This is a genomic window from Bradyrhizobium sp. SZCCHNR2028 (assembly GCF_032380995.1).
Taxonomy (GTDB): Bacteria; Pseudomonadota; Alphaproteobacteria; order Rhizobiales; family Xanthobacteraceae; genus Bradyrhizobium.
In genome coordinates this window covers 113,705-171,375 of the sequence record NZ_JAUHJF010000008.1, presented here as the reverse complement: position 1 = coordinate 171,375, position 57,671 = coordinate 113,705, and the positions used below count along the sequence as shown (strand labels likewise).

The 57,671-nt window shown below is 66.3% G+C and carries 46 protein-coding genes, 1 tRNA gene and 1 pseudogene (2 of these 48 running past the window's edge); 28 read left to right on the top strand and 20 right to left on the bottom strand.

Translation table 11 applies throughout. From position 1 onward, the window contains the following. The 5 genes from QX121_RS15820 to QX121_RS15800 form a co-directional block, all read left to right on the top strand. Positions 1-412, top strand: the 3' portion of a protein-coding gene (locus QX121_RS15820) for a DNA-3-methyladenine glycosylase 2 family protein (protein ID WP_315799007.1). It extends 242 nt beyond the left edge of the window; the window shows 412 of its 654 coding nt (coding positions 243-654); the start codon falls outside the window, past its left edge; its stop codon occupies positions 410-412. Between the two features lie 108 nt (positions 413-520). Then, positions 521-1,612, top strand: a complete 1,092-nt coding sequence (locus tag QX121_RS15815; protein ID WP_315799006.1) for a DUF2855 family protein — start codon at positions 521-523, stop codon at positions 1,610-1,612. 75 nt (positions 1,613-1,687) lie between these two features. After that, positions 1,688-2,659 carry a peptidyl-alpha-hydroxyglycine alpha-amidating lyase family protein gene (locus tag QX121_RS15810; RefSeq protein ID WP_315812422.1) on the top strand — a complete coding sequence of 324 codons (972 nt, stop codon included), beginning with the start codon at positions 1,688-1,690 and terminating at the stop codon, positions 2,657-2,659. A 222-nt stretch (positions 2,660-2,881) separates the two neighbouring features. Further along, entirely contained in the window at positions 2,882-3,439 is a 558-nt protein-coding gene (locus QX121_RS15805) for an HNH endonuclease (protein WP_009025578.1), read from the top strand. Positions 3,440-3,714: 275 nt separating this feature from the next. Beyond that, complete coding sequence (locus tag QX121_RS15800) at positions 3,715-5,676, top strand: putative bifunctional diguanylate cyclase/phosphodiesterase (RefSeq protein WP_315812421.1); 1,962 nt, start codon at positions 3,715-3,717, stop codon at positions 5,674-5,676. A gap of 20 nt (positions 5,677-5,696) precedes the next feature. Here QX121_RS15800 and QX121_RS15795 read toward each other — a convergent pair whose 3' ends face one another. Both QX121_RS15795 and QX121_RS15790 read right to left on the bottom strand, forming a co-directional pair. Continuing rightward, on the bottom strand, positions 5,697-6,986 hold the full coding sequence (locus QX121_RS15795; protein ID WP_315812420.1) for an MgtC/SapB family protein: 1,290 nt from the start codon (positions 6,984-6,986) through the stop codon (positions 5,697-5,699). Between the two features lie 88 nt (positions 6,987-7,074). Further along, positions 7,075-8,286, bottom strand: coding sequence for an APC family permease (locus QX121_RS15790; RefSeq protein ID WP_315812419.1), 1,212 nt, complete (start codon positions 8,284-8,286; stop codon positions 7,075-7,077). Positions 8,287-9,150: 864 nt separating this feature from the next. On the opposite strand from QX121_RS15790, the pseudogene QX121_RS15785 reads away from it, so the two are divergent. From QX121_RS15785 to QX121_RS15765, 5 genes and pseudogenes are all read left to right on the top strand, one after another. Beyond that, positions 9,151-10,133 (top strand): annotated as a pseudogene (locus QX121_RS15785) (phosphotransferase enzyme family protein). 175 nt (positions 10,134-10,308) lie between these two features. Further along, complete coding sequence (locus QX121_RS15780) at positions 10,309-10,761, top strand: hypothetical protein (protein ID WP_315736191.1); 453 nt, start codon at positions 10,309-10,311, stop codon at positions 10,759-10,761. A gap of 448 nt (positions 10,762-11,209) precedes the next feature. Next, entirely contained in the window at positions 11,210-12,349 is a 1,140-nt protein-coding gene (locus tag QX121_RS15775) for an RNA ligase RtcB family protein (protein WP_315812418.1), read from the top strand. After that, complete coding sequence (gene prfH / locus QX121_RS15770) at positions 12,346-12,969, top strand: peptide chain release factor H (protein ID WP_315812417.1); 624 nt, start codon at positions 12,346-12,348, stop codon at positions 12,967-12,969. Before QX121_RS15775 ends, prfH begins: the two co-directional genes overlap by 4 nt. A 174-nt stretch (positions 12,970-13,143) precedes the next feature. Next, the gene (locus tag QX121_RS15765) at positions 13,144-14,403 is read left to right on the top strand and encodes an Hsp70 family protein (protein ID WP_315812416.1); all 1,260 of its coding nucleotides are present in this window, start codon (positions 13,144-13,146) and stop codon (positions 14,401-14,403) included. 19 nt (positions 14,404-14,422) lie between these two features. On the opposite strand, the gene QX121_RS15760 is transcribed toward QX121_RS15765, so the two are convergent. Both QX121_RS15760 and QX121_RS15755 read right to left on the bottom strand, forming a co-directional pair. Further along, positions 14,423-15,991: a hypothetical protein gene (locus QX121_RS15760; protein ID WP_315812415.1), complete on the bottom strand. Its 1,569-nt coding sequence runs from the start codon at positions 15,989-15,991 to the stop codon at positions 14,423-14,425. A 246-nt stretch (positions 15,992-16,237) separates the two neighbouring features. Then, positions 16,238-17,749 (bottom strand): hypothetical protein, encoded by a 1,512-nt coding sequence (locus QX121_RS15755; protein ID WP_315812414.1) that lies wholly within the window; start codon positions 17,747-17,749, stop codon positions 16,238-16,240. Positions 17,750-18,073: 324 nt separating this feature from the next. On the opposite strand from QX121_RS15755, the gene QX121_RS15750 reads away from it, so the two are divergent. Beyond that, positions 18,074-18,646, top strand: coding sequence for a GNAT family N-acetyltransferase (locus QX121_RS15750; RefSeq protein WP_315736185.1), 573 nt, complete (start codon positions 18,074-18,076; stop codon positions 18,644-18,646). 11 nt (positions 18,647-18,657) lie between these two features. On the opposite strand, the gene QX121_RS15745 is transcribed toward QX121_RS15750, so the two are convergent. Beyond that, positions 18,658-19,707, bottom strand: a complete 1,050-nt coding sequence (locus QX121_RS15745) for an alpha/beta hydrolase (RefSeq protein ID WP_315812413.1) — start codon at positions 19,705-19,707, stop codon at positions 18,658-18,660. A 155-nt stretch (positions 19,708-19,862) separates the two neighbouring features. Between QX121_RS15745 and QX121_RS15740 the strand changes: the two genes are divergently transcribed. The 9 genes from QX121_RS15740 to QX121_RS15700 all read left to right on the top strand — a co-directional run bounded on the left by QX121_RS15740 (position 19,863) and on the right by QX121_RS15700 (position 28,316). Next, a complete protein-coding gene (locus QX121_RS15740) occupies positions 19,863-21,410 on the top strand; it encodes a winged helix-turn-helix domain-containing protein (protein ID WP_315812473.1) in 1,548 nt (515 codons plus the stop codon). A 160-nt stretch (positions 21,411-21,570) separates the two neighbouring features. Beyond that, entirely contained in the window at positions 21,571-21,741 is a 171-nt protein-coding gene (locus QX121_RS15735; RefSeq protein ID WP_315736183.1) for a Flp family type IVb pilin, read from the top strand. Positions 21,742-21,871: 130 nt separating this feature from the next. After that, on the top strand, positions 21,872-22,255 hold the full coding sequence (locus QX121_RS15730; RefSeq protein WP_315812412.1) for a hypothetical protein: 384 nt from the start codon (positions 21,872-21,874) through the stop codon (positions 22,253-22,255). A 69-nt stretch (positions 22,256-22,324) separates the two neighbouring features. Then, positions 22,325-23,842, top strand: coding sequence for an AMP-binding protein (locus QX121_RS15725; RefSeq protein WP_315812411.1), 1,518 nt, complete (start codon positions 22,325-22,327; stop codon positions 23,840-23,842). Between the two features lie 68 nt (positions 23,843-23,910). After that, positions 23,911-25,356, top strand: coding sequence for an FAD-binding oxidoreductase (locus QX121_RS15720; RefSeq protein ID WP_315812410.1), 1,446 nt, complete (start codon positions 23,911-23,913; stop codon positions 25,354-25,356). Beyond that, positions 25,353-25,796: a DUF4383 domain-containing protein gene (locus QX121_RS15715; RefSeq protein ID WP_315812409.1), complete on the top strand. Its 444-nt coding sequence runs from the start codon at positions 25,353-25,355 to the stop codon at positions 25,794-25,796. Before QX121_RS15720 ends, QX121_RS15715 begins: the two co-directional genes overlap by 4 nt. Further along, positions 25,793-26,896, top strand: a complete 1,104-nt coding sequence (locus tag QX121_RS15710; RefSeq protein ID WP_315812408.1) for a hypothetical protein — start codon at positions 25,793-25,795, stop codon at positions 26,894-26,896. The genes QX121_RS15715 and QX121_RS15710 overlap by 4 nt, the downstream gene beginning before the upstream one ends. Next, complete coding sequence (locus QX121_RS15705; RefSeq protein WP_315777811.1) at positions 26,880-27,185, top strand: hypothetical protein; 306 nt, start codon at positions 26,880-26,882, stop codon at positions 27,183-27,185. The genes QX121_RS15710 and QX121_RS15705 overlap by 17 nt, the downstream gene beginning before the upstream one ends. 159 nt (positions 27,186-27,344) lie before the next feature. Continuing rightward, positions 27,345-28,316, top strand: coding sequence for a S1C family serine protease (locus QX121_RS15700; RefSeq protein WP_315716217.1), 972 nt, complete (start codon positions 27,345-27,347; stop codon positions 28,314-28,316). A gap of 19 nt (positions 28,317-28,335) precedes the next feature. Here the strand turns inward: QX121_RS15700 and QX121_RS15695 are convergent, their stop codons facing one another. Then, positions 28,336-30,270, bottom strand: coding sequence for an Mbeg1-like protein (locus tag QX121_RS15695; protein WP_315812407.1), 1,935 nt, complete (start codon positions 30,268-30,270; stop codon positions 28,336-28,338). Positions 30,271-30,615: 345 nt separating this feature from the next. On the opposite strand from QX121_RS15695, the gene QX121_RS15690 reads away from it, so the two are divergent. The 4 genes from QX121_RS15690 (at position 30,616) to QX121_RS15675 (ending at position 34,313) form a co-directional block, all read left to right on the top strand. Next, positions 30,616-31,683, top strand: a complete 1,068-nt coding sequence (locus QX121_RS15690; RefSeq protein WP_315812406.1) for a phospholipase — start codon at positions 30,616-30,618, stop codon at positions 31,681-31,683. 141 nt (positions 31,684-31,824) lie between these two features. Further along, positions 31,825-33,189, top strand: coding sequence for a hypothetical protein (locus tag QX121_RS15685; RefSeq protein ID WP_409999340.1), 1,365 nt, complete (start codon positions 31,825-31,827; stop codon positions 33,187-33,189). A 4-nt stretch (positions 33,190-33,193) separates the two neighbouring features. Then, entirely contained in the window at positions 33,194-34,015 is an 822-nt protein-coding gene (locus QX121_RS15680) for a hypothetical protein (protein ID WP_315798989.1), read from the top strand. Between the two features lie 91 nt (positions 34,016-34,106). Further along, complete coding sequence (locus tag QX121_RS15675) at positions 34,107-34,313, top strand: hypothetical protein (protein WP_172111383.1); 207 nt, start codon at positions 34,107-34,109, stop codon at positions 34,311-34,313. A 64-nt stretch (positions 34,314-34,377) separates the two neighbouring features. Here the strand turns inward: QX121_RS15675 and QX121_RS15670 are convergent, their stop codons facing one another. Genes QX121_RS15670 through QX121_RS15655 form a run of 4 tightly spaced genes read right to left on the bottom strand, consistent with a single transcriptional unit; the run spans position 34,378 to position 36,527 of the window. Further along, a complete protein-coding gene (locus QX121_RS15670; RefSeq protein ID WP_315812405.1) occupies positions 34,378-35,040 on the bottom strand; it encodes a DsbA family protein in 663 nt (220 codons plus the stop codon). 5 nt (positions 35,041-35,045) lie between these two features. Continuing rightward, a complete protein-coding gene (locus tag QX121_RS15665; protein WP_315736173.1) occupies positions 35,046-35,831 on the bottom strand; it encodes a sulfite exporter TauE/SafE family protein in 786 nt (261 codons plus the stop codon). 13 nt (positions 35,832-35,844) lie between these two features. Next, the gene (locus QX121_RS15660) at positions 35,845-35,994 is read right to left on the bottom strand and encodes a hypothetical protein (protein WP_315812404.1); all 150 of its coding nucleotides are present in this window, start codon (positions 35,992-35,994) and stop codon (positions 35,845-35,847) included. Between the two features lie 38 nt (positions 35,995-36,032). After that, the gene (locus tag QX121_RS15655; RefSeq protein ID WP_315755910.1) at positions 36,033-36,527 is read right to left on the bottom strand and encodes a hypothetical protein; all 495 of its coding nucleotides are present in this window, start codon (positions 36,525-36,527) and stop codon (positions 36,033-36,035) included. Between the two features lie 191 nt (positions 36,528-36,718). On the opposite strand from QX121_RS15655, the gene QX121_RS15650 reads away from it, so the two are divergent. Together QX121_RS15650 and QX121_RS15645 are read left to right on the top strand one after the other, a co-directional pair. Then, positions 36,719-37,030: a PsiF family protein gene (locus tag QX121_RS15650; RefSeq protein ID WP_315812403.1), complete on the top strand. Its 312-nt coding sequence runs from the start codon at positions 36,719-36,721 to the stop codon at positions 37,028-37,030. Positions 37,031-37,114: 84 nt separating this feature from the next. After that, entirely contained in the window at positions 37,115-38,200 is a 1,086-nt protein-coding gene (locus QX121_RS15645) for an AbrB family transcriptional regulator (protein ID WP_315716226.1), read from the top strand. Here the strand turns inward: QX121_RS15645 and QX121_RS15640 are convergent. Next, on the bottom strand, positions 38,197-38,730 hold the full coding sequence (locus tag QX121_RS15640; RefSeq protein WP_315812402.1) for a disulfide bond formation protein B: 534 nt from the start codon (positions 38,728-38,730) through the stop codon (positions 38,197-38,199). The two genes, QX121_RS15645 and QX121_RS15640, sit on opposite strands and share 4 nt — an antisense overlap. A gap of 173 nt (positions 38,731-38,903) precedes the next feature. Between QX121_RS15640 and QX121_RS15635 the strand changes: the two genes are divergently transcribed. After that, positions 38,904-38,988, top strand: a tRNA-Leu gene (locus QX121_RS15635). 274 nt (positions 38,989-39,262) lie between these two features. Here QX121_RS15635 and QX121_RS15630 read toward each other — a convergent pair. The 6 genes from QX121_RS15630 to QX121_RS15605 form a co-directional block, all read right to left on the bottom strand. Further along, positions 39,263-40,333 (bottom strand): hypothetical protein, encoded by a 1,071-nt coding sequence (locus tag QX121_RS15630; RefSeq protein ID WP_315798983.1) that lies wholly within the window; start codon positions 40,331-40,333, stop codon positions 39,263-39,265. Positions 40,334-40,343: 10 nt separating this feature from the next. Next, the gene (locus tag QX121_RS15625; protein WP_315812401.1) at positions 40,344-40,553 is read right to left on the bottom strand and encodes a hypothetical protein; all 210 of its coding nucleotides are present in this window, start codon (positions 40,551-40,553) and stop codon (positions 40,344-40,346) included. Then, positions 40,553-41,569, bottom strand: coding sequence for a hypothetical protein (locus tag QX121_RS15620; RefSeq protein ID WP_315777815.1), 1,017 nt, complete (start codon positions 41,567-41,569; stop codon positions 40,553-40,555). Before QX121_RS15620 ends, QX121_RS15625 begins: the two co-directional genes overlap by 1 nt. 100 nt (positions 41,570-41,669) lie before the next feature. Further along, the gene (locus QX121_RS15615; protein WP_315812400.1) at positions 41,670-41,975 is read right to left on the bottom strand and encodes a hypothetical protein; all 306 of its coding nucleotides are present in this window, start codon (positions 41,973-41,975) and stop codon (positions 41,670-41,672) included. 261 nt (positions 41,976-42,236) lie between these two features. Next, positions 42,237-44,354, bottom strand: a complete 2,118-nt coding sequence (locus QX121_RS15610) for a S8 family serine peptidase (RefSeq protein ID WP_315812399.1) — start codon at positions 44,352-44,354, stop codon at positions 42,237-42,239. A gap of 17 nt (positions 44,355-44,371) precedes the next feature. Beyond that, positions 44,372-45,487 (bottom strand): phosphatase PAP2 family protein, encoded by a 1,116-nt coding sequence (locus QX121_RS15605; RefSeq protein ID WP_315812398.1) that lies wholly within the window; start codon positions 45,485-45,487, stop codon positions 44,372-44,374. Between QX121_RS15605 and QX121_RS15600 the strand changes: the two genes are divergently transcribed. Further along, a complete protein-coding gene (locus QX121_RS15600; RefSeq protein ID WP_315812397.1) occupies positions 45,481-47,421 on the top strand; it encodes a hypothetical protein in 1,941 nt (646 codons plus the stop codon). The genes QX121_RS15605 and QX121_RS15600 overlap by 7 nt on opposite strands. A 285-nt stretch (positions 47,422-47,706) precedes the next feature. On the opposite strand, the gene QX121_RS15595 is transcribed toward QX121_RS15600, so the two are convergent. The 3 genes from QX121_RS15595 to QX121_RS15585 form a co-directional block, all read right to left on the bottom strand. Further along, complete coding sequence (locus QX121_RS15595; RefSeq protein WP_315812396.1) at positions 47,707-50,811, bottom strand: DEAD/DEAH box helicase; 3,105 nt, start codon at positions 50,809-50,811, stop codon at positions 47,707-47,709. Between the two features lie 880 nt (positions 50,812-51,691). Continuing rightward, positions 51,692-53,575 (bottom strand): hypothetical protein, encoded by a 1,884-nt coding sequence (locus QX121_RS15590; protein ID WP_315812395.1) that lies wholly within the window; start codon positions 53,573-53,575, stop codon positions 51,692-51,694. After that, positions 53,568-57,671, bottom strand: the 3' portion of a protein-coding gene (locus tag QX121_RS15585; protein ID WP_315812394.1) for a hypothetical protein. The gene runs 1,566 nt beyond the window's last position; only the last 4,104 of its 5,670 coding nucleotides appear in the window; its start codon lies beyond the right edge, outside the window — the gene reads right to left on this strand; its stop codon occupies positions 53,568-53,570. The genes QX121_RS15590 and QX121_RS15585 overlap by 8 nt, the downstream gene beginning before the upstream one ends.

Genomic DNA, 57,671 nt, shown 5'->3' with positions numbered 1-57,671 from the left:
CCGCGCCCGCGCCGACCGGCTGGGACGGCTCGGTCTCTCTGCGGCCAAGATCAAGACGCTGAAGCACATCGCGCGCGAGCTTGGCGCCGGGCGGCTCAATCTCGACGTGCTCGCCAATGAGGACGCCGATGCGGCCCACGCCACCTTGACGACCCTGCCCGGCATCGGACCGTGGACCGCCGACGTCTACCTGCTGTTCTGCCTCGGCCATGGCGATGCCTGGCCGGCCGGCGACCTCGCCGTGCAGGAGGCGGTCAAGGTCGGGCTCGGCCTTGCGGCGCGGCCTACGGCCAAGCAGATGATGCCGCTGGCCGAATCGTGGCGCCCACTGCGCGGCGCGGCGGCGCACCTGTGGTGGAGCTATTACCGCGAGGTCAAGAAGCGCGAGGGCGTCATCGCATCGGCGAACTAACAACTCCGGTGAACGCCGTTTCAAACAAAGTTGGGGTTGCAAAACGGTCATCGATGTCGGCCAGGATCGCACCACGACGCACATCATCGCATGGCCGGGGTCTTCATCATGCAATCGTCCGATTTCATCGTCGCACGCAGCGATCTGCAGCAGTGCAAGACGATCGTCACCGAGCTTCCCGATGGCGCCGCGCTTCCCGCCGAGGCGCTGCTGGTGAAGGTCGACCGCTTCGCCTTCACCGCCAACAACATCACCTACGCGCTGCTCGGCGAGCAGTTGAAATATTGGCAACTGTTTCCTGCGCCCGACGGCTTCGGCATCATTCCCGTGTGGGGCTTCGGCGACGTGATCGCCTCCCGCCATCCTGCCGTCGCCAAAGGCGAGCGCCTGTTCGGCTACTTCCCGATGGCGACGCATCTCGTCATCGAGGCCGCCGATGTCGGCAAGCGCGGCCTGCGCGACGCGGCCGCGCACCGGCAGGGCGTCGCGCCGGTCTACAACGCCTATGCGCGGGTCGGCGACGATCCCGCCTTTGCCGGACGGCAAGGCGATTATCAGGCCCTGCTGCGCCCGCTGTTCATGCTGTCGTTCCTGGTCGATGACTTTCTCGCCGAACAGGCCCATTTCGGCGCAACGACCGTCATCCTGTCCTCGGCCTCGAGCAAGACCGCGTTCGGCCTCGCCCACCTCTTGCATACGCAGCGCAAGCGCATCCGCGTGATCGGGCTGACCTCGCCATCGAATGCAGCCTTCGTCCGCTCGCTCGGCTGCTATGACGAAGTCGTGACCTACGATGCGGTCGACATGCTCGACGCGACGTCGCGCGCGGCGTTCGTCGACATGGCCGGCAATGCCAGTCTGCGCGCCGCGCTGCATCGACACTACGGCGACAACCTGGTCTATTCCGGCCGCATCGGCCTGACGCATCAGGACGGCAGCGATGATGTCGAGACGCTTTCCGGCGCCCGGCCCACCTGGTTCTTCGCGCCTGACCAGATCAGGAAGCGCGCCAAGGAATGGGGACCGGGCGGCATCGAGGCGCGGCTCGGCGCGGCGTGGCGGGACTTCGCTCCGCGGCTCGACGGCTGGCTCACGATCACGGAAGGACGCGGACCGGAGGCCGTGCAGCGCGTCTATCTCGACACCTTGCAAGGTCATATTCCGCCGCATCAGGGCCACATGCTGACGATGGCGACGTAACCAGGTTTTCACCCGCGACCAAAGCCGTGTAGCGTTGCCAGGACTGAGGTTGCACGGAGGCAGGGAGGCGAGGCGATGTCCATTCTCGGAACGGGCAATTTCACCTATCGCGTCGTCAAGGACTGGGCCAGGCTGCCCGAGGGCTGGGCGCTGACCGACGTCGCCTCGGTTGCCGTGGATAGCAAGGACCGCGTCTACGCCTTCAACCGCGGCACCCATCCGATGATCGTGTTCGACCGCTACGGCAATTTCATCAAGAGCTGGGGCGAGGGCCTGTTCAGCCGCGCCCACGGCCTGTCGATCGACAGCGACGACAATCTGTACTGCACCGACGATGGCGACCACACGGTGCGCAAGTGCACCCCTGACGGCAGGTTGCTGCTGACCATCGGCCTGCCGGAGCACCCGACCCCATTCATGAGCGGCGAGCCGTTCAACCGCTGCACCCACACGGCGCTGTCGCCCTCGGGCGAGATCTACGTCTCCGATGGCTATGGCAATGCGCGGGTCCACAAATACACGCCCGACGGCAGATTGATCCGCAGCTGGGGCGAGCCAGGCTCGGATCCCGGCCAGTTCAACATCGTTCACAACATCGCGACCGATGCCGATGGCTTCGTCTACGTCGCCGATCGCGAGAACCACCGCATCCAGATCTTCGACGGCGACGGCCGCTACGAGACGCAGTGGAACAATCTGCACCGGCCCTGCGCGCTGTGCGCCTGCGGCGCGGGGCGCAGGACCTTCATCATCGGTGAGCTCGGTCCGGGCATGCCGGTCAACCTCAACGTCCCCAATCTCGGCCCTCGCCTGACCATCACGGATGCTGGCGGTCAGCGGCTGGCGCGGCTGGGCGGCGAGCACGGCCCGGGCCTGGAAACCGGCCGTTTCCTGGCGCCGCACGGCCTCGCGATCGACAGCCGCGGCGACATCTATGTCGGCGAGGTCGGCGTCACCAATTGGAGCACAAGCTTCCCGGACCGGCCGATGCCCGCCGAGGTCAACATCCACCGCTGCCTGCAGAAGCTGGAGCGTGTCCAGGCCTGACGACGCCTCGCCAGCCAGTTGGGGCGGCGACCGCAGATCTGCGACTGATTTGCAGTGCAGCTGCAAACCGCTCTGCCGCCGTTTTGACGCCTTTCGGGCGCCGCCTCGAAAGACGGGAGAAGCCGTGTCAAGCCATTCTTGGGGCTTCACAATCCCGTCACGCTGCATGTAGTATGTGAGGGCATGCTGCTTCGCAGCCGTTATGGAGGCCAGGAGCGTTACTTGAACGCACATGTCTCGCAAGGCGGTTGGCCGGTGTTGGTGCTGAACGCGGACTTCCGGCCGCTGAGTTATTACCCACTGTCTCTCTGGTCGTGGCAAGACGCGATCAAGGCGGTGTTCCTCGATCGCGTCAACATTGTCGAGTACTACGACAGAGCGATCCGAAGTCCCTCCTTCGAGATCCAGCTGCCCAGCGTGGTTTCGCTGAAATCCTTCGTAAAGCCGACGACGCATCCGGCCTTCACCCGCTTCAACGTCTTCCTCCGCGACCGCTTCGCCTGCCAGTACTGCCACTCCGGCGACGACCTGACCTTCGACCACGTCATTCCCCGCAGTAAAGGTGGCCAGACCACCTGGGAAAACGTCGTCGCCGCCTGCTCGCCCTGCAATCTGAAGAAGGGCAATCTGACCCCGCAGCAGGCCAAGATGTTCCCCAAGCAGGCGCCCTACGCGCCGACCGTCCACCAGCTCCATCGCAACGGCCGGCTGTTTCCGCCGAACTACCTGCACGACAGCTGGCTCGACTATCTCTATTGGGACACCGAGCTCGATCCGTAGCGGATCGGCGCTTTGTCGTCGTCGTTGGACCTCTGTGAAATGGCGGAAGCGCGCTCGCACGGCCGTGCCGGCTGGGGGTGATCGATGTCCGACGTCGACGACCACCGGCTCGATCGGCCAGACGGCTCGCCGAATGGCTCGGCCGTCCGGCGGTATAATGGGCTGGATTAACCCCACCTTAGGCCCCTGTTCAGCATGCTCCTGCGTCGCCGCGTTGGGCGCCGCCATGGCTGCCCGCTTCCGTCACCGATTCAGCAGGGCCGTCCGTTCCGCGCATGCAGACCGCAATCACCGAGTGCAAAGCGGCGGCGCTCGCGAAAGCCCAGGCAGCGAGCTCGCTGCAGAACATTTCCCTGACGCTGTTCGCCAATGTGGCGATCGCAACGTCGCTGGCGCTGTTGCTGTATCTCAGAGAGGGGGGCACGCTCATCTTCTGGTGGCTGGCAGCCGCCATCACCTTCGCGGCGCTCCGCGCTGGATGGGTGTCGTACCTGAAGTCTTCCGGACGGATCGAGCGCGATCCACGGCGCGTGCTGCGCAATCTCACCATCATGGCTTTCGCCAGCGGAGTGCTGTGGGCGATCGTCCCGCTCGCGCTGCCGGCCTTCTCCCGCGCGCACAACGTCAACGACGTCGTCTTCATCATGGCCGGCACCACCACCGGCGCCATCATCCAGAGTCTTGCTTATTCGCCGATGGCGATCGCCTTCGGCGCGCCGCTGATGGGCTCGACCGTGTTGCGGATGCTGATCTCGGGCAGCGATGTCGACTACATCGTTGCGGTCGACGTCGCATTCCTGACCTTCATGCTGTTCCGCGCATCGCGGCTCGGCGAGCGCAACTTCATTGCGAGCCAGAATACCGCCATCGAGGCGACGGTGCTGGCGGAATCCGTCGCCGAGGCCAACCACGCCCTGGAGCGTCTGGTTCGCACGGACTCGCTCACCGGGCTCGCCAATCGCAGTCACTTCCGCACTGTGGCCGCCGCGGCCTGCCGTTCCGGACGCGGGGTCGCATTCCTCCTGATCGACGTCGACAACTTCAAGACCATCAACGATACGCGCGGCCACGACGCCGGCGACCGGGTCATCCAGGCAGTGGCCACGCTGCTGCAATCCGCCTGCCACGCCGACGATCTGCCGGTTCGCCTGGGCGGCGACGAGTTCGTGGTCGTCATGCAGGGTGACGATGTCGCAAGCCGATCCGTCGCACTCGCCGAATGGCTGATGGCCGCCCTCACGCAGCCGCTCGCGATCGCGGGCCAGGTGCTGCCCGTCAGCTGCTCGATCGGCATCGCGGCGCATGCGGAAGGCTCGATCGATCTGGAAGAGCTCTCCGCCCGCGCCGACGTCGCGCTGTATCGCGCCAAGGACGACGGTCGCGGCTGCATGCGCGTGTTCGACGCCAAGATGCAGTCCGAGCTGACGCTGCAGCGCCGGCTCGATGCGGAGCTCCCCGCCGCGCTGGCCCGCCGCGAGCTGCACGTCGAATTCCAGCCCCAGGTCGCGATGGCCACGCAGGAGGTCATCGGCTTCGAGGCGCTGCTGCGCTGGAAGCACCCGAGCGCCGGACTGATCCCGCCGCCGGACATCGTGTCCGCGGCGATCCGATTGCGCCTGTCCGGCCAGCTCACGGAGTTCGTGGGCGAGCGCGTCTGCGCGTTCCTGCGCGCGCTCGACCGCAAGAAGGCGCACGGCATCCGGGTATCGATCAACGTCTCGCCGCGGGAATTCCCGCTTCACTCGCCGGCGCAGACCCTCAAGACCGTCTCCGAGCGCTACGGCGTCGATCCCCACCGGATCGAGATCGAGGTGACCGAAGAGGCGATGTTCGACCCCAAGCGCTGCGCCGACGAATTGAAGCTGATCGACCAATACGGCTTTGGTCTTGCGATCGACGATTTCGGCGTCGGCCATTCCTCGATTGCCAACCTGATGGCGGTCGAGATCGACACCATCAAGGTCGACCGCTCCTTCATCCACGGCATCGCCAGCAACCGACGGGATCAGCAGCTCGTCGCCGCCATCACCGCGGTGGCGCTGCCGCTCGGCCACCGCATGATCGCCGAGGGCGTCGAGAGCGAGGCGGATGCCGAGTGCCTTCGCATGCTCGGCTGCTCCTATGGACAGGGCTGGCTGTATGGCAAGCCGATGAAGGAGGACGACGCCATCGCGTGGCTCGTCCAGCATCGCAGCGGTGCTGCTGCCGCGATCGAGCGCTTGCCGCGAAGCGCGTAGGTGCGGCGCGGACGTCGCGCTCACGGATGGACCAGCACATCGGCAAGACCATGGACAAGGCTCGGTCCGAAGGCGCCGGCCCACGCGGCGGCGATGACGAGGACGAGTCCGGGAACGAGGCGCAGGGCAAAGGACGACCCGCCGCTGGTCCACGCCACCACGATCTTGCTGATCGTGTTCGCCGACAGCGCCGCGAGCACCGGAGCCACGGCATCGGCCGCGCCGATCTTGCCCGATGCGGCGAGCGCAGCCGCGGCCGCCGCCGGCGCATGGGTATCGACGAGACCGGCGACGGCGGCGCTCGCCACCAGGCCGGCTTCGCCGAACGCCTCGCGCAACGCGGCCGACAGCACCAGCACCGCTGAGATCGTCAGCGCCAGCAACAGCGCGCCCGGCAGGCTGAAGGCGTGTCCGGGCGGCAGATCGGCGGAGCCGCTCTGCCGCAACCCGACGATCGTGAAGATCGCACCGTAGATCGCCGCCGCCGCGCCGGCGCATAGCAGCGGAACCAGCAGCGCCTGCAGCGCCGGCAGGCTGGTGACGGCCAGCACCGCGGCGAGCTGAGCGATGGTCGCGACGGTCGACAATGTCGCGCCCGCCGCCGCGGCGCCGCCAAGCTCCGGCGCCTTGCGCGCCCGCGCGCCCATCGCGCCGATCGTGGCCGTGCTGGAGACGAAGCCCGAGGCGAAGCCGGATACGGCGAGCCCGCCGCGTGCGCCGAGCAGACGCATCGAGACATGTCCGGCGGCACCGATCGCCATCATCAGGACGACGAGCGTCCAGATGCCGCGCAGATTGAGCGCGCCGTACGGACCGATCGGCTGATCCGGGAGCAGGGGCAGCACGACCAGCGTGGCCGCGGCAAAGATCAGGCCGTCCTTGAGCTCGCTCTCGCTGAGCACCGAACGGACGAAGTCGTGCAGCACCGGCCGGGCCGCCAGCAGCACCGCCAGCACGACGGCGACGCCCGCCGCCAGAGCAGGTTGCTCGGTGGCGAGGCCGCCGAGCAGGACGGTCAGGATCAGCGCCGCCTCCGAGGTCAGTCCCGGATCGTCGCTGCGCGAACGCCAATAGGCGATCGCCGTGAGGACCATGATTCCAGCGGTGACGATGGCCAGCAGCAGCTTGCCGCCGATCAGCATGCTCACCGCGCCGGCCAGCGAGGCGACGGCAAAGGTCCGCAAGCCCGCGGGCGAGCGCCCGGGCCCCTCGCCCTTGCGGCGCTCGCGCTCGAGGCCGATCAGCAGTCCGATGCCGAGCGCAACGACGATCGCGATGATCGCGGGACTGAGGCTCATGAGATCCGGCATCGACACGGTCCTGCATCACACCGCCAGGCCAGCGCCGGGGGACATCGGGAAACGCGATACTTCGGCACGAGGGTTCCCATCGGTACGCTCAAGGCGCGACGAACGCGCTGACGATCATCAGCATACACGTGATGAGACCGAGCGCAGGGACCCATAGCGGCACCCGCACATGGGCGGCATCCGATCCAATGCGCCGGATGCGAATACGGAGCAGGCACAGGTTGACGATCGCAAAGATCGTCAGCGTCGCGAGCGAGGTGCCTTCCGCCAGCCGCTCCAGCGGGAAGGCCAGCGCGAGAATCGCGACCGCCAGCATGACGAGGCCGGTTGCGATCAGCGGCGTTCCGGTGCGCGGATCGACGCGGCCGGCGATGCGCGGCAGGTCGCCCTGCCCCGCCATGCCATAGACGACGCGGGCCGTCATCGTCATCTGGGCGAGAATGGTGTTGAGCGTGGACACGATCGCGATCGCATTGAAGGTGGCCGGACTGATGCCCGCTACGGCATTGAACACCACGCTGAGCGGCGCGGAAGAGGCCGACAGCGTCTCCGGCGGCACGGCGGTCACCGCAATCGCTGCAATCAGCACATAAAGCACCGTGGTGATCAGCAGCGTGAGCGCCATCGCCCACGGAATGCTTCGCTGCGGGCTCTTGGCCTCTTCCACGACGTTGGCGAGGTCCTCGAAGCCAACGAAGGCGAAGAACGCGAGCAGGCCGGCGAACGTGATGCCTGAGAGAACGCCGAGATCGAGCGGCGGCGGCGTCAGCAAGGCAGGGCCGAACGCGACGCCGGAGTGAACGGCCGAAACGACGATCCACACCAGTCCGCCGGTCTCGATCAAGGTCAGCAGTCCGGCGAGCATCACCGATTCGAGAATGCCCCAGGACGCGACCATGCCGAGCGCGACCACGATTGCCATCGCGATCAACGGCGTCGGCAGATCGATCAGTTGCCGGATGTAGCCGGCGCCGCCGAGCGTCACCGCGGCCGCCGCAATGATGCCGGTGGCGAGCCGCAGCGAGCCGACCGCCGTCGACAACAGCCGCGACTTGAATGCCGCGCGGGCATAGGCGGCTTCGCCGGCGCTCACGGGATAGCGGGTCGCAAGCTCGGCATAGGAGGCGGCGGTGAACGCCATCACGAACGCCGCCAGCGCAAAGGCCCAGGAGGAATGGACTCCTGCATGACCGGCGACCGCGCCGATCAGGACGTAGATGCCGGCTCCGACGGTTACGCCCGTGCCATAGAGGACCAGCAGCGGCAGTCCGAGCCGCCGCCGCAAGCCAGATGGAGGCACGATTGGATCTTGCGGCACCACGACGTCCATTCTTGATCACAACGAATAACAGAGTTGTAGGGGCTTAAGGGAGCAAGCGCGAGCGCTCTTGATCTCGGTCAACCGGGACACGCGCGAGACTCTCTGGGCTGCGGCATTCGGCCGCCCGTCAGGACAAGGCGCGTCGCTGACGCACCGGCGCCAAATAGCGTTCGTGCACATGCGTCTGCCAAGACACGCGTCCGCGCTCCCGCGGCGCAATCCGCCCGAGCCGTACTGATCGAACTCCTCTCGAAACGAGAGGGCGCAGGGAAGACCGAGCCTCGGCCGAGGCCCGTGGCCCCCGTGCGGAGAAAATGCACGGGGCAGGAACCACAGGTTCAGCCGAGAGCGACCCGGCCTTCCCTGCGCGATGGTTTTCACGGCTGCTCCGCGCTCTCCCCGGGGACCGGCTTGTTTGCCCCCGTCGCTCGCAACCACGCACGAACGTGATCGCAAGCTTGGCGCCAGCTTCGGGGCGCCAGGACCACACGGCTTGACCGTCCGCCACGACATCAGTCGTCTTGCGCGCGAACGCGCCCGACCTCGCGACGGCCACCACTCCCCGCCCCCGCGTATCGTGACGACGCGTACGCCCCTCTCTGCATGAGGCGGGATGCGCGGGAGATAAGCATGATTTCCGGAAAAGCGAAACAAGATTATTTTTCGCAGGCGGGCTGGACATCAGCGGCAGATTGCGCTCGCCACCTCGATCGATTTGCCCGACGGCCAGCCCGGTACAACCTGCCTACGCCAATGCGATGGATTGCTCGTGCCCGTCCCGCCTTTCACCGCGGACGGCAGCAGCTTAGGATGCCATCGTCTCCACAATCCGGAACACGCGACGTGCCCGACTTCGAGCCGATCTACACCACGACCGGCGCCGAGAGCGTGGGCCGCTTCGTGGCAACACACTACGCGCTATCAGAGCCGCTCGCGTGCCGCCTGATGAACCGCGGCTTCAACGACGTCTATCTGATTACATCCGCAACGGGCGCACGCTACGTCTTCCGTCTGTCGCATCACCGCGCCCGCGGCCCGGCCGATGTCCGCACCGAGACCGACTTCCTCGCACATCTCGCGCGCTGCGGCGTGCCGGTGGCCGCGGCGGTTCCGGCGCGCGACGGCGCGCTGTTCGTACGCGGCGAGGCGGCGGAAGGCCGCCGCGAAGGCGTGCTGTTTCACGCCATCGAGGGACGGACCCCGGAGGTCGCATCGCAGAGCGACGCGCGCGCAACGGCGTGACGCTTGCCCGAGTGCACGCGGCGGCGATGTCCTATCGGCCCGAAGCGCCGCTCTATCTTCTGGACCTCGACCATCTGCTGCACCGGCCGCTCGCGCGCGTTCAACAGCTCTGCAGTCTGATCGATGCCGATGATGGCGGCTTTCTCCAGGACATCGCGGAGCGAACCGCCGCACGGATCGAGGCGATGGAGGGCCTGACATGGACGCATTGTCACGGCGACTGCCACGGCTTCAATGCGCGCATCGGCGCTGGCGGCGAGGCCGTGTTCTTCGACTTCGACGACGGCGGCCCCGGCTATCTGGCCTATGACATGGCCGTGTTCCTGTGGGCCAAGCTGTCGTTCGGCCGGCGCTTTCATGCGGCGTGGCACGCCTTCGTCGACGGCTACCGCTCGGTCCGCCCGATCTCGACCGCTGATTTCGAGGCCGCGCATGCCTTCGTGATCGTCAGGCACTTCTGGCTGATGGGCGAGCAGGCCAGCCATTCGCGCGAATGGGGTAGCGAGAATGTCCGCTGGGTCACGCAGCAGCGGGAATTTCTCGAAGGCTGGGAGGCGCAGCAGCTTGGGACGCGCTTGCTATGAGCTTGGGCGGATCGGAGGGATTGAACCGGAGAGCTCCGGCGGCCGACGCATGATCCGGCGTTCAGGCTTGCAGGGTTCGGTCCTTTCCGCGGTGACGATGACGAGAATAACGTTTCGCAATCCTTCCGCCGCGACCGAAGCAGACGCAGCACGCCCGCATCGGAGATTTTGAGCCATGACAGACACGATCGTTCAGTCACGCCGGCTGGGCATCATCGGTTGCGTGATCGGGCTTGTTGCTCTGGTCGCGGCGGTTCTGCCGCATTGGGTGCTGCCGGTGATCGATCCGCCGCCGCCGATCGACAAGGTCATCGTCGATGTCGGACATCGCGTGAGGGAGCGCCTGATGGCGCGCATCAAGGGCGTCGACTACCAGGCGCCGGTGCGCGAGACGTCTTGGACCGACCTCCTGCACCAGCAATTGCCGGTGGCCGCGGTCTCGCTCGGGTTGCTTGCGATCATTCTCGGCGTCGTGGGTCAGTTGCGTCGCGAGGAGCGGCACGTCGCGGCGATGGCGACGACCCTGGGCGGCTGCGCGATCGCCGTGCAGCTTTCCTTCTTGCTGATGGGCGCGCTGATCGTGGTGGCCATCATCTATTTCCTCGGCGATTTCCTCGCGCTGTTCTGATCGCGAGGATGCACGTGCCTGGATCTGCCGGCTGCGGGCAGATGCGCCGTTGTCCATCTTCGATGCCACCCATTCTGTGCGAGCGCAGCGAAGAATCCAGTGTGGTGCGTGGGGCCCTGGATTGCTTCGTCGCTGCGCTCCTCGCAATGACGGAGAGAAAGCGAGCTGCTCGAAAACGACGGGGCATCCGTGTCCTGTACGTCACAGCGGGACATCGGTTGAATGATGCACATTGCCAATATGATCGGGATGTGATTACTACGCGCTCCGGCGTCGAGCATTCGGCTCCGCCGCACAGGAGAGAGACGATGACTGCGATCATCCGTTGCTCCGCCAGGAGCCGCCAGGACTGATCCTCGCGTGAGGCGAGGCTTGGTCTGGCATGCGTGCGTCCGCGCGCGCTGATCGTCCCTGACCAGTTCTCCCTGTCTTTCTCCAAGGTATTTACATGGGCAATTCCCATCGCGTGGACGGCCGTGCGCCGGTCCACGGCTTCTACTCGTCCAGCTCCTGGATCGAGGGCGCCGCTGCGCGCCAGCTCGAAACGGTGGCTGACATCTGTGGCGTGCGTGCTGTCGCCGGCATGCCGGATCTGCATCCCGGCAAGTTCGGTCCCGTCGGCTGCGCCATCCTCGCCGACCATATCCACCCGGCCTTCGTCGGCTCCGATGCGGGCTGCGGCATGGCGCTGTTCGCGCTCGACCTCGCTTCGCGCCGGATTCGCGTCGACAAGGCGGCCGACCGGCTGCGCGACGTCGCCACCCCCTATGACGGCGACATCGTGGGCGAGCTCGCAGCTCATCAGCTTGCGCCGTCCGACTTCGATGCGTCGCTCGGCACGATTGGTGGCGGCAATCACTTCTGTGAGCTGCAGGCGGTCGAGGAGGTGTTCGATCCGTCCTGCGGTATCGATCGCGACCGCGCTCATCTGCTGGTGCATTCGGGCTCGCGCGGCCTTGGCCACGCGCTGCTCGAACGGCACGTTGCGGAGGGTCTCAATCCGCTCGCGCCGGACAGTGAGGCTGGCCACGCCTATCTGGCAGCGCATGATCACGCGCTGCGCTGGGCGTCGCTGAACCGGCAGGTGATCGCGCAGCGGGCCGCGACGGCCTTGCGCGGTGAGGCCGATCCGGTCCGTGCGTGCTCGCACAATTGCATCGAGCATCGCACAGACGGCGTGTTGCACCGAAAGGGGGCTGCGCCGTCCGACCAGGGTCTCGTCGTCGTGCCGGGCTCGCGCGGCGCGCTGTCCTATCTGGTCGCGCCGCTCGCGTCAGCGCCAAAGGAGGCGTTGTGGTCGATCGCGCATGGCGCCGGTCGCAAGTTCGACCGGAGCTCGATGATCGGCCGTGTCGGCGCCACGCGATCGGATCGCGAGCGTCTCGCGCGCAATCCGTTCGGCGGCCGCGTGATCTGCGAGGACCGCGCGCTGCTCGCCGAGGAGGCGCCGGAGGCCTACAAGCCGATCGCCGGCGTGATCGCCGATCTCGAAGCATTCGGGCTGGCGCGCGTCGTCGCCAGCTTCCGCCCGCTGGTGACGGTGAAGAAGATCGCCGTCCAGCGGCCGCGCAGGGAGGACCGCCGATGAGACGGCTGCTCCTCACGGCGGGACGCGGTCCGGCCGAATGCCGGCTCGCGGTCGCGCATGCGCTGCGGCGGCTCGCCGACGAGGCCGAGGCGGCGGACTGCGAATGCGCGATCGCGCGAGAGCAGACCGACCGGCATGGGCCGGCCAGCGCGATCGTCGTGCTGGACGGGCCGACGGCGGCCGACCTCGCGCGGCGCTGGACGCAGGGCTCGCTGCTCTGGGTGTGCCGCAGTCCGCTGCGGCCGCATCACGGCCGCAAGAACTGGTTCGTCGGCATCGTCGATCTGCCCCTGTCGGAGCAGGTGGCGGCGTTGGCGGCCACCGACGCCCGGTTCGAGAGCTTTCGCGCCGGCGGGCCCGGCGGTCAGCACCAGAACAAGACCGAGAGCGCGGTGCGCGCAGTTCACGTGCCGACGGGGCTGGTCGCGATCGCACGCGACGGCCGCTCCCAGCATCGCAACAAGGCGCTGGCGCTCGCGCGTCTCGCCGCATTGCTGGACGGCCGCGCCCGCCTGGCCGACGCCGGCGAGGAGCGCCTCATCCACGCGGCGCATGACCGCGTTGAACGCGGCGCAGCCGGGCTGCGCTTCGAGGGACCGGCGTTCAGGCCGGCGGGATGATCACCGGACAGCGGGGGCGTCAGCGCCCCCGGCTGCACCTTCGACAGGCAGGACGCACAGTCATCTCTCCGCCAGACGACTGCCATGCGCACCGCTCCGCACATTGGCGGATGACATCGCGCCGCCGAACGGCTAAGCGGTCCGCCCCCCCCCCCGGACGGAAACGAGACAAGCATGGCGGCAGCGGCCCATTGTGGCATCGACTTCGGCACTTCGAACACCACGGTCGGCCTCAGCAATTCCGCCTCCGCAGAGCTCATCCCCCTGGAGGGCGAGCAGCGGACCTTGCCGAGTGCGATGTTCTTCGATTTCGAGGATCACGGCACCCAGTTCGGGCGCAGCGCGATCGAGCGCTATCTGACCGGCCACGACGGCCGCTTCATGCGCGCGCTGAAGAGCATCCTCGGCACCGCGCTGATTCACGAGAAGACCTATATTCGGCAGAAGGCGGTGCCGTTTGCCGGCATCCTCGGCTTCTTCTTCGCGCATCTGAAGACGCAGATCGAGACGCGGCTCGGCAGGGAGATCAATCAGGTCGTGCTCGGCCGTCCCGTCCGCTTCGTCGACAAGGATGATGCGGCCGACGCGGAGGCGCAGGGCGCGCTGGAGGGCATCGCGCGCGACCAGGGTTTCAAGCACATCGCGTTCCAATACGAGCCGATCGCCGCCGCGCTCGACTACGAGCAGCAGGTCGCCCGCGAGGAGCTGGTGCTGATCGTCGACATCGGCGGCGGCACCTCGGACTTCTCGATCGTGCGCGTCTCGCCCGAGCGGCGCAGCAAGGCGCATCGCGAGGACGACATCCTCGCCAATGGCGGCATTCATATCGGCGGCACCGATTTCGACCGGCTGCTCAGCCTCAAGAGCGTGATGCCGCATCTCGGCTATGGCAGCCTGACCGCCGACGGCAAGCGCAACCTGCCGACGCTGTATTATCACGAGCTCGCCACCTGGCACCGCATCAATCAGCTCTACAAGAAGGGCGTGATCGGCGAGCTGCGCCAGATCCGCTACGAGGCCGAGCGGCGCGATCTGGTCGACCGCTTCATCAAGGTGGTGGAGGAGCATCGCGGCCATACGCTCGCGATCGGCGTCGAGCAGGCCAAGATCGCGCTGACCGCGGCGAAGTCGCTGACCTCGGTGCTGTCGGAGAAGGACGACTGGGCGCGCATCAAGTTCACGCGCAGGGATTTCGACCGCGCCATCGCCGATTCTGTCGAGCGCGTCGTCAGCACGGTGACGAAGCTGCTCGACGATGCCGGCGTCGAGGCCGCTGCCATCAACACGATCTTCCTCACCGGCGGCTCGAGCATGGTGCCGGCGCTGCGTCAGGCGATCCTGGCGCTGTTTCCGGCGGCGCGCATCGCCGAGACCGACCTGCTCGGCAGCGTCGGCATCGGGCTCGCGCTCGACGCGCGGCGCAAGTTCGGCTGACGCCAAATTCAGGAATGCCTCATTCGGGGGCGACTGTCGCGGCCGCCCGCGCCGGCTTCTTCAGCGCGCTCTGACGCTGGGCGCGCGTCGCCGGGCGCGGCGTCGCCGATGTTGGGACGACGGCACGGACAGCGGCGGGTTTCGCGCGAACCGGACGGGCATCGGCAGCTCCGGTCCGCCCGGGATCGCCGACGCGGACGATGCCCCAGGGGCCCGAATCCGCCTGAGGCGGCGGCGAAAAACCTGCAACGGTGCGACTCGTACGCCGTGTCCGAGACGGTTCGGCCCGGACCGGCGGTGCCGGGACCTCGCCGACTTCGGGAGCCGCGACTGCGAGGGGCACGGCGTCAGTCCGAACGACCTCGGCCTTCGCGACGGCGACGGGCGCCAAATCGAGGTCCGCGGCTGGCCCGACCGGCGCCAGAGAATCTGCGTCCGGCGGAGCCGCGTCGACGATCTGCCCTTCAGGCAGGACCGCAGCAGCGGGCGTGACGGCCGGGGCCGGCTCGTACAGGATAACGCCCGTCGTCTCGTCGGCCAGTCCGTGAAAAACATGGCTCGGCAACAGAAACCCCGCCGCCGTCAAGGCGACGGCCATGCTTCGGCCGAGCACGACCTTAGCGGATGGGGGGACAGACATCGCGCAACCCGTCCGCCAAACCACGTCGACGCCGGCCGCTGCAATGAAGGCTGCAAGACCGAGACTGCCGCCGACCAGAGGCAGGACCGTCGAAGCCTGGACCAGAACCACCGTGAGGGCCAGCGCGGCCACGACCGGCTGCAGTCGCCCGGACAGCCGCTGCGGCGAAGACATCCCGAGAAAACATCCTGCATAATAGGCATCCACGAGACAGCGTTCGTTGGGCCACACCGCCTGCATGGTCGCCATTCCGGCAAACGCCAGGGTGGCCGAGACGAAGGTGCGGGCTGCCCGCCCCGCGTCGGCAACCTGCGGAAGCCGTTGCATGACCATGGTCAGGAACGTTCCGGCGAGACAGGCGGCAAGTATCGCGAGCGAGCCACCGAGCTCCTGATCGAATTGATTCAGATGCCCCAGACGGAGCGATCCGCCTTGTCCGGCGAGCCACGGCCCAAGCGTGACGAACAGCAGCGATCCGATCGCAGCCAACACGCCGAGCCGACCACCATAGCCCTGCAACAGCACGACGCGCCGCCGGGTTTCGATCGCAGTGAAGATGCAGAACAGCAGGCCACAGGATATCGACAGCAGATAAAGCGATGCCTCCTGTGGCAATCCCGTACGAGCGACGCTTTCGCTGAGCTGTCCGATCGGCGTCATGCCGCTGAAGCTGCCGCCGTAGACCGAGGACGAAAACGTGGTCGCGGCGAGGTTGTCCGGAGACGCGACGACCAGGCCTGCGCACAGCACGACCGTCACCGCCGCCGAGGCGAGCGCGGGCGACAGGCCCAGCGCGCTCAGATGCAGCGTGGCGAGACAACCGAGAAAGGCGCCGGCGAAGGCCACGACAAGCGCAACAGGGAGATCAGAACGCCGCCGCTGAGGGCGCGGCTGGAACAGGACCGGCAGGCCCGTCCGGTATGGCGCGCAATCAAACGCCTGCTGCATCTACGAACCACCCCCAAATGTGGATCGGCTCGGCCCTCACCTCCTCCCGACGCCGAACGACAGCCGCGATGCGGGCGAAAGATCCCACGTCGTTTGCGTCCTGACGTACGAGCAGAAGACAAGAGCCGGACGGGGCCTGCATCATCCGCTAAGCACCGCTGTGTGCACGATGCAGTGAAAACATGGCAAAACGCGTGCGGAGGTATGGCCGAGTCGGGTTATGGCCGCAAAAATGCTCGCGGCCCGTCAGGGGCCCGCCAACGTCGACGGGTCCGGCCGCCACTCCGGCGCGGGCTGCACCTCATGGCGGGCCACGATGCGCGGTCGCGCCGTCGCGTGCGGCACCACCCGCGTCTGGTGGCGCTTCGGCGGCGCAGCTAGGACGCCCACGGCCTGACCGTCGCGAGCGATCCGCCGGGACGGCCCTGCGGAGGCCGGCGACGCGGACTGCTGGGCCGGCTCACTCGGGCGCCGCGCGGCGAGCGGATTGGCGCCCTGCGGATCCAGGATCTGAAGCGGCAGATCCGGCGCTGTGGCAGCGGCCGAGGCCGGCTCGCCGGGCACCATGCCGTCGCGCCGATCCTCGTCACGTGAGGGCATCGTGGTCCGCGCCGGCGCAGCGGCCCCGTCCGCGTTCACGAACGGACCGTTGGGCTCCGCCACCGGCCGCTGAAACATCAGCTCGCTGGAGAGCAGCACCGCGAAGATAGCGAGTGTGGCGACGAGCCCCCGCGTCCAGGCGAGGGCGGTCTGCCACGGCGATTCCCCTGCCTCGACGAACAGCCGGACCGCAGCATCCACGAAGATGACCGAGACGAAGGCGATGTATCCGAGGCTGCCGCCGACGCTCGGCAGGATGGGACCGGTGAGGATCAGCAGAGCCGTCAGCAGCACCGCCGCGGCCATCGCCTGCAGCAGGCTGCGCAGCCGCCGCGACGACGACATGCCGACGAAGCAACCGGCAGAATAGGCGTCGAGATCGGGGGCGTCGCTGGGCAGGAGCTGCAGCACCACGAGGCCGGCAAAGGCCACGGTCGCCGCAACGAAGATGCGCACCGCGCGGCGCGACCCTGCCACGGGCGCCCAGCGCAAGGCGGCCATCGTCGCCAGCATGCCGACCGAGCACAACGCGAAGGTGAGCGCGATGCCGCCGAGCCCCTGCTCCAGGGCGCCGCGGCGCGCGATCGGAAACAGCTCGCCCTCGGCGCCGAGCAGCGGCGCCAGACCGACGAACAGGAACGAAGCGACCGCCGCCAGCGCGCCCAGTCGTCCGCCATAACCGCGCGCGAGCCCGCCGCGCAGCCACATGTCGAGCGCGCAGCCCAGACAGAACATCAGTCCACAGAACAGCGAGAGCAGAACGAAGGCAGCGTCGAGCGGCAGGCCGGCGCGAATGACGCTGGCGTTCAACAGCGCCACGGGAGTCATGCCGACGAAGCTGCCGCCATAGGCCGACGAGAAGAACGTGCTCGGCACCAGATCCGCGGTCCGTGTCAGGATCAGCGAGGCGCACAGCAGCAAAGCCGCCGCCGCCGAGGCAATCAGCGGCGACAGCCCGGCTGCACTCAGATGCAGGGTCATCAGGCAGCCGAGGAACGCGGCGATGAACGACGCCAGCGGCGGGCAGCCGAGCTGGAACAGCTGCGAGCCGTAGAACGGCACGGCCCGGCCGAGCTGCCGATCGCGCCATGTGCGCGGATCGAAGCTCTGCTCCGCCCGCAGACGACGTAACTGACGATCCGCCGCTTTGCGCTTCATGTCCACGACACCCCGAATCGCGCCAGCCCAAGATCTGCGTGATGATCTCGCGGCAAGCGAATGGTTGACGTTCGGGCGCAACCCTGAGCCCGAGCCGGCGCAGTTTCCTGCGACGGTTGTACGCGCGCTGCATTCGCGCAGGTTGCGTGTGCTCGATTCATGCACTGCAATGCAACGTTGTGGAAGTATCGGGCTCCAGTCCGGGCGTGAAAGTTCCTGGCAACCTTAATGGCGGAGCGCGATGCGAATTATCAATGACATGCGAGTTAGACGGCGTAGCAACCCCGGCTTGCAAACGAGCTTGGTAAACGACAGCATGGCGTCATGCTCACGCCCACGTTGCATACCGCCCGTCTGATCCTGCGGCCGCTGGCCCTCGCCGATGCGCCGGCGATCCAGCGTCAGTTCGACAACTGGAACGTGATCCGCAACCTCGCGGCCGTCGTGCCGTGGCCCTATCCTCCCGACGGCGCCGAGACCTTCGTCAGGCTGCAGCTCGACAGGATCGCAGCCGGCGAGGAGCTCTATCAATGGGTGCTGGTGCTGCGCGACAGTGACGGCGAGGCCATCGGCAACATTCACTTCCGGCCGCGCATGAAGTCGGTGAAGGGCCATCGCGGCTTCTGGCTCGCCGAGCCCTATTGGAATCGGGGACTGATGAGCGAGGCGATCGCCGCCGTGAACGACTTCGCCTTCGGTCCGCTCGGCCTCGATCAGTTCACCGTCTGCAACGTCGCGACCAATGTCGCGTCACGGCGAGTCAAGCAGAAGACGGGCGCCGAGTTCGTCGGCTTCATCGAGGTCGCGCACCACAATGGCGAGACCCGCTCCGAGCAATGGATCGTGCGGCGGGAGACGTGGCTGCAACGTCAAGGGAAGCAACGCGCTCCCGCCTGAGATCGTCGGCGCTACGCGCTCGCCGTCACGTCGAGCACCGCCTGCGCAAACGCCTGCGGCGCCTCTTGCGGCAAGTTGTGGCCGATGCCGCCGGTGATCAGCCGGTGCTCGTAGCGGCCGGTGAACTTCCTGGCATAGGCTTCGGGCGCCGGATGCGGCGCGCCGTTGGCATCGCCCTCCATCGTGATGGTGGGCACTGTGATGTCAGGAAAGGTCGCGAGCTTCGCCTCCAGCGCATCATATTTCGCCTCGCCCTGCGCGAGGCCGAGCCGCCAGCGATAGTTGTGCACGACGATGTCGACGTGATCGGGATTGTCGAATGCGGCGGCGCTGCGCGCGAAGGTGGCGTCGTCGAACGCCCATTTCGGCGAGGCCGTCTGCCAGATCAGCCTGGCGAAGTCGCGCCGGTTCTTGTCGTAGCCCTCGCGTCCGCGCTCGGTCGCGAAGTAGAACTGGTACCACCATTGCAGCTCGGCGGCCGGCGGCAACGGCATGCGGCCGGCCTGCTGGCTGCCGATCAGATAGCCGCTGACCGAGACCATCGCCCTGCACTGCTCCGGCCACAGCGCCGCGATGATGTTGGCGGTGCGCGCGCCCCAGTCATAGCCGGCGAGGGTCGCGGTCCTGATCGCGAGCGCGTCCATCAGCGCGACGATGTCGGCGGCGACGGCGACCGGCTGGCCGCTGCGCAACGCGGTCGGCGACAGCAGCCGCGTCGTGCCGTAGCCGCGCAGATGCGGAATGATGACGCGATGGCCGGACGCGGCCAGTGCCGGCGCGACGTCGGCGAAGCTGTGGATGTCGTACGGCCAGCCGTGCAGCAGGATGACGACGGGACCGTCGGCCGGACCTGTCTCGGCATAGCCGATGCTGATCTCGCCGGCCGTGACCTGCTTGATCGGTCCGAGCGACGTCCCCGCCCCCGGCCGGATCGCCGGCAACTTCGTCGCCGCCTTGAAGCTTTGCGCCTGCCCAGCGCTGGAGCCGAGTTGAAAGGTCGCAACGGCGGTTCCGGCAAGGGTGAGGAAACGGCGGCGGTCGGGGTAAAGAACGGTCGGCATGGCGGAGGCTCCTGGTTCCGATGTGCGGCCCTTGTGCGCCATGCATCCGCGCGGCGCTTGGAGGAGGCATTGATTTTTCCTTGAGGCCGGCTTGATTTTGCGGATCGCGTGACGCGAGGGTGAAACCGGCTGCCGCGGCGGCCAGGGCGGTGCATGTGGTGTATTGCTTCGACGATTTCGTGCTCGATCCCGGCCGCCGCGAGCTGCGCCGCGGCGACGACCTGGTTGCGATGGAACCGCAGGTGTTCGACCTGCTCGCGTTCCTGATCAGGACGCGCGACCGCGTCGTCAGCCGCGACGACATCCTCGCCGAGGTGTGGGGCGGCCGCATCGTCTCCGAGGCGACGCTGGCGAGCCGCATCAGCGCCGCGCGGAGCGCGATCGGCGACAGCGGCGAGGCGCAGCGCCTGATCCGCACCATTCCGCGCAAGGGCGTCCGCTTCGTCGGGGAAGTCCATGAACAGGCGGACGCAGTGCAGACGCCGGCCGTATCGGCCGCACCCGCCTTCGACGGCCCCGCCATCGCGGTGCTGCCGTTCACCAACATGAGCGGCGATCCCGAGCAGGACTATTTCGCCGACGGGATGGCCGAGGACATCATCACCGCGCTGTCCCGCTGCAGCGGCCTCGCCGTGATCGCCCGCAACTCCTCCTTCATCTACAAGGGCAAGGCCGTCGATATCCGTGCGGTCGGACGCGAGCTCGGCGTCGGCTACGTTCTCGAAGGCAGCGTGCGCCGTGCAGGGTCCCGCCTGCGCATCAACGGACAGCTGATCGATGCGGCATCCGGCGCACATCTGTGGGCGGAGCGCTTCGACGGCCAGCTGGACGATGTGTTCGCGCTGCAGGACCGCATCACCGAAAGCATCGTGGCGGCGATCGAGCCGACGCTCGAGCTGGCGGAAGGCGAGCGGCGGCGCGCCACGCCGCCGCTGCATCCGGACGCCTACGACCTGCTGCTGCGCGCCGCCAGCCTGCGCGACGCCTTCACGCCCGACAGCCTCGCGGCGGCGGTCGCCTGTCTCGACCAGGCGCTGGCGATCGATCCCGCCTGCGCGCCCGCGATGGCGGCTTGGGCCTATTGTCAGGCGCTGCGCCACTTCCAGGGCTGGAGCGCGCCGGACGAGACCTATCGCACGGCCGCCGTCGCGCGGGCGTGGCAGGCGTGCGAGCGTGCGCCCAGTGACGCGCAGGTGCTGTGGATGGCGGCCTTCGCGATCTGGAACATGGCCGAGGACATCGCCCCAGCACGGGAGCTATTCCGCCGCTCGCTTGCCATCAACCCCAACTCGGCGATGGCGCTGACCTTGAGCGGGTGGATCGAGATCATGGCCGGACACACGGCTGCGGGCCGCGCGATGATCGAACGGGCTCGGCGGCTGAACCCGCGCGATCCACGGGGCTGGTTCGCAGCCGGAGCGCTGGCGATCTGCGCGGTGGCGGAGGACGATCTCGCAGGCGCCATTCGATGGGCGGAGATCGCGCTGACGCAGAACCGGCGTTTCGCCGTCGCGCTCCGCGTCCTGATCGTGGCCCTGGTCAGGACCGGGGAGATGTCGCGCGCCGGCGATGTCGCCCGTCAGCTTCTGAGCCTCGAACCGGATCTCACCGTGTCCGGGTTCCTCGAACGGATCCCGTTTCCGGCCGGAATGCTCGCCACAACCTATGCGGAGGCGCTGCGCGCAGCCGGGGTGCCGCCGTGATCCCGTTCGCGTGCAGCGGACCCTGCTGCAACTGAAATTTTCGACATGAACGGCAAAGTTGCGAAACTTGGCTGGACCTCGTTCACACTACCTTAGGTTCCATTCCGTAGTTTCGCGGAGATCGTCCGGCGGCCATTTGCCGGACGGCGGAGGGGAATTGATGAGGAAATTGCTTCTCAAATTTTACGAGGATGAATCGGGCGCAACCGCGATCGAGTACGGCCTGATTGCGGCCGGCATCGCGCTCGCGATCATCACCATTCTCAACAAGCTCGGACTGACCCTGGAAGGCATCTTCACGACCCTGACTACGAAGCTGAACGGCGGCTGATCGATCGATTGTCTGCAATGGCGTTCTCAGGATCGGAGCAATCCGGTCGCCATGGTCGGACTGGCCGGGCCTCGCGCCCGGCCTTTGTCTTTTGATATAGTTCCATTCTTCGATGGAGCGCGCAGCATAAGTGCGTCGTGCTGCGTCCAGCCTGCTCGCAGGCATTCGTGCAGCGCCGGCAGGACTCGGCGCCGATCCGGCAATGGGCATGGATCCCGGCGTGCTGCTCGCATTCCTCGGCACAGAGCCGGCATCAACGTATCCGGACGCGCTGACGCCTAACTCTGTTCCCGCCTGCATCATCGATTGGGCGATCAAGTTCAATCGCGCGGCGCGACCTCAATCATCTCACGATCCGCGTGACGGAATTATCACCTCGCCGTGCGTCACGGCTTCCGGCATCTCATTCGCCCGCGCCTACGAGCGCCATTTTGCAGAACTGCCATCCGAAACCTTGCGGCGTGCGCGTATGGACGCACCCGTTGGGTTGAGGCACAACAGCTCTCGTCACTGACGTCGGCGGCCCGAGCCGCGGACCAAGAACGACGTGCGCAGGCAAAGCGCCGACGATGTGGAGGAATGGATGCTGATTCCGATGGCCGACGTACCGCGCTGGTATGCGGAGCGCAAACCCAGGGACAGCGTCGCGCTCCGGCACGGGACCGATACGCTGACCTGGGAGCAGCTCGAGCGCCGCGCCAATGCGCGTGCGCGCGCCTTCGCGGCCAAGGGCGTCAAGCCAGGCGACTTCGTCGCGATCGGCCTGCCCAACGGCAATGCGCTGTTCGAGACCAGCTTCGCGGTGTGGAAGTGCGGCGCGACGCCGACGTCGCTGTCGTGGCGGCTGCCGCGCGGCGAGGCCGCCGCGGTGCTCGAGATCCTCAAGCCGTCGCTGGTGGTCGGTGGTGAGGCCGACTGGAACGCGCCGAACGCGCTGCCGGCCGATTTCACGCCCGAGGGCTTTTCCGACGAGCCGCTCAGCGCGCCGGTGTCACGCTATTGGAAGGCGATGACCTCGGGCGGCTCGACCGGACGGCCAAAGGTGATCCTCGATCACCAGCCTGCGGTGACCGACACCGCCGCCGAGCCGCCGCTCGGAATTCCGAAGGGCGCAGCGCTGCTCAATCCCGGCCCGCTCTATCACAACGCGCCCTTCATCGTGTCGCATTACGCACTGTTCGCCGGCGGCAGCTTGACCGGGATGGTGAAGTTCGACGCCGAGGAGACGCTGCGGCTGATCCAGGCGCACCGCATCCAGTGGGTCAACTTCGTACCGACGATGATGCACCGGATCTGGGCGCTGCCGGAGGCGGTCCGCAACAGCTACGACGTGTCGAGCCTGAAGATGGTGTTCCACATGGCTGCGCCGATGCCGCCATGGCTCAAGGAAAAATGGATCGAGTGGCTCGGTCCCGAACGCGTCTACGAGCTCTATGGCGGCACCGAGCGCCAGGGCCGCACCATCATCTCCGGCACCGAATGGCTGCAGCACAAGGGCTCGGTCGGCAGGATCGACGAGTCCTGCAAACTGCGCATCCTTGGTCCCGACGGCAACGATGTCGCGCCCGGCGAGAGCGGCGAGATCTACTTTCTGCCCGCTGATGGCGCCGGCAGCACCTATCATTATCTCGGCGCCGAGCCGAAACGGCGCGCCGACGGCTGGGAGTCGCTCGGCGACATCGGCCGGCTCGATGCCGACGGCTATCTCTATCTCGGCGACCGCCTCGCCGACATGATCCTGCGCGGCGGCGCCAACATCTATCCGGCCGAGGTCGAGGCGGCGCTGATGGCGCATCCCGACATCCGCTCCTGCGTGGTCGTCGGCCTGCCCGATCCGGAGCTCGGCCAGCGCGTGCATGCGATCGTGGAGATCGACCGTGCCAAGGACGCGCAAGCCATTGTCGACGGCATGGGTGCATTCCTCGCCGACCGGCTCAGCCGCTACAAGCACCCGGAAAGTTACGAGCTGGTCGACGTGATGCTGCGCGACGATTCCGGCAAGGTCCGGCGCACCCTGCTGCGCGACGAGCGCGCGGCGTGGATGAAGGATGGCCGCGACTTCCGTCTCGTGCCCGCGCGGGCGCGACCGGCAGCAAACTGACGGCACGGAAATTTTTCGAACGTTTACGATGCTGGCGTAGACTCCGTGAGGGAAGGAGACTCCGCGCCATGATGTCGAGACGACGGTTTCTGCGCACCGCGGGTACGGCCGCGGCGCTGCCCTTTGCGCGGATGCCGCGGGCGCGTGCCGAGCTGCGCACCATCCTCAACGATGCCAGCCGGCTCAACCCGACGCCGGTCGCCAGGCACGTGGTGATCAGCAAGCCCGCGACCGACGATCTGATCGCGCGGCTGCGCGCCGAGCTGAAGGAGGCTGCGGCCGCGAAACGCCCGGTGACCGCGGCCGTGGCCCGGCATTCGATGGGCGGCCAGAGCCTGCCGCGCGACGGCACCGCGATCACGCTCGACGGCGGCGCGATCGAGCTCGACACGGCGGCGAAGACCTATCGGACCGCGGCCGGCAACCGCTGGTGGGACGTGATCGCCGCGCTCGATCCCAAAGGCTTCTCGCCGGCGGTGATGCAGTCCAACAGCGATTTTGGCGTCGGCAGCACGTTCTGCGTCAATGCCCATGGCTGGCCGGTGCCGTACGGCCCGTTCGGCTCCACGGTGAAATCGATCCGCATGCTGCTCGCCGACGGCACCTTGGTGCAGTGCTCGCGCAACGAGAATGCCGAGCTGTTCGGCCTTGCGATGGGCGGCTACGGCCTGTTCGGCATCATCGTCGATCTCGAGGTCGAGATGGTGCCGAACCTGCTGCTCGAGCCGCGCTTCGAGCGCATGGCGCCGGAGACGTTCGCGGCGAAGTTCACGCAGAGCATCGACGGCGACGCCGATGTGAAGATGGCCTATGGCCGGATGTCGGTGTCGCGCAAGGCGTTCTTCGACGACGCCCTGCTCGTCACCTTCCGACCCGCCCCCGATGCCCCCGCGACCCTGCCCGCGGCAGTGAGCTCCGGCAAGCTCACCGGCGTCGCCAACACGATCTATCGCGCCCAGACCGGCTGGGAGGTCGCCAAGGCCCTGCGCTGGTTCATGGAGACGCGGCTCGGCCCCGCCATCTCCGACAGCCGCTACACCCGCAACTCGTTGATGGCCGAGCCGGTCGCCAATCTGGCGCAGAAGGACATGCACCGCACCGACATCCTGCATGAATATTTCGTGGCGCCGGAGCGGTTCGGCGACTTCCTCGCCGCCTGCCGCGAGATCATTCCCAAGGCGCGCGCCGAATTTCTCAACGTCACCCTGCGCTACGTCGCCGAGGACAGGACACCCGCGCTCACGATCGCGCCGGTGCGCCGCATCGCGGCCGTGATGTCGTTCTCACAGGCCACCTCGCCCGAAGGCGAGATCGACATGCTGCGGACGACGGAGGCGCTGATCGACCGCATCACCGCGATTGGCGGCGCGTTCTATCTGCCCTATCGTCTGCACGCCCGCCGCGACCAGGTCGAGAAGGCCTATCCGGCGGCCGCGCACTTCGTCGCCGCCAAGCGGCAGTATGATCCGAACCTCCTGTTCCGCAACGCGATGTGGGACGCCTACTTCGCATGAATACATCAGCAGCAGACGGCTTCGCATTGGACCGCTACCGCATCGCCGCGCTGGCGCTCGCCATGGCGCTCCTGTTCGCCGCCGCGACCGACTACATCCCGGCCTTCATCGATGCGCAGGGCCGCGTGTTCGGCCTGTTCCAGCTCGACATCTACAAGGATGCGCTGCATGTCGTCTCCGGCCTGTGGGCGCTGGCCGCGATGCTGACCCGCCGCAGCGCGCTGTTCTTCCTGCGCGTGTTCGGCACGCTGTACTTCCTCGACGGCGTGATGGGCGTGTTCACCGGCTCGGGCTATCTCGACCTCTCGATCGTGATCGACGGCATCCGCAACACCTCGTGGCTCGTGAGGATTCTCTCCAGCCTGCCGCATCTCGCACTCGGCGCGATCGGCATCGCTGTCGGCTGGTCGCCGTGGCGCACGCAGGCCGCCGTCGCATGAGCCTGCGTCGCAAAGCGCTATATCTCGCCGGCGCCCTCGTCGCGGCCGCCGCGATCGGCATCGCCGCCACCGTGATCAGCGTCGAGACGGTCTGCGTCGCCGACGTACCGACCCCCGCCGTGACCTCGGAGTTCGGCATCACCGATCCCGCTTATGCGCGATCGCAGGGTGACAGCTTCCTGACCTTTCCGGAATGGTACATCGTCCACGCCTATGCCGACCTCGCTGCGGTGACCGGGCAGGCATCGGAATCGGACTTCCACTATTTGTCAAGCATCTCCGGCTTCTGGCGCAGCCTGTGCCGCGCCACGCGGCAGGCCGCGGGCTCCGGACCCGCCACCTCGGACCAGAAGCTGACGAACTACATCATCGGCTTCAGCTTCACCGCCGAGATGGCGCTGCAGGGCGCTTACGAGAAGAGCATCGGAGCGATCAGCTGGGAGACCACGAACGGCGTCAAGACGGCAGAGGACGCCTTCAACCTTGTCCTGTTGAAGGACTACGCGGCGTTCCTGTACCAGACCCCCTGGTATCGGTATCCCTTCGCCGCCAAGCTCGGTGAGTTTTGGCGCGAGACGCCCTTCGTGCCGTCGTTCCGCGCGATGGAGCGGCGCGTTTCGCTCAGCCTGCAATATGCAGGGCGCGCCACCTATGCGGCCGTCATCGGCTATGCGGCGGGCTACGATCCGGCCGTGCTGACCATCCAGAGCGTCGTCACCGGCCTGCCCGCCGCCGAGCTTGCAGTCGTTCCGGGCGTGAAGGTGATCCGCGAGGTCACGGACTCCAAAGGTATGAAGGGCGTGCTGGTCGAGACCGAGCGCTACGCCAAATTCGATTCTTTCGCCAAGGAGCTCGGCCGTCATGGCGGTGCTTCGCTCGGCGAAATCGCAGGCAACCACCGCATCCTGGTCACGATCATGGTCCCGCCCGGCGACGGACGGCTGGCAGCTTTCGACGGGCTGCCTATATTCAGCGTGCCGATCCAGTCCCGTCCCGGTGCCCGTCGCATCGGTGTCGACGTGCCGGTCCGGTCACTGGTTCAGGACATCACCCGTTTCGAAGCCGCGGGATATACGTTCGAGCATGCCTACGACTACTGACCAGCATCCCCGATCCCGCGCCGTTCCAGTGAAGGGCGTGCTGGCAGTTGCCTTCGCCTGGTTTGCGGGCATGGCTGCCATGGCGCTGGTGATCAAGCCGGATGCGGTGGTCGTGTTCGGTCCGCCAGACCGTGTGATCCCCGCGATCGTTACCGCCGATGGAGCCTTGCTCGACGCCGGGCGTTTCCACCTCGCGGCCAGAACGGGAGCCGCCACGGTCGGCAGCCTCTACGCCGCCGGCGCGTGGCTGGTCTGGCCCCTGATCGGCAGGGGCTGCGGCCGCGGGTAGTCGGTGAAGCGCAGTTCCTCCTCGCGCGAACGCGGAGCCCTCGGAACTGGCGCCGACGCCCAAAGATGTTAAGCTCGCGTTCACGCTGTGGCCGTCACGCGACACGAAGCAGAAGCTTGGTCGATGCACCCGGGGGTATCGACAGAGCAGGAGAACGAAATGCCTTCTTTGACCGAATGGAAAGTGCCGTCTGCCTTCCAGCCTCGCGCCGAAGACTATCAATATGATCTTGATCAAGCCCTGTCCTCGATCGTGGGCCTGCATGCCATCATTCCGTCCGACGCCTTCAGCGCGGAAACGCTGGGGACCGAGCGCGCCGGCAATGCCGTCGTCATCGACGACGGGCTGGTGCTGACCATCGGCTACCTGATCACCGAGGCCGAATCCGTCTGGCTGCACCCCAATGACGGACGCGTGGTCGAAGGCCATGTGCTCGGCTTCGACTTCACCACCGGCTTCGGCCTGGTACAGGCGCTCGGGTCGCTCGACCTGCCGGCGCTGCCGCTCGGCTCGTCGGCCGCTACCAAGGTCGGCGATCATGTCGTGCTCGGCGGCGCCGGTGGGCGGACGCGATCGGTCGCGAGCCAGATCATCGCCAAGCAGGAATTCGCCGGCTATTGGGAATATCTGCTGGACGAGGCGATCTTCACCCACCCCGCCCATCCGAATTGGGGCGGCACCGGCCTGCTCTCGGCCAAGGGCGAGCTGATCGGCATCGGGTCGCTGCAGCTGGAGCGCGAGCGCGACAGCAAGGACGAGCACGTCAACATGATCGTGCCGATCGATCTGTTGAAGCCGATCATCGATGATCTCAGGCGCTTCGGCCGCGTCAACAAGCCGGCGCGCCCCTGGCTCGGCATGTACGCGACCGAGGTCGACGATCGCGTCGTCGTGATCGGCGTCTCCGACAACGGTCCCGCGGCCCGCGCCGAGCTCAAGGCGGGCGACGTGATCCTCGGGATCAACGGCGACAAGGTGACAAGCCAGAGCGAGTTCTATCGCAAGCTCTGGGCGCTCGGCGCAGCCGGCGTCGACGTGCCGCTGACGGTGCACCATGAAGGCGTCACCTTCGACGTCACGATCGCCTCGACCGACCGCGCCAAGCTGCTCAAGGCCCCGCGGCTGCACTGAGGCGGCCGCGGGCCTGCGCTCACGCGTTGACGTGCCAGGCCGCCGCGATCTGGTCGTGCAGCTGCACATCCGTCGGCAACTGTGATGCCACTGTGGGATCGAAACCCGGATGCGCCTGGGCGTAGGTTGCCATGGCCTGCACGAGCTGCGAAACGTGCGTATCGATCTCGAGGCCTCCGGCCTTGATCTCCTGCAGCTGATAGGAGCCGCCAAGGAACCAGTCGGCCACCGTGACCTGCTGATGGCTGCCGAGAATGTCGATCTCGAGATCGTTGCCCGATTTGACGAACCAGAAATTGTCGGCCGTATAGGCGGTGCCGAAATCGAGCGTGCCGGTCGGCTTCGCCAGCGACGCGACACCATTGATGATGACGTCGTTGCCGTCACCGGGCGCGTAGACATAGGTGGCGCCGACGCCGCCAACCAGGATGTTGTCGCCGGCCCCGCCCTGCAGCACGTCACTGCCCAGACCGCCGATCAGCAGATCGTCGTTGGCGGTCCCGAACAGCATGTCGTTGCCGCCGCCCGCGATCAGCAGCGCACCATCGGTTGCAGCAATGGTCGCGCCCGACACTGGATCGATCGTCACCGTTGTCGCCACGTCGCTCAAGGCGGCGCTGAGCCAGTCGAGATTGTCGGTCTTGCCGCCCCAGAGCACGCCGATCGCCATGTCGATCAGGCCAGCATCCTCGCCGTCGAAGCTGGCGACGGCATCGATGAGCGCGACCTTGCCCAGGATGTCGACCGCCGATCCCGTGTCCCAGCGCGACCACAGATCGGATGACAGGTCGGCGACCAGCAGGTTCTTGGCCGTGTCCTGATAGAGGATGCCGTGCTCGTGGCCGATCAGGCCGGGCGTCGTCGACATCACCTCGTCATGGTTCTGCGCCAGCAGCGCCGAATACTCGACCACGATCTCGGCCAGCGCCTTCTCGACCCCGCCGTTCTTCAGGTAGGTCGCCGCATTGTCGGCGCTGACGCTGTTGCCGAGCACGCCGCCGCCGTTGAACAGGGCCTGCACGGCGCTGTTGCCGTAGCCGCTGGCGTCGGTCACCGTCGAATAGGCGATCATGTCCTTCATCTTGTCGGACGGCGCGCCTTCCCCGCTCACACCGGCCGCGGGAATGCCGACGGCCGAAGCAATCGCGTCATCCTGCAGCGGCGCCAGCAGCACAGCCGCCGCCTTCTTCCAATCCTGGGCACCGTTGTCACTCGCCCACTGCATCATCGTCAGCAGCGCGATCGAGTGCAGGCTGACCGGATCCAGACCGAGATCCGTGCCCGCGCCGAGCACGGTCTTCTGCTCGGACGAGATGCCGATCGCAGCATGTGCGATGGCGAGCGCGCCGGCGACCGGTCCGAGCTGCAGCAACGCCAGGGGCGCTTCCAGCACGGGCGCCGCGGCTCGGACATATTGCAGGATCTCGCCGGCGACGGAGACCATGTGGATGTCGGAATAGCGCTCGACGGGGTGCGACGTCAGCGCGCCCCAGAAGCCGTGCAGCTGATCGTAACGGACCTCGGCGGCGAACTCGAACGGCATCGCGTCGTAGGCGTAGACCACCTTGTCGTTGAGCGCAGCGATGTAGCCGGCAAGTCCGCCGCCCAACGAATGGCCGGTCAGCGAGACGTTCGATGTCGCCCATTTCTTGTAGTAGGCTTCCGCATCCGGGAACTGCGTCGGCCAGCCGGTCAGACCGGCGCCGCCAAGCCACGACGGCACGTCGGCGAGACTGTCGGTGCCGCGAAACGAAATGATCCGTGTCGATGGATCGCCCGCGAGCTGATAGGTCGCGGCCTCGAAATTGTCGGCGGTCGAGGTCACGCTCGCCGCCACCAGCTCATAGCTCCCGATACGGTTGAAATTGACCACAAGCGTCGGGTTGACGCCTCTGTTGTAGACGTCCATGGCGAGCACCGCGTTGATCAACGCGGCCGACGGCGACTTGGTCATGATGCGAATCCCCCCTCGGCAACCGATCGGCAGTTTTGACCCAGGGCGGAGATCCACGAGGAACCCTCCGCTGCGCCGCCGGCTCTCACCAAGTGCGACATCGCGCCCGAATTTTGTCAACCAACTATCGTCTCCGCGTGTATTCGCGCGCGACTCACCTGCCGCGCGCGATGGCAGCCTCCGCGCTGTGTTGACTTGCAGGAGCCGCATCGCGAGATTGTGGCTTCGCGGAGCGAACACGCGTTCGGAAAATGGTCATTGCCCGGACGTCCGATTTTGCGTTGCATGACAGCGCTCGCCGGCAAGCAGACGAGACGGCCAGACCCGCGTACCAAGGAGACCTGCATGACGGATGCCGTGGTGGATGACATTCTCATCGTGTTGCCGCCACTGCTGCAGACGCTCGAAGCCCTGTCCCACGTCGCGCGCCACCTGAACCCGCCGGATTTCGATCGCGTGATGGCTGATGTCGGCGATCCCGAGCGGACGCTGCACACGGCGCGGATTCATCTCACGTCGTGGCCGGCGGACTTCGCCCATATCCGTATCGCCTTCGACACCGCGGCGGACGCCGCGCTGATGTCGTTTGCCGGCCTGCGCGCCGTTCAGCGCGGTGAGGGCGACCTGGTCGATGTGTTCAGGGCCCTTCGTCAATTGCCACGCGCACTCGAGGCGCTGTTTCCACTGGCAGCGACGCTGCCGCCGCTGAGCGAATTCTTCCTCGATCCCGCCGTCGATGGCGACAACGGGCTGCGCCAGTTGCTGGCCGCGTCCTCTGCAGGCAAGGACACAGTGTTTCACGACCACAACGAGATCGGCAATCGCGGCGGCTTTTCGCTGTATGTGCCGGAATACTACACGGCGGACAGGGCTTGGCCGCTGGTCATGGCGCTGCATGGCGGCAGCGGCAACGGCCGCGACTTTCTCTGGAGCTGGCTGCGCGCCGCGCGCAGCCTCGGCGCCATCCTGATCGCCCCCACCGCGGCAGGACCGACCTGGGCGCTGATGGGCGACGACGCCGATACGCCAAACCTCCTGCGCATTCTCGACCTCGTCCGCAGCCGCGTCGCGATCGATCCCGCCCGCATGCTCCTGACCGGGATGAGCGACGGTGGCACGTTCTGCTACGTCAGCGGATTGGCCGCAGGCTCGCCGTTCACGCATCTTGCGCCGGTGGCCGCGACGTTCCATCCCCTGATGGCGGAGATCGCCGACCGGGACCGTCTGCGCGGCCTGCCGATCCAGATCGTGCACGGCCGGCTCGACTGGATGTTCCCGGTCGAGATCGCGAGGCATACGGCCGACGCCCTGGCCAAGGCCGGCGCCGACGTCGCCTATCGCGAGATCGACGATCTCAGCCATTGCTATCCGCGCGAGGCCAATGTCGAGCTGCTGCGCTGGCTGTTGCGCTGAGCTTGCCTCTCCTTGCTACGACATGGCTGATCGGCAATGCCGCCGACACAATGTCGGCGGATTTTGTCCGCATTGGTCCTGCTCGGTCATACAGCGGGGGCGCTGCACACGGGCGGCCATGACGCCGCCGAAGGTCTGCTCATGCCCTCGCCGCTGATGCCCTCGCCTGCCGCGTCCGTCGCGCAAGTCTCGTCCGCCCGCTCCTCCACCTCCGTCGTGCTTGCCAATGGCGTCAACCGTCTCGAGGTGACGCTGAAGCTCACGACCGCGATCCTGGCGCTGGCCGCCGGCGTCTACACCTATCTTGGCGTCCGCGAGCTGCTCAACGGCAGTCCGACCACGGTGTTCTTTGCGGCGGTCATCTACTCCGTCGCGGTCTCAGTCGGCATCTACGCCTTCTGGGTGTTCATGATGCAGTTCATGCCGCACGTCACCAGCGCGATGGGGCGTTTGATGATGGCCGGCTGCATGCTGCTGGGCTCGCTGATGATCGTCGCGATGTCGTCCTGGCTGAATGCGTCTGCCCTGGCCGGCGCCGCGGCGATCCAGCAGCATCTCGCCATCACCGTGCAGAACTACACGCGCGACCTCGACAGAGCCAATAGCCAGGCCATCGCTGCGCAAAGCCTGCTGCCCGATATCCAGCTCGCCTCCTCCCGCTTCGCCAAGCTGGCGGACGCCGAACGCGCGGGCTCGCTGACCGGCACCTCCGGATCGGGCACCGTGGTCCAGCTTCTCGCGCAGATGTCGACGCAGCTCGACGGACTGGGCCAGCAGGTCCAGGAGTCCGGCAAGCGCGTCTCTGCTCTCTACGAGCAGGGCGGCAAGAGCCTCGCCAAGATGCGCGAGCTGATCTCCGACCGCGGCCCGATCGCAACGCGCAGCGATGCCTTCGCCACGGAGTCGTTGAACCTGATGGGCGTGATCGCCAATCTGCAGCAGACCTCGGTGGCACCTGCGGTGAGGCGCGCCGCGGCCTCGCTGTCCGCCGGTTTCATCGCGCCCGCCGCAGGCGGACGCAGCGGCGACCTGGCCGAGCGCCAGACCGCCGTCGTCGGCAAGGTGGAAGGCGCGATCGCCACGCAGGCCGCCTCGCTTGCCGACGCCGCCGACAAGATCCTGGCGCTGCCGCGCATCGAGCCGACCCGCTTCCAGACGCTGTCGCCCGCTGAAGCCGTGCTGCGCTACGCCGGCGACTTCATCCCGAGCTGGGCGGGCGCGATCTCGATCGACCTGATGCCGGCAGTGCTGGTGCTGATCCTCTGCGTCGTCCATGCCGCCATCCGCCGCGAGGGCCTGCCCGCCGTGAGCGCCTCCAGCCTGACGGCCGCCGATCTCGTCACCGCATTGCAGATTGCGCGCGAGGTCGAGGACGCCAGGCGGGCGGCCGAGCGACGGCCAGCCGAAACGCCCACGGAGGCGCCTGCTGCATCAGCCGTTGAGCCAGCGCCGGCCGCGGCGGATGAGAACGTGACGTCGCTGTCATCAGCTCGAATCGGAAAGTAGTCCCGTGGCTTCGGCGCTGAACCGACGCGTCCATGCCTGGCTCGCGGGCAATCCCGATGAGAGCATTCTGCGTTGGGTCTTCCGCAGCATTCTCGTCGTCACCGTCGCGGTTCTCGCGGCGGACCTGCTCGAGTTGAATGCTCCGCAGGTGCCATCGGATGCAGCCCCGCCTCAGCTCGACATTCGGCGCGAGGCGCCGGACCTGCCGGCCGAATCACCATCCTTGCTGGCGCCCTTGATGAAGCGGCTGATGCCGCTGCCGCAGGGCGATCGTGCCTTGCAGCAGCCGATTCAGTTCGAGCTGCGCGGCGGCGGCCGGCTGTTCGCGACCGGCACGATCACACCCGGCAGCGCGCGCAGCTTTGCGGACGCAGTCGAACGTCATGGCGAATATATCAGGACGATCGTGCTGAACTCGCCCGGCGGCTCCGTCGCCGACGCGCTGGCGATGGGGCGACTGATCCGCGCGCGGAAATTCGCAACCGAAGTGGAGGCGGGAAAATATTGCGCCTCGTCGTGCCCGCTGGTGTTCGCCGGCGGTCTCGAGCGCCGGGCCGGCGAGCGGGCGATCATCGGCGTGCATCAGATCGCCGCAGTCCCCACGTCCGGGACCGCCGTGAGGTCCGGCGACGACATGAGCCTTGCGCAGAACATCTCGGCGCGGTGCCAGCGCCATCTCGCCGAGATGGGCATCGATCTGAAGGTCTGGGTGCATGCGATGGAGACACCGCATGACCAGCTGTTCACGTTCAAGCCCGACGAGATGAAAACGCTCAATCTCGTCACTTCGCTGCCGGAATCGCGGCCTGAAAAATCGCGCAGTTAGGTTGTCTTGATCGCGGCGGACCGGGACCGCGGCGAGCGCGGAACCAAGTTTCGACCGCGGCGTTGTTGGCCGTCACACTGGAGAACATGACATGCGGACATTCGTGGGAATGATCCTGGGGGCCCTCATCCTGGGGTTCGGCGTCTACATCCATGATTCGATGCAAACTTCCGAGGTCGCCAACGGGCCGACCGCGCAGACGCGCCGGACCATCGTGAACTGGGACGTCGCGGCGGATAGCTGGAATTCACTCAAGACCCGCGCGCATGACGACTGGGTTCGCATCTCGTCGAAGTAACGCGCACGACGCTGCTGTTTTCAAGGCGCCTCGGCCGTTGGTCGAGGCGCCTTTGCTTTGCCCATCAGTTGGCCGCCTTGGCCTTGCGCGCGTCGGCGATGACCTGCTCGAATTGCGCCATGGTCAGCACGCCGGGCACCCTGAATTTGCCGACGATGAAGGACGGCGTACCGCGGAAACGCAAGCCCCGCGCCTGCTTGTCGTTGCGCGCCAGCATGTCGTCGATGGCCTTGGCGTTGGCGGCGAGGTCGCGCTTGGCGCGGTCGACGTCGACGCCTGCTCCCGCGAGCAATTCGTCGATGCGCGGCTCGGTGAGCTTCGAGCTGACGCCGATCAGCGCCTCATGCGCCTTGGCGTATTTGTCCTGATATTTGCAGGCCAGCGCCATCCGCGCGGCAGTTACCGAAGTCGGCCCGAGAATCGGCCACTCCTTCAGCACCCAGCGCACCTTGCCATCATCGTGGATGACCTGCTGCAGTTCGGGATCGAGCTTGCGGCAATACGGGCAATTGTAGTCGAACCATTCGACGATCGTGATGTCGCCCGAAGGATTGCCGAGCACCGGCGCGTCGGGGTCGCGCAGCACCGCGCCCTCGTCGGGCTCGTCGGCATCCTCGGCGCGACTGTCGCGGGGCCACAAGGAAAGCGCCGCGCTTGCGCCAAAAAGCGTCAACACGTCACGCCGGCTGCTGGCGGAGGTGATCGCAGTCGAGGGGACGCGCTTCATTGAGGTCAGCTCCAGATATGCAGCAGGCTGCGCGTCAGCATATACAGCGCCACCACCGCGATCACGACGGAAAACACCACGTTCAATACGCCGCGCCGTTCGGAGAGATGGCGCGCCAGGCGTGTGCCGGCAAGACCTCCGGCGATTCCGCCAGCGATGAACAGTCCGGCGAGATCCCAGGCGACGAGCCCGGACCAGGCATAGCTCGCCGCGGTGGTGAGCCCGAAGGTCGTCACCGCGACCAGCGACGAGCTGACCGCATTCATGATCGGCATGCCCGTCGCAGCCATCAGCGCCGGCACGATCAGGAAGCCGCCGCCGATGCCGAAGAAACCGGACAGCGTGCCGGTGGCGAGGCCGAAGCCGACGACCGCCGGGACGTTGGCCATGCTCATCTTCACATCGGGGGTGCCGATGCGGGCGCGCGTCTTCAGCATCAGCATGGCGATGACCATCATCACCAGCGCGAACAGCGCCAGCAGCTTCTGGCCGTCGACCATCTTGCCGAGCAGCGAGCCGATGAAGGCGCCGACGATGCCCGCCGTTGCGAACAGCGCCGCGATCGGCCAGATCACGGTGCCGCCGCGCGCATGATTGGCGAGATTGATGGCCGCGTTGGTGGCGACCGCGATGGCGCTCGAGCCGATCGCGATGTGCGGCTCGGGCACGCCGACGACATAGACCATCAGCGGCACCGCGAGCACCGAGCCGCCGCCGCCGACGAGGCCGAGCGAGAACCCGACCATCGCGCCGCAAAACAGGCTGAGCACACCTTGGACAGCAGAGATCATGGCGAGAGCAGGGTCATTTCCCGCACAGGAAGGCAAGCCCCAAAATCACCGGAGCAGCAATGCCGCCGCCAACGCTGCGAACCGCCGCGCGACCGGCGCCGATCCGAGCCCGGCCGGCGGTCTCGCGGCGATGCGCGGCGTCGAAAGCGTCGGCCGGACGCATGATGCCCCCGGCCGCCGGCAACGTCACGTCAGCCCGGATCAGGCAGCGCCCTTCAGCTTCTTGGTGCATTCGCTGTAGTAGCCGCCGCCCTTCTGGATCCACTTCAGGCCGCCATTGGCGTTGGTCGCCTTGTTGGCATTGTACTGATCGACGCAGGTCTGCAGCCGCGCCTTGCCGGGCTTCTCCTTGGCGTATTTCGGGTCCACCGCGTTGGGGAACACGGCGGGACCGGTCGGCGCGGGAGCGGCCTCCTTGGCTTCGGATTTCGCCGCCTTGGCCGGCTTGGCCTCGGCGGCAGGCGCGGCCGGAGCTGCCGGAGCCGCGGCCGCGGCGGCATCGCTTCCGCACTGGGCCTTGCGGAAGTCGTTCCACTTCTGGCCGCCCAGCGTGCCGGCCTCCTTCGCCTGCTTGTACTTGGCGCTGCATTCCTGCGCGGTCAGCGCCTTCGCCGGGGCGGCGGCGAACGTCGCGAGCCCGATCACGGCCAGCGTAGCGAGTGACGAAGCAACCAATGATTTTGCGTGAAAACTCATCCTCGATCTCCCTGTGGAGCATGATGGAATGGGACGGTAATTCTAGCGAGACGCCCGCGACCGACAAAGCAGGCGGGAGCGTGGCCGCGCGAAAATATAAATTGCGTCGCGCGGCGATCCGGCTCATTCCATTCACTGTGGGTTCAGCATCGCCGGACATCGCGCCGTGCCTTTCGTTCGAGGACTTCAGCATGAGATTCACTGCCCGGGCGGCGATTGCGGCCATCGCAATGGCCACCCTGTCGGCCGCGGGCCCCGCCCGCTCGCAACCCGGATTGACGCTGCCGGCGCGGCCCGATGCCGCCACCGACAAGTTCGCCACCCTCGACAAGGCGGCGCGGCGGACGATTTCCGTTGCCTGCTCCAAGGAGGCTGACGAGCAGGGGCTGAAGGGCAAAGCACGCGGCAAATTCCGCTCGGCCTGCAAGCGCGACAAGGCGGCGGCGGCCGCCGCGGCGACACCCGTGCCCGCTCCCGCGCCGACGCCGGAGAAGCCGAAATGACCGGCACCTGCGGGGTGCATGCGCGCATGGCGCCTGCGCAGCGGCGGGAATTGTTCGCGCAGGCAGGTTTTGGCATAAGGCGCCGTGCGCCAGATCATCTCCTCCCTCCCCTTTGACCTGCCGAGCCGCGCCAAGACCCTGAGCGCGATCGAGACCCTCGTGCTCGGCACCGCCGGCGGCCTGATCTTCCTCGTCGCCCATCTGCCCGGCGGGCTGATCTCCGGCGCGATGATCGCGACCGCGATCGCCGCAATCGCCGGCCGCCCGCTGGCGATGCCGCCGATCCTGACCCAGACCGTGCTGCTGCTGCTCGGCATCTCGATCGGCGCCGTGGTCTCGCGCGAGCTGATCAACCACGTCAGCGCCTATCCGGTGACCATCGGCCTCCTGGCGCTCGCGACGTTCTGCTCGACCTTCGGCTCCAGCCTCTATCTGCAGCGCGTCCATGGCTGGGACCGCACCTCGGCGCTGCTCGCCGGCAGTCCCGGCGCGCTGTCGCAGATCACGATGCTCGCGGTCGAGCGCGGTGCCGACCTGCCGGCGATCGCCGTGGTGCAGACGCTGCGGGTGATCATCCTGACGGCGGCGCTGCCGCTGGTGCTGGCGGTGGCGGGCGTCGCACCGGCCGCGCCGATCTCGCTCGGCCAGAGCGTCGCCTCGCCGCTCGGCCTGCTCGCGCTGCTGGTGGCCTCGCTGGTCGCGGCGATGCTGATGCAGCTGATCAGGTTTCCGGCCAGCTGGCTGTTCGGTGCGATGGTCGCCAGCGGCGTCCTGCACGGCACCGGCCTCGTCGAGGGCGGCCTTCCGGAATGGATGCGCGGCGTGGCGCTGGTCGGCATCGGCGCCCTGATCGGCAGCCGCTTCGCCCGGATGCGGGTGAAGACCCTGGTCGGCCATATCAGGGCTGCGCTGGGCTCGTTCGCGATCGCGGTGGCGATATCGGCGCTGTTCGTCACCGTGATCGTGCTGGTGACGCATGTGCGCTTCTCCGACACCATTGTCGCGTTCGCGCCCGGCGCGATGGACGCGATGATGGCGCTGGCGTTGACGCTGCACATCGACCCGATCTTCGTCGGCGCGCATCACCTGTCGCGCTTCGTGTTCGTCACCATCGCCACCCCCGGCATCGTCCATTTGTTCGGACGGCCGCAGGAGGACGTCGACGACTAGGCGCGCTTCCGGGCGATGCCCCAGCCCGCGATGGCGGCGATGGCGAGCGAGATCAGCACGCTGTAGCCGGCGAGCGACAGGCCGAGGAAGCGGAATTGCACCTCGTCGCAGCGTACGACCTTGACGCTGTCGAGCCGCTCCAAGAGGCTGCCGGCGCTGCCGAGATTGCCGATCGGCCCGGTGCATTCGGTCGGCCCCGGCCAGAAGCCCCATTCGACCCCGGAATGATAGACGCCGAGCCCCGCATTGCCGAGCGCGGCCAGCGCGACCACGCCGAGCCCCGCGAGCACCAGCGCACGCGGTGCGCCGCCTTTGGCGGCGAGCGCAATCAGCAGCCCGAGCGGCACGATCGCATAATAGGCCCAGCGCTGCTTCAGGCAGAGCTCGCAGGGCTGCAGGCCCCAGACCAGCTGCATGTACCAGGCACCGGCCAAGGCCGCCGCCGCGATGCCGGCCGCGAGCAGCGCCGCCGCCACCGCCGGGCTCATGCTCCCCGCCGCAGGTCGCGCCATCACAGAAGTATTGGTCATCGGTCCTCCCGAACGGGGCTGCATCCGGTCCCATGCCGGGCCGCTCCGGCTCCTACTCCGGCCCGCGAAAGCTGTCGAGATGCGCGCCCATCACGTCCGTGCGGGTTGACCCGGCCCGGCCGCCCGCTATAGTCCGCCCGCTTCGCTATGGTTCCTGCACAGGCCCGGCGAATGCCCCTGTGGCGGAACTGGTAGACGCGCTCGACTCAAAATCGAGTTCCGCAAGGAGTGCTGGTTCGATTCCGGCCAGGGGCACCATTTGGGCGTTCGCCAGCGTGTTTCACCCTCAAAATCAAGCTTAAGCCGCCGTTTGCCCTTCGCCGGCGTCCGCCCCGTTCTGTTGGTATCCGCCCCCTATTTCCAGCACCTGAAGCCGGCAGCGAAAGACGACAAACGCTCAAATGAAGGCGGGCTCTTCATGCTCGTCACCGCGACCGGATCGTAGCTTTGGCGCTTCGCCTATCGCTACGACGGCAAGCAGAAACCGCTCGCCAACTAACCTCCGTAGGCTTCCTTCGCTGACAAGCGTAGGTCAGTCGAACGCCGGCGGAAGCCCCAACTCGGGGATCCTGTCGCGCTGCGGATCCTGGAAGTCGAACAGCATGCGCCCGGGAATCTTGCCAATCTCAAGATTTTCGATCAGGAACGCGCGAACACCGAAGTGGCCCTTGAAGTCCTGCCGCACCTTGTCCCAGTCCGAGAAGGCGCAGAACTTCTCCTTGGGAATCGTGCAGGGTTGGGTCGGTGGATTCTTCTGCGAGAAGCCGAGCGGATGCCAATCGCGGTAGAGGCCGCCGACGAGCTCCTTGGCGGCGTAGTGCCCGCAGAAGAAGGTCTGCGCCAGCTCGCAATAATGCGGGTAGAACGGCTTGAAGTTGTCAATACGGTAGGTCTGAATGCCGGTGTCGCCGAACTCCTTGAGCTCCGCGTCGTGAAGCTTGCCCGGCTTGAGAAAGCGATCCTCCGGCGCAACCCCGGCCTCGACATTGCTGACGACCTGCAACAGACCCCGCGCATTGGCCGGATAGAGATCGATCTGCAGGGGAAAGATCACGACTGATACACGGTATCCGGCGACATAGCCGATGCCGAACAGGTCGAGCGCTTCCTTGACCGTATGACCCTTCAACTCCTCGTAGTCGGCGACGAAGGAATATCTCTGCCGGGGCGGACCGAGCTGGGTCAGCGCGTCGATGCCGAGGGCGGCATCGGAGGGGCTGCGCGAGATCATGCGGATGACATAGCGCACACGTCTGTTGCTGGCGAGATCGTCGATCGCTTCATTGACCGACTTCCTGCGAATCGGATCCTGCGACACGTAGAACAGCGCCAGGGACGGGCCGGCCGCGGAGAACAGGATGCCACCAACCAGGCAAAGGAAGAACGCCGCCTTGAAGAACGAGGTGACCTCTTCCGGTTTTGACCTGAGCGCGATGCAGGCGAACACCGTGGTGATGAGCAGCAGGATCAGTCCGACCGCCAGCAGCGCTGCGGTCGAGGATGAGGCGAGCACGAAGCTCAGCACCTGAACGAAACCATCGATGGCCTTGTCCATATCGTCTCCCTCCGTCGTGAAGCCGTAGAGCTTCCAGAACCCGGTCATGACTACCGGCTCAGTCCTTGTCGGCGGTGCAGCGTCCGCCCGAGAAGCCAGCGAAGGCGGCACAGGTCTTGAAATTGAGCGAGAGCTTGTACAGGTCCGTTCGCTTGGCCGTCTCCTCGTTGCGCCCCTTCTGGTAGGAGAAGGCGAGCGCGACGTTCGCGCGCAGGCCGATGAAAACTGCAGGACGCGGCCTGCAGGTTTCATCCGCCGCTCGCCGCATCACTTGCCAAACAGAGGACCGACGGACGGAAGAATGACCGCCGTGACCGTGCCCTTTGCGCCGTCCGCAGACGGATTGCCGAAGCCGAGGTTTGCAGGCGACGGGAAATTGCCTGGCGATCCTCCGCCCGTGCCCTTGCACCAGCCATTGGCCGGCGCGCCCTGGCCGCCGGGGCCCGGATTGCCCGGGCTGCCGCCCCGACCGGGGAGCCCGGCCCGCCCGCCGACATTGTTGATCCGCGAATAGCTCAGGACTTCGTAGGCAGGTCTGGTCGTGACGAAGACGAGATCGGCGCCTTGTCCCCCAGCGCCGGCGTCACCGCCGCGTCCTCCGGGACCGGCAGCGCCTCCCGTCCCGCCGGGGCCGCCACCCTCCTTGCAGTCGAACAGGCTCGTGGCCCCTTCCTTGCCGTTTCCGGCCCGGCCGCCGTTGCCGCCTTTCCCCCCGGTCCCACCATCGCCGCCGTCAATGCCGCGGAAGAGAAGGACGAGGTTGAGAAGACCAGCCGGGATCGGCCCTTTCGGATCGGAGAGCTCTCCGGCGACCAGATAGACGTCGGGCAGTTGCCGGGTCTGTCCGGCCACGGCAGGCCCGCCGGGGCCGCCGGGATAGCCTGGATTGCCGGTCCGGTTGGTCTCGCCGGGATTGTCGGCGCCATTGGGACCTGCAGGGCCGTCACTGCCGACGGCGGCCACGGCCTGCGGATCGCGCTGGATGATGCTGTAGCTGTCGGGGTTGGCGAACTTGATGCGTTGCGCGGCCACCACGATGTAGGGATAGTTCAATCCGGTCAGCGTCAGCTTTGCCCCCGCCGCGAAGGAAATCTCGTCTGCCTTGATGATCTGCTGCGCGAATTTCTCCTCACCGCTGATCGGAATCAGCGTCTGCGTCAGCGGAGCCGCCTTGATCGCGGCCGCGATGTCGGGCGGCAGTGAGCCTGTCGGAATCTGCTGTTGCGCCAGAGCGACGCTGGGCAACAGCATGGCGGAGCAGGCCATCAGTCGAAGACTCTTCATCTGCAATCTCCTCAGGTCATCATGATTGTTTGAATCAGCGGCCCGCTTTCGAGACGCCGCGCCTGGACGGCGAGCTGCCATCCAGGTCGCCGAACAGCGCCTAGCGAGATCCCGGAATCGGGAAGCGGACGTTTCCCTCGGCGCTGTTGCGGGTCACGTTGCCGCCGAGCGAGACATCGCGGTTGACGTTGAGCCGCGGCTCGTTGGTGGAAGGATCATGGCTGATGTTCGGATAGTTGGTCGGAGGCGGGGCTGGAGCGTGGAAGTTCTGCAACCGCTCGCTGTCGGTTTGTTGATGCGGCTGATAGGTCGGCACCAGGTCCTTGAGGTTCTGACCGGAGGCCTGGGACATCAGCAAGGGCGAGATGATCAAGCCCATCACGATACGGATATTGGATCTGCGCATTGAATCCTCCTGTTGTCTCGTTTGCACGGGAGGAACTATGCCGAGGTGGCGTGAGACGATCGTCAGGACATCGCAAGAGCATCGTCAAAAATGCATCGGAACGACGCCATCTGCACTCACGCACTTGCGCTATCGCGCGCGTCGGCAAGGGCGCAGCACAAGAGGCATCGGATGCAGGCTGGGAGTCGAGGCGCGCGCCTGTGCTGGCTCACTGTCTGCCAGCATGCTGCAACTGCGCGGCGGCGAACCGGGGAGTCGGGCTCAGCGCAAGTTTGGGCTGCGCGGATAGGTCCGCGGCGGCACGCCGGGGTGGCCGCTCGCACACAGGATGAAACTGCCGACACGGGCATGGTCACACGGCGAAGCAGCGACCGCGTCCTGCTTGATCGGCTCGAGCACGGCGGCGCCCGGCGGCGGGACGTCGGGGCTGGCCACGGGACCGTCGGTCACCGCAAGCGACGCAAGCACCGGGCCTGGTTGTAGCGATGCGAGATAATCTGCGAGCCTACGTACGAGTTGCGGCGCTGCCACGCTGGTGCCGCGCATCGCCACCACCGAACCGCTCCGCGTACCGGCCGCGAGCACGCCCCAATGCGCGGGCCCCTGGTCGGCGATGGCAGCACAATCGGGCTCGGCGCGCCCCGGCGTCGGACCGCTCGCCGTATAATCCGTCGGCTGGCCCGCGGCATCGACGGCGCCGACCACGAGCGCGCCCGCGCCGGTCGCGAGCGCCGACAGTGTATCCTCGCGAGTCATGGGGCAGCCGCTGCTGTCCGGATCGCTGTAGCTGCCATCCAACGCCGCACGCTGATAGCCCCCTGCATGATCGAAATAGGACTGACGTCCATGCTGCACGTAGCCCAGCGGGGTATCGTCGCGCTGGATGTAGAGATGTGCGGTCAGCGGCGCCTCCGATCCGTTGGTGACGGAAAGCCGCCAGCGTCCGGCCGGCGCTGGATGCCTCACGCTCCAGCGCGCGGTGGTCGGATTGACCGACAGATGAAAGCGGACGCGATCGGGCTGGCCGGCCACCTTGGCCAGGTGGCCATTGATGGCGGCGATCGGCTTGCCGTCATCCTCCAGCACCTGCACATCGCCATCACCGAATCCATCGATCATGCGCGGCACGCCGCCGGGCGGCGTCAGGCTGATGCCGACACGCGGCCATTGCTGCGCGATCGCTTCGCCGTCGAGCCAGATCTCGAGATGATTGGACGTACCGTCATCCGGCAGCATGATCCAATCGATCTGATCGGAGGCGCCGGGCTGCACAGCCATCCGGCCCGTAGTCCGCTCGCGATAGCTGTTGCCGGCCGGCAGCACCAGATAGGTCGGCCCGCCGCTCTGGTTGCGGCGCTCGATCATCCGCGACAGAGCCTGCTCGATCTCGTGGCTGCCGTTCTTGGGGCCGGCCGCGATGCCGTAGCTGAAATTGATGACGAGCGGCAGCTTCGGACTGATCCGGTCGGCCCACAGCATGATCTGGCGCGCCCCCTGCAGCACGTAGCTCGCCATGGTGACGCCGGTCGTATCGCCGGACACCGGCGACGGCAGCTGCACCGCCAACAGAGGCCGCTTGCTGGCGATATCTTCCGCGGTCGGATCGTAGCCGCCGGAGAGATCGAGGATGTGTGTGCCGTGCGAGACCCGTTGCGCCAGCGGCTTGTGCTGATCATTGCCGAAATCGGTCATGCCGAACGCGCGATAGATGTCGGCTTCGCTCGCATTCGCCGCAAACAGCACGTCGAGCTCATCGCCGGTGAGCCGCTGCCCGGCGGCGACGCCGAAATCCTTGGTCCGGCGCTCGACATCCTGCAGCCAGATCGCTCGGATGCGCGATCTGCCGCTCCTGCTGCGAAAACGGCGGTTGGCAAAGGCGATGCCGTCATCGATGACGCCGATAGCGACCTGCCGCGTCAAATCCGTCAACGGCTTGCCGAGATCGGTCGGCGCGGCGATGACAGAGTCGAAGCGCAGGCCTGGAATCGGCGGGCCGACATGGATCGCCGTGAAGAGACCGTTGGCGGCAGTGCGATTGGCGATGTCTTCGGGCCGGTAGATGAAGAACTGCACATCGCGCGGATCGTCCGCTGGCGGGACGCGACCGGTGCGGATGTCGTCGATCAGCTTCGTCAGCAGATCGAATTCGTCGGCCGACATGCGGATGGTCAGCGCGTCAGCAGGCTCGTCCGGCTCGTGGCCGGCGGCCACGATGGCGGCCAACTGGCCGAGATGGGCCACATAGCTGCCGTTGGCCTCCGGCAACAGTTGGATCTGCACGCTGCACCAGTCCAGCCTCTTGCCGAGTGGCCTGTTGCGCAACTCCCAGTCCAGATAGGGATTGGCTCGTTCGGCCCGATCTCCTCGCCAGTCTCTCATGCGCCTGTCCTTTCGTGTCAGCCGACGATCAGGCGGCACTCGGCGAGCGCCTGCGTCCAGAGATGCTGCAAGATCGGCGAGGCTGGAACGGTCGATGGCGTGCCGGCCTCGATGATCGCGCCGCCGCCACCCTGCTCGCTGGCGACGTTCGCAGCGGCCGATCGCCTGTAGGACATCGCCAGCACATCGTCGTAGCGGAAATCGTCGTTGAACCCCCGCCCGTCGAACTTGCGCATCGTGACCTGGCCGCAGCCCGAGCAGCGCGCAATGAACAGCTCCGCCAAGGTCCAGCCCAGCACCATACCGGCCACGCTGTCGACCGGAAAATGCACGCCGGCGACCGTCCGGTTGATGGCAATGCGCTCGGCGTGGCGCATCAACTGCACGAACACTGGATCGGTCGCATCGACATCGTCTCGCCCGGTCCTCGCCTTGCGCATGAGCGCATTGATCACGAAGGCCGCAGCAAAGGATTCCGTGGCATGGCCGCTCGGCAGCGACCCATGCCCCGGCGTCTGGATCATCGGCTGTATCTGCGGTGAATATTCGATTGGGCGCCGGCAGGTGAGCGCATGCTTGACCCTCATTTCAATCGTGGTCGTCACCTGCAGGATCAGCGCCAGCAGCTCGGCGGTGTGCGGGCTGCGGCTCGGATTCCAGTATCCGACCAGGCCCAAGAAGCTGGTGAAATCGTGCAGCTCGGCGAGGATCTCGCTGCTGCGTTCCATCCGCAGCGCGGCATAGTTGAACACCCAAGCCGCTTGTCTGGCGAAGTCCGCGGCATTGGGACGGATCATGTGCACGATCGGCGTGAACGTCTCATCGCTGCGGCCACGGTACTGAAGCGAGATCGAGGTCTCGCCTTCGTCATAGACAAGGCCCGACAACAGCTCGCCAGCGAAGATGCGCAGTCGCACGTCGCGCGACCAGCGATCGAGCGCCTCCGGCCCGGCAGTATAGTGATCAGGAATGTGTGACGGCTGGTTCCAGTAGCCGACGACGCCCTCCCGGCTGGTAATCAGCGCGCGTGCGCGCGACGAGGCGCGGGCACGGCGGCCCTCGCCGCTCTCACCGCTTTCGCCGCTCTCACCACTTTCGCCGCTTTCTCCGCTCTCCCCGCTTAGCCATGCCATCTGCCGCCTCCCTGCCTGGCCCGGCGGACTTGCTCCGCCCGTTACCACTGAATGGTCGTTTTGACGGCACGCGCGGTCAAGCCGCCCGCTTTCGAAATGACGGCGTTTCACGGATTTTTCACGTTGACAGCAAGGGTGTTGGAGACTTCACTACTCAATCATTGGTTTCCGTATTTTCACGACTGATTACATCATGGTTGTGGGCGACGAATGTGAGCTCCGATCCAAAATTGCTGATCAAGCTTCTTGGTCCGTTTCGCGTGGTCAAGGCTTCTGGTGAGGATTGCACGCCCAGAGGACGCAAGGCTTGCGCTCTCATTGCGATGTTGGCGCTGGCGCGTGAGCACAAGCGATCGCGGGTCTGGATCCAGGACAGGCTCTGGGGTAGCCGCGGCAAGGAGCAAGGCGCGGCCAGCCTTCGCCAAAGCCTGACCGAAATCCGCAAGGCGCTGGGCGACTACCGCTCTCTGCTTTGCGCTGACAGCTTCGTCATTTCGCTCGATCCAAAGCTATTTGAGACCGACATCGCCCGTTACGCTACCGCGTCACCGCAGCAGACGATGGCGCCTCCCCAAGGTGAGTTTCTTGAAGGCTTTGACATTGCAGAGGAGGAGTTCGAGGATTGGCTGCGCGAGGAGCGTGCGCGATTCCAGACGCACGTCGCGCCGGCGCCTGAACTCCACCACGCCGCCAATCTCGCGACCGACCTTGCAGAGCACCTGCAGCCCCCCAAGGAGCGGCCCTCACGAAACCGGATCGTCCTGATCCCCGGCTGCCGGACAGGCCCGTCGGATGCCGCGGTCGTGACGGATAGCCTCGTCGATTCCATCGCCAAGACGATCAAGGAACTGGGCGTAGCCACGATCCAAGATCGTCGCGACATGAGCGCGTCGGCCGCCTGGCCGGCGGACACTTTGCCTGGAGATGGCTTGACTGGTGACGATGGCGCCTCGGTCAGCACGCTGTCCCTGCGCTCTGATGTGTTCGGATCTGACACGAGCAAGATCGTTCGGCTCGCGCTGCTGCAGCGCCCTGCGAACACGCTGGCATGGTCGTCGACATTGCAGATCAACGGCGACGGTACGCTCGACCTGAACGACACCAATGTGATGAGAACCATCAACCTGGTGGTCAACTTCGCCGTCGATCAGCTTGCTCATATCGAGGATGGCGCTCCTAGGTCTGCCTCCCATCTATGCTATGCTGGTATCCTGCGCCTGTTTCGACTTGGCAGAGCCAACTTCGAGTCCGCCGACAAGCTGTTCGCGGCTGCTTTCGCGGCCGAGCCACGCGGTATCTACCTCGCGTGGCGCGCCTATTTGCGCACCTTCATGCTCGCCGAGCGCCAATTCAACTGCCGCCAGACGATCGAGGCGGAGGCTTTCGATCTGATGTACCGGGCGCTGGAGCTCGAACCCTACAACTCCTATGTCGCTGGCCTGAGCGCGCATGTCCATTCCATGATGCGACGCTCGTACGTTGCCGCCTATGAGCTGGCCGAGCGAGCCATTCAACTGAACCACGCCAACCCGATCGCCTGGGCCTGCCTGGGAATCGCAAAGAGCTATCTCGGCAAACCAGAGGACGGCTTCCAGCACACATTGCTTGCCCGTACGATCGCTGGTGCGGCACCATTCCGTTTTCAGCTCGATGCCCTGAGCTGCATTGCGGGGACGATGGCGGGAGAACTGGACAAGGCCGTCCATCTTGCAGAAGCCAGCCATGCTCTTGCTCCGACCTTTGCCCCCCCCTTGCGATATTTGTCGGCTCTCTATGCGCATAATGGGCACCGTGAGCTTTCTTTCGAGATGGTTCGCAAGCTACAGACAACGGAACCAGACTTCTCATATGACAAGCTGAGGGATAAAGCCTATCCCGCGGCTGGCCTCCATCGGACATCAATCATCAACTCGCTGCCAGCCCGACAGTTCTAGCGGCGTCACGCTTCATCCGAGAGGTTGTGGAGCGGCAGACGCGATCGCTTACGGTCGCAACGCAGTCCACGCGCACGACTGATGACGCGGGCGAAGGCCACGAAAGAAAAACCCAAGGACGCCTCATCCGACGAGCCGCTTCAGAATAGCTCGAACGATCGTCTCTGCGTCAGGGCAACAAGGGTTCTCTCAATCGTCCTTGCCACGGGTCAAGCTCCATCGCTTTCATTTCGGGGCCCGACGAGAGCACACAGGACCGCTTCAAGCCGGGTGACGCGTCACCCTTCATTCGTCCAATAGATCCAAGAACTGTTCGACCCTTCGTAAGGCTGGTTCGTCGCTGCGCCCGGGATAGACGACGCGATCGCCCTCGCGCTGCAGCAACCGGGAGCGTGATTTCTTGATCCTCCCTGCGAGCATCGTTGCGGCAATCGCATCAGGCCCAACATCGAGACGCATGATCCCTCGTTGCCGGCAACTTATCCTGAGCTTGGCGACAGCAAAGAAATTGCTGGCCTCAGATGGCAACTTGCCGAATCGGCGGTGCGTTTCATCCTCGAGCTCCTCCAGCTCGTCATCACTCCGGCACCGAGCGGCTCGAGCGTAGATCTCGAGCCGGACCGCCTCCGATTGCACATAGCTCGCGGGAAGCAGCTCAGGGATGGGAAGATTCAGCTCAGGGATCCAGAGCGCGGACATTCCATCGCGGTCTCCCTCCAGGGCTAGCGTAAGAAGGTGGCCGTAAAGCGTCGGTCCGAACACCTGCGTGTGGCCGGATTGTCGATCGGAGCGCAGGTCGCCGCCGCCGCGGAGGTCGAGGTCGCGAGCGCTGATCGCGAAGCCGGCGCCCGGACGGCTCAACTCCTCGAGGGCGGAAAGCCGTTTTTCCGAGCGTTCGGAGCCGCCTTCCGTCAGGAAATGTGCAAACGCCCGGATGCCGCCGCGTCCTACGCGTCCCCTGAGCTGATGCAATTGTGCCAGGCCAAATTTTTCCGGCCAGCACACAACGATAGTGTTCGCACGTGGAATGTCGAGGCCGCTTTCCACGATGTTGGTTGCAAGTAGTACATCGGCACGACCTTCGACGAATCCCATCAATCGCTCGTCAATCTCGTCCGTTGGCAACTTGCCGTGAATGGTAATGATACGTAGTTCCGGCGCCAGCGCGTGGATCCTGGCCAGCAGGGGATCGAGATCCTGGATCCGCGGACAAACGACAAAACTCTGACCGTTACGTCTGTGCTCACGAACCAGGGCAGCGGCGATAGCTATGTCCGAGAGCGGTGCCACCTTGGTGGCAACCGGAACACGATGGACCGGCGGGGTCGCGATCACGCTGAGATCCCTCAAGCCCGTCAAGCCGGCCGCAAGTGTGCGGGGGATCGGAGTCGCACTCATCCAGAGCCTGTGGCCGTTCTTATTGAGGCCCGACAGCATGGCCTTCTCAGCAGCGCCGAAATGCTGCTCCTCGTCAATGATGATCAGGCCAAGCTCGGCAAATCTCACCTCCTTGGATGCGAGCGAGAGGGTCCCGACGACGACCCTGAGTTCTCCGCTCTTGAGGCGCTCCCTTACCTTTCGCGCTTCGGCGGTCGAGGCAACCCGCGACAGGTTTCCAACATCGATGCCAAGAGGCGCGAAGCGCTTGCGGAACGTTTCGACATGCTGTCGTGCCAGCACTGTCGTCGGCACGACGATAGCGACCTGCTTTCCGGCCAGCACGGCGGCTGCCGCTGCTCGCAGCGCCACCTCGGTTTTGCCAAAGCCGACGTCCCCACAGACGATCCGGTCCATCGGGTGCCCCGATGCAAGATCATCCAGAACGTCGCGGATGGCCTTCGCCTGATCGGGGGTAGTGAAATAGGGAAAACGCGCGACGAACTTCTCATAGACAGCAGGGCGCGGCACGAGCTTCGGAGCCGGGCGCCGACGGCGCTGACTCATCTGCTTGGCCAGCTCCTTTGCGACCACATGAATCTCCGTCTCGGCAGCAGCTCGCCGCGGCCGCCATGAGCTGCCGTCGGCCTTGTCCAGCGAGGTGTCTCCGAGCTCAGCGGCGTAGGGCCAGATCAGGGCCAATTCTGCGAGAGGGACGAGAACGGCATCGTTTCCGGCGAATACCAACCTGACCATCTCGCGCGCCGAAAGATCTCCCGTGCCCATGGATCTCAAGCCGCCAAGGCGTGCCAGTCCACGTTGCAGATGAACGACCACGGATCCGAGTTCAGGGAGGTCTCCCGAATCGAAGCCGGGCGTCCATGCCCAGTTCATCGGTTGCGGTTGGTGTGCCCTGCTGCCGAGCACGTCGGCAGCAGTGATGACCACGAGCGGCTTCTTTCCAGGAACGACAAAGCCCGCATCGAAGCCTGCCAGCAATGCGGCCTGCTGCCTGCCCGTTGCGGTCGCGTGCGTCCAATCCGGCACGCATTCAGCCTTGATAGCGCTCATCCGGGCCATCACACGCAAATCCGCTTCGACCGCAGCGACGAAAAGCACACGTGCCCTACCGCGCTGGGCTTCCTCGATAAATGCACGGAGGGCCTTCCGCGGAGAGGCCGCCTTGTAGAACTCTGGCGTCGCACGATACGGAGTGGTTGGCGGCAACACAGTGATCTTCTTCGCCGCCAGCTCCCATTCGCGTCGGCTGAGATAGGCACGGTCGCGCTCACTGCGGGCGGCCGCATCCTCGATCGTGCTCAACCAGGTGTCGGCGTGCCTGGGCACGGTGCTGTCGGCGATCCATTTGGCGCGCGCACAATAGTCCAATAGGCTGGACCTTCTTCGAGCCCGGCCCGTGAACGCCAGCCGCTCGGACATCGGATCAATCAGGAGCTCCTTCGTTTCGGAAATCACCTCCTGGTCTATCGGATTGATCGCTGCAATGCGCCGGATTCTCCCTCCGGAATGCTCTATCCTAAAAGGTCCGAACGCGCCGGCTGGGAATATCTCGAAGGTGTTGCCGTGAAACAAAACTCCACCGGGATAATCCGGACTATCGTCCAGGTCGTACCCGAGAGCTTGCAGACGGGCCTCAAGGTCTTCCTCGGAATAGACGGTCCCGGTCCGAAGTGGAAATCCGATACGAGACCAGTTCGCAGGCAACGGCAGGAGCTCCATTATGGCCTCCGCCGTCGTGATCAGCAGGATCGGCTTCTTTGCCCTGGCAAGGCGTCTCAAGACGGAGCTCCGCCGGCCCGCGATATCACGTGAAGGCTCAAGCTGATCGAACGGAAGCGTGTTCAAACGGGGATAGACGAGCACATCACAGCCCGGCTCGATAACTGGGATGATCGAACCCAACAGCTCGGCTCGGCTCTCATTTTCGGCGAGGAACACAAGTCCGCCTCGACCCGAAGCACGCCATCGCGCCGTAAGATACAGCGCCAACATGCCCAGTGGAGACGAGGAGGAAATGCCAGTCCGAATCGGAGCCTTCGTTGTTGTCGCAACCGATGTCTTCTTCCGCGGGGCGGCCTTTGGTGACGCGGAGCGCTTTGCTGATGTGTTCTTGCGCGGCGTTGAGCCACGGAGCGTACGAAGAGCAGTGGTCACTGAATTCTCGTGCTGAATTGACGAATGCTAGGCAAGCCTGCGAATCTTTGTCGAGCTTTAGCGGATTCGACGGCTTCAAGGGATCCAAACTTCGGAGTGTCGATCACCGTTCTCCCCTTAAGTGCGACGGTGTCACCAACCAGCACCATCGTCGCGCTCCACGTGGCAGACTGGGGTGCCATGACAACTATGACTTAGAGATTCGTTCTTGAATGACCATGGTACGAACGCGTTGATAAGCGTGATTGCGGCCTTGGTGACTGAGCTGCACAGAATTCACGAGCCCGGCTGAGACGGCCTGCGGTGGGACGACCCGTCACCAGGTTTGAGCAGAACCGGCGGTTGCCCATGCTGGAAGCGATGCCGCGTGATCTCTGCCCTTATGGCTATGGGCCTCTGCCGGAGAGGCTCAGGCCGCAACGTACAATAACGCAGTGACTCTCGATTCGGCACAATCAAGGCGAACTTCTCCGCGCTCAACCTTGAGCGGTGTTCCTCGTGCTGGCTCTCCGTTGCTTCTCCTATGTCATGAAGGAAGCGCTGAGGTCGGGAATGGGTCTTCGGATATTCACACTTGCCGGCCGCTGCGTAATCTTGGGGCGCCGAGCGTCTGCCGCCGCGCGAGAAATTGCCGACTTGGGAATGGCGCGCGCCCGTTCAACCCTCCATCTCCGGCGGCCGCGCCACCGCTATATTTCGACGGTGACGTTTCATGCGTTCATGCCTTCCGCTTCGGAAGGATCGCGTCGAAAGCGAGCCTGCTCGACCGCTCGCCGCGATCGGTCTCCTTGCGGATGCCGAGCCAGACAAAAGTGCGGCCGTTGTACCAGCGCGTGCGCTGGAAGCTCTGGGTGACACGAATGCCCGCGCGCGGCACCTCCTCCTCATGGAGATTGTAGCCCTGCTGCTGCGGGAGGTCGAGACCGTGGCGCAGCAGATCGGTGCGAGGTTCGACGCGCACCGGCGGATCCGGGTCGCGGTCGATGACCCGCAGCATTGCTGCGCGACGCAGCTGGATCTCGCGGCTGTCGTTGTCGATGTGCACCGGGATGAATGGAATCCAGTTCTCCGGCATCTCGCTCATCAGCCGATAGCGGATCGCGGCGTCGTTCTCAATCGGCGGCGCAGGTGGTGGGCCCGGCGGCAGGCTCTCCTCCACCAGGCGACGGAAATAGCGGCGGGTGTCGAGCGCGGCGCTGCGCCCGCTCTTGCGGTCGCCCGAAGCCAACATCACCCGCGACTCGACGCCCCACACCATGTTGGCCATCTCGTCGCGGAACAGTTCCACCGACTCCAGCGGCTCGCTCTCCTGGATCTTCGGCACGCTGGGCACGATGAACAGGCTGAGATCGGCGGGAATGTCGTCGCTCCCCTTCGTCGCCAGCGTAAACATCGACCAGCGTTGCCAATCCGCGTCCCCGCCCTTGCCCGCGGCTTCGACCCAGATCCGCTCTCCGAAGACGTTGGTCACGCTCATGCCGGCGACCCGGGTGATCGTCCCGGCCGGCACCGTGAACGGCATCAGGAACCAATCGTTGGCGTAGACGAGGCCGAATTCGATCAGCAGCAGCTTGTTGACGTCCGTCGTCTCCGGATCAATGTCGCCGAAATTCGTTCGTCCCTCCTCAAAGGTCCACCAGCGCGTGTTCGGCATGCCGTCGAACTGGATCGGCGCCGGGATGAACGACGCCGTAAAGGTCGTCTCGACGGCGGCCGGCGGCGGCGCGTCCGCCAGGTCACCGAGTCCTGCGCCGGAGGCGTCGACGTCGAAATTGTACCAGTCGAGATGCCCCTGGAAGTATTCGTCGGCGACCACGAGCTTCTCGCCGCCCGCCTTGGGCGCCGACGCTGCGAAGGCGTATTCGAGGCGATCGGGCAGCCAGGCATCGGCGGCCCCCGCGGCGGGCTGGTAGAACGCCTCCCGGTACCAGCCAAGGAATTCCGCCTCGGCCGTCTCGATCGCAGCGGCGCTGGCCGGATTGCCGAGCACGACGAGGTCGTGCGCGTGATTGCCGGGCGCGGCCGTCAGATGCTCGACGAGGTCGTAGCCGTCCATCGACCGGCCGGCCAGCGCCGCCATCGTCTGCCAGGCTTCGCGATGGGCGGCGACCGGCGCATCGGCCTTGAGCGCGGGATCTGGCATGGCGACCGGCAGCGCCGCGATGAATTGCTGGGCAAGCCCCGGCTCGATGCCGGCGACGAGCTTCAGCCAGCGCCGGCCCAGGGCGATGCGGAGATCGAACGCGATCTTCTGGCCGGCGAGACGGAACGGGATCGGCCGCCGCTCGACCTTGGCTTCGAGCGGCACGTCGTCGGCGAACGCTTCCGGCGGATTGCCGGCCGTGCGGTATTTCGTCAGTTCGGTGGTCTCGATGTGCACCTTGGCGACGACGGGCGAGCCGGCGTCGTCGCCCTGAAACTCGCCCATCTGCCACTGCTTCGTCAGCAGCCACAGCGGATCACGGACCTCGGCCTTGAGCGCGCGGTCGAAATCGTGCGTGCGTGGGCGGCCCTCGAGCCTGTTCCACAACGTGATGGTGGGCAGCTTCACCTTGCCGGAGAACACGGCGGAGAGGTTCTGAACCGCGACATAGTCAGCCATTGCCGGTCTCCGTCTCGGCCAGCACCGCGGCGAGGTTGTTGTTATAGGCGAAGTTGAGCGAGGCCGTGATCGGATGGAAGGCCACGGCGGACACCAGCGCCGGCAGGAAGCGGGCATAGGCGGTCGTGTCGACGTGGTCGGGCTCGATCGCGCGCTTCTTGGCGAGGTCCATCGTCTCGCGCACCGTGTCGACGAGATCCTGCCACTGCCACGAGCCGACAAATTTCGGCGGCAGCGCCAGCAGCAGAGTCTGCGGCGGCTCGGCGTTTGGCCGGTCGAAGTGGAACGCCAGACCGGTATCCTCGGTCGGGCGCGGGATCACTTCGGTCCACTCGTCGAGCAACAGCCCGAGTTGCCGCCGCGCCGGATCGAAGCTTTCGGCGAAATGCGCGGTATAGAGCAGCTTGTCCTCGTCGATCACGAACGGCTTTCCGTCGGAATCGGTCTCCGGGAATTCGAGTCCGAGCCACGGCAACTCGGGGCGATGCGGAAATTGCAGCGCCTGCAGCGCGACGCCCGCCCCCGTGAACGCGTCGGCAAGATGCTGCGAGGCTTCCAGATCGTGCAGCTTCGACCGCACCCGCGCGACACCCGTGAACCAGTCGTCGAGCGGAAAGCGGCGTCCGATCGTCGTCTTGACGAACCCGAGAATGGTCTCGTCCGCCTGCGCGCCCGCGCCCCAGGCGTTGCTCCATTCACCGGCCTGCGCCGCTGGCAGGCCGAAATCCGGAACGATCTTGAAATCTTCGCCGAACAACAGCTTCGCCGCCGCGGTCAACGCCTCGATCTTGTTCTTCGCCTCCGCCGCGGCATCGTATTGATCGAGCCGGGCCTGGATCGCCGGCAGCCGCGTCGTCAGCTCGAGCGCGAGCGCGGCGGTGCGCTTCGCCATGTCCTCTGCGAGCGCGACGATCGCCGTGCGCTGTGCCGCGATGTCGATCGCCGCCGCGTCGAACGCGGCGTTCGCAGCCTTCGACGCCTCGATGCCGTCATGCAGGGCGGCGAGATCGGTCGCATTGTCGTAGAGCATGATCAGAACGGCGCGCTGTCCAACAAAGGCGGCGCGCTTGCCGCTCATGAGATCGTCGCGGAAATCGTCCGGCTGCGCCGGTAGAGGGTCGGTCGCCGTGGTCGCGATCAGCTTTTCGGCCACCCGCAGCGCCAGGAACTTCGCCGCGTCCGGCGTGCCGGAATCAGCGTCGTAGGCGACTATGCGTGCGTCGAACTCGGCGAGCTGCCTGGTCCATCGAGCGATGTAGCCGGCGAGTGCGGCGCGCAACTGGGCGAAGATCCGCCGCCGGTCGGCGTAGACGGCACCGGTACCGGTCTGCAGCGCCGCGAACGGACCGAGACCCTGCATCACCGACACGAAGCCGGTGATCGTCTGCTCGATCTCGGTGGCGATCTGGGCCTCCTGCTTGGCGTCGAGGCGGGCCTGCAGCGCCGTACGGAAGGCGTCGAGATCCGCAAGCCGCGCGGCGAGCAGATCGCGCGGCAGCGTCGCCCGCTCGCGCGCGAGCGCCGCGTCAAGATCGGCGGCCTCGTTCGCCTCGCCGGCCATCGCCATGTCGCTCGCCTTGAGCGGACGCGAGCGCAGCAGCAGGCTTCTGAGATGCCGCACCAACGCCGACAGCTCGAACAGCGGCACATGCCCGGCGATCGCCGCAATCCTCTCGCGGTAGGCGATCGTCAGCATTGCGTCCGGGCGCGGTGCATGGACGGCGATCACATGCGCTTCGATCAGATCGTCGAGCGCCTTGGCGGCTGGATCGTTGTCCGGATCGAGCAGATACAGCAGGTCGATCGGCAGCAGGCCGAGATCGGCCTGCGTCACGTTGTAGGCGACGGAGGAGAGATCGAGCGGGTCGGTGACCGTCACCGAGCAGGCGACCGCTGCCGGCGGCGGCAGAATGCCCGCGAGCCAGGCGTTGAGCGCAGGCTCCGCCTTCGCCCGCGGCGATGTCAGCGCGCCGTCGTTCGGGTCGAGCCCGGCCTTGAGATGCAGCGCCACCCGATGGGTCAGCGTCACCCCCGACCGCGGCGTACGCACCACGTCGGGGGTCGCCGGGAATTTTCCCTTGGAGTAGGTGTCGAGCACGGCGCCGGCGCGGTCGTAATTGCCCTGCACCACCTGATGCACGCTCTCTGCCATCGCGAGGTCGGCGACCGCGTCGGCGATGTCGGCAATCCGCGCGGCCTCGACGGTGATCGCCGCGGCCTGCTGCGGGCTCGCCGTCGGCAGGTCGGCATCGTGGCCGAACGGGTAGCTGCTCACGCCGCTGGTCTTGATGTGCTCGACCAAAGCAAGGCCGTCGATGACGTTGCGCGCCTCCACCCGGTTGATCCGCAGTCGCCGACCGAACGCGTCGAGCCGACCGGTACGCGTCGGAGCCAGCCGGTCGCCGACCAGCGGGAACACCTTGCGGAGGTCGTAGATGAACCCGTCCACTTCGACGTCGTGACGGTCGTGCAGGCCGCGCTCGAACTGATAGCCGAGCAGCGCGCCGAGGCTCTGCTCGCCCTTCATTCCCTCGATGATCGACAGCGCGATGCGGACTCGTTCCGAGCTGAGATTGACAGCGAGGCTGCTGGGATTGTCGGGCGTGGCGTTGGACAGATAGCCGTTGCGCAGCACCGCGGCGGTCACCGCTTGGTTCAGCGACGGCGCGTGGATGTAGCCCTGGTTGCTGCGGTCGCGCATCAGCGGCGGCGCATCCGGATCGGCGAAGATCGCCGCGAGGTTTGCCGGCAGCTCGACCGCCGTCAGCTTCTTGAACTCCGGCTTGACGTTCTCGAGCCAGCCATAGGCGCCGAGATAGATTCCGGTCTTCGCCTCGCCGGTCGGTGCGCCCGGCTGGGCGGTCCCCTGGCCGGCACCGTTCGGATAGCGCATCCGCTCCAGTTGGCGGCTCATGATGCCGCCGTACCAGGCGTCGAACCGGTAGGTGCAGAGGTCGAGATGCTCGGCGAACACCCGTTCCAGAACCGCCGTCGGGGACCTCTTCAGCCGTTCGAGCGCATCGAGCTGGCGCTTGAGATACGCGGTGGCGACCATCGAGGTCAGCACCGTCGGGATGAACTCGCCGACCGTCCTCAGTCCCGTTCCGGTGACCGCGGCGTCGCTGCGGTGGAGGTAGCGCCAGCGGCTGCCGCCGGCCGCAGCCGGCACGGCGAGGCTCGCCTCCTCGACCTGGAAGAACTTCGGCTCGCGCCGCGCCGCCTTCAGCTCGGTCTCGCCGATCAGCCCGGCATTGAAGAACAGGCGGATGCTGGTCTCGACGAAGCTCAGGTCGAGCGCGTGATGCAGCATGAGATACAGCAGCGCGTTCGGGCGCTGGGTGAAGCCCTGCTGCAGCCGCAGCGCGTCGTGGGAGGTCGCCGCAGCCTTGATCAGCCAGCCGATGTAGTTGTCGCCGCCGGCGGTGTAGGCGCGGATCTGCTCGGTCTCCGACAACGGACGGTCGTCGATCAGCGGGCCCTTGAGCTGGTTGGGCGCCTTGAGAAAGAGTTTCTCAAGGATGTCCGGCACCTCGATCCCCTCGGGCGGCGTGTAGCCGAGCTGCTTCAGCAGATCGAGCCCGCTTCCGACATAGCCCGCGGCGAGCAGGAGCGCGACCAAGGCGCCGCCCGCCCCCTGCATCGCGAGGCGGTTGTACAGTTCCTTGAAGCTTTCGGCGAAGCGCTGCTGGAATTCCACCGATCCGGCGTGCAGGCCGAGGACATCGAGCAGTATCTGATGACGGTCGCCGTCCGGCTTGCCGATGTAGGACACCCGCGACATCAGCGGCTCGAGATCGGCCTCGACCTTGCGCAGCAACTGATACAACCGCGTCAGGAACCGAAGTTCCGGATCGTCCGGCGCGTGCGCGGCCCCGACTACGACGTTCGACCCCGCGAAGATCCACTGGATGCGCGAGCGCGGCGTCGCCGGCAGGATGCCGTAGGGCTGACGACCGACGCGGATCGTGGGCATCGGCCCGCGTGCCGACACGTGCCGGACGAAGAAGTCGCGGGTCCGCTCCACCGTCGAATCGTCGAAGACCGGATGAAGCATGCTCTCCATGAAGTAACCGAGCGTGGCCGGCCACAGCGCCGT

Excerpts from the sequence above, each read along its gene's own strand:
- QX121_RS15815 (WP_315799006.1), top strand. The coding sequence starts at position 521 with ATGCAATCGTCCGATTTCATCGTCGCACGCAGCGATCTGCAGCAGTGC.
- QX121_RS15810 (WP_315812422.1), top strand. The coding sequence starts at position 1,688 with ATGTCCATTCTCGGAACGGGCAATTTCACCTATCGCGTCGTCAAGGAC.
- QX121_RS15800 (WP_315812421.1), top strand. The coding sequence starts at position 3,715 with ATGCAGACCGCAATCACCGAGTGCAAAGCGGCGGCGCTCGCGAAAGCC.
- QX121_RS15795 (WP_315812420.1), bottom strand. The coding sequence starts at position 6,986 with ATGCCGGATCTCATGAGCCTCAGTCCCGCGATCATCGCGATCGTCGTT.
- QX121_RS15780 (WP_315736191.1), top strand. The coding sequence starts at position 10,309 with ATGACAGACACGATCGTTCAGTCACGCCGGCTGGGCATCATCGGTTGC.
- QX121_RS15775 (WP_315812418.1), top strand. The coding sequence starts at position 11,210 with ATGGGCAATTCCCATCGCGTGGACGGCCGTGCGCCGGTCCACGGCTTC.
- prfH (WP_315812417.1), top strand. The coding sequence starts at position 12,346 with ATGAGACGGCTGCTCCTCACGGCGGGACGCGGTCCGGCCGAATGCCGG.
- QX121_RS15765 (WP_315812416.1), top strand. The coding sequence starts at position 13,144 with ATGGCGGCAGCGGCCCATTGTGGCATCGACTTCGGCACTTCGAACACC.
- QX121_RS15760 (WP_315812415.1), bottom strand. The coding sequence starts at position 15,991 with ATGCAGCAGGCGTTTGATTGCGCGCCATACCGGACGGGCCTGCCGGTC.
- QX121_RS15755 (WP_315812414.1), bottom strand. The coding sequence starts at position 17,749 with ATGAAGCGCAAAGCGGCGGATCGTCAGTTACGTCGTCTGCGGGCGGAG.
- QX121_RS15750 (WP_315736185.1), top strand. The coding sequence starts at position 18,074 with ATGCTCACGCCCACGTTGCATACCGCCCGTCTGATCCTGCGGCCGCTG.
- QX121_RS15745 (WP_315812413.1), bottom strand. The coding sequence starts at position 19,707 with ATGCCGACCGTTCTTTACCCCGACCGCCGCCGTTTCCTCACCCTTGCC.
- QX121_RS15735 (WP_315736183.1), top strand. The coding sequence starts at position 21,571 with ATGAGGAAATTGCTTCTCAAATTTTACGAGGATGAATCGGGCGCAACC.
- QX121_RS15725 (WP_315812411.1), top strand. The coding sequence starts at position 22,325 with ATGCTGATTCCGATGGCCGACGTACCGCGCTGGTATGCGGAGCGCAAA.
- QX121_RS15720 (WP_315812410.1), top strand. The coding sequence starts at position 23,911 with ATGATGTCGAGACGACGGTTTCTGCGCACCGCGGGTACGGCCGCGGCG.
- QX121_RS15715 (WP_315812409.1), top strand. The coding sequence starts at position 25,353 with ATGAATACATCAGCAGCAGACGGCTTCGCATTGGACCGCTACCGCATC.
- QX121_RS15710 (WP_315812408.1), top strand. The coding sequence starts at position 25,793 with ATGAGCCTGCGTCGCAAAGCGCTATATCTCGCCGGCGCCCTCGTCGCG.
- QX121_RS15705 (WP_315777811.1), top strand. The coding sequence starts at position 26,880 with ATGCCTACGACTACTGACCAGCATCCCCGATCCCGCGCCGTTCCAGTG.
- QX121_RS15700 (WP_315716217.1), top strand. The coding sequence starts at position 27,345 with ATGCCTTCTTTGACCGAATGGAAAGTGCCGTCTGCCTTCCAGCCTCGC.
- QX121_RS15695 (WP_315812407.1), bottom strand. The coding sequence starts at position 30,270 with ATGACCAAGTCGCCGTCGGCCGCGTTGATCAACGCGGTGCTCGCCATG.
- QX121_RS15690 (WP_315812406.1), top strand. The coding sequence starts at position 30,616 with ATGACGGATGCCGTGGTGGATGACATTCTCATCGTGTTGCCGCCACTG.
- QX121_RS15685 (WP_409999340.1), top strand. The coding sequence starts at position 31,825 with ATGCCCTCGCCGCTGATGCCCTCGCCTGCCGCGTCCGTCGCGCAAGTC.
- QX121_RS15675 (WP_172111383.1), top strand. The coding sequence starts at position 34,107 with ATGCGGACATTCGTGGGAATGATCCTGGGGGCCCTCATCCTGGGGTTC.
- QX121_RS15670 (WP_315812405.1), bottom strand. The coding sequence starts at position 35,040 with ATGAAGCGCGTCCCCTCGACTGCGATCACCTCCGCCAGCAGCCGGCGT.
- QX121_RS15665 (WP_315736173.1), bottom strand. The coding sequence starts at position 35,831 with ATGATCTCTGCTGTCCAAGGTGTGCTCAGCCTGTTTTGCGGCGCGATG.
- QX121_RS15660 (WP_315812404.1), bottom strand. The coding sequence starts at position 35,994 with ATGCGTCCGGCCGACGCTTTCGACGCCGCGCATCGCCGCGAGACCGCC.
- QX121_RS15655 (WP_315755910.1), bottom strand. The coding sequence starts at position 36,527 with ATGAGTTTTCACGCAAAATCATTGGTTGCTTCGTCACTCGCTACGCTG.
- QX121_RS15650 (WP_315812403.1), top strand. The coding sequence starts at position 36,719 with ATGAGATTCACTGCCCGGGCGGCGATTGCGGCCATCGCAATGGCCACC.
- QX121_RS15640 (WP_315812402.1), bottom strand. The coding sequence starts at position 38,730 with ATGACCAATACTTCTGTGATGGCGCGACCTGCGGCGGGGAGCATGAGC.
- QX121_RS15630 (WP_315798983.1), bottom strand. The coding sequence starts at position 40,333 with ATGACCGGGTTCTGGAAGCTCTACGGCTTCACGACGGAGGGAGACGAT.
- QX121_RS15625 (WP_315812401.1), bottom strand. The coding sequence starts at position 40,553 with ATGCGGCGAGCGGCGGATGAAACCTGCAGGCCGCGTCCTGCAGTTTTC.
- QX121_RS15620 (WP_315777815.1), bottom strand. The coding sequence starts at position 41,569 with ATGAAGAGTCTTCGACTGATGGCCTGCTCCGCCATGCTGTTGCCCAGC.
- QX121_RS15615 (WP_315812400.1), bottom strand. The coding sequence starts at position 41,975 with ATGCGCAGATCCAATATCCGTATCGTGATGGGCTTGATCATCTCGCCC.
- QX121_RS15610 (WP_315812399.1), bottom strand. The coding sequence starts at position 44,354 with ATGAGAGACTGGCGAGGAGATCGGGCCGAACGAGCCAATCCCTATCTG.
- QX121_RS15600 (WP_315812397.1), top strand. The coding sequence starts at position 45,481 with ATGCCATCTGCCGCCTCCCTGCCTGGCCCGGCGGACTTGCTCCGCCCG.
- QX121_RS15605 (WP_315812398.1), bottom strand. The coding sequence starts at position 45,487 with ATGGCATGGCTAAGCGGGGAGAGCGGAGAAAGCGGCGAAAGTGGTGAG.
- QX121_RS15595 (WP_315812396.1), bottom strand. The coding sequence starts at position 50,811 with ATGTTGGCGCTGTATCTTACGGCGCGATGGCGTGCTTCGGGTCGAGGC.
- QX121_RS15590 (WP_315812395.1), bottom strand. The coding sequence starts at position 53,575 with ATGGCTGACTATGTCGCGGTTCAGAACCTCTCCGCCGTGTTCTCCGGC.